Annotated in this window: 56 protein-coding genes (2 of these 56 cut by a window edge); 42 read left to right on the top strand and 14 right to left on the bottom strand. The window is 64.8% G+C overall.

Translation table 11 applies throughout. From position 1 onward, the window contains the following. On the bottom strand, positions 1–1,135 hold the start of the coding sequence (bglX, locus tag LGQ10_RS12135; RefSeq protein WP_058436333.1) for a beta-glucosidase BglX. The gene continues 1,157 nt to the left of window position 1, outside the view; 1,135 of the gene's 2,292 nt are visible here — the first part of the coding sequence; it begins with the start codon at positions 1,133–1,135; the stop codon falls past the left edge of the window. 383 nt (positions 1,136–1,518) lie between these two features. Between bglX and LGQ10_RS12130 the strand changes: the two genes are divergently transcribed. After that, a complete protein-coding gene (locus LGQ10_RS12130) occupies positions 1,519–2,127 on the top strand; it encodes a LemA family protein (RefSeq protein ID WP_226525672.1) in 609 nt (202 codons plus the stop codon). Positions 2,128–2,166: 39 nt separating this feature from the next. On the opposite strand, the gene LGQ10_RS12125 is transcribed toward LGQ10_RS12130, so the two are convergent. Then, a complete protein-coding gene (locus tag LGQ10_RS12125; RefSeq protein ID WP_226525671.1) occupies positions 2,167–2,583 on the bottom strand; it encodes a hypothetical protein in 417 nt (138 codons plus the stop codon). Positions 2,584–2,666: 83 nt separating this feature from the next. On the opposite strand from LGQ10_RS12125, the gene LGQ10_RS12120 reads away from it, so the two are divergent. From LGQ10_RS12120 to LGQ10_RS12110, 3 genes are all read left to right on the top strand, one after another. After that, positions 2,667–3,425, top strand: a complete 759-nt coding sequence (locus tag LGQ10_RS12120) for a TPM domain-containing protein (protein ID WP_058434418.1) — start codon at positions 2,667–2,669, stop codon at positions 3,423–3,425. Between the two features lie 30 nt (positions 3,426–3,455). Beyond that, positions 3,456–4,073, top strand: a complete 618-nt coding sequence (locus tag LGQ10_RS12115; RefSeq protein ID WP_058434410.1) for a TPM domain-containing protein — start codon at positions 3,456–3,458, stop codon at positions 4,071–4,073. A 142-nt stretch (positions 4,074–4,215) separates the two neighbouring features. Then, positions 4,216–5,433, top strand: coding sequence for a class I SAM-dependent methyltransferase (locus LGQ10_RS12110; RefSeq protein ID WP_226525670.1), 1,218 nt, complete (start codon positions 4,216–4,218; stop codon positions 5,431–5,433). On the opposite strand, the gene LGQ10_RS12105 is transcribed toward LGQ10_RS12110, so the two are convergent. Then, positions 5,421–6,335, bottom strand: a complete 915-nt coding sequence (locus tag LGQ10_RS12105) for a DMT family transporter (protein ID WP_226525669.1) — start codon at positions 6,333–6,335, stop codon at positions 5,421–5,423. The two genes, LGQ10_RS12110 and LGQ10_RS12105, sit on opposite strands and share 13 nt — an antisense overlap. A 281-nt stretch (positions 6,336–6,616) precedes the next feature. Here LGQ10_RS12105 and LGQ10_RS12100 point away from each other — a divergent pair, with 281 nt between their 5' ends. Continuing rightward, complete coding sequence (locus tag LGQ10_RS12100; RefSeq protein WP_226525668.1) at positions 6,617–7,198, top strand: DJ-1/PfpI family protein; 582 nt, start codon at positions 6,617–6,619, stop codon at positions 7,196–7,198. Between the two features lie 14 nt (positions 7,199–7,212). Further along, complete coding sequence (locus tag LGQ10_RS12095) at positions 7,213–7,515, top strand: ribbon-helix-helix domain-containing protein (protein ID WP_226525667.1); 303 nt, start codon at positions 7,213–7,215, stop codon at positions 7,513–7,515. Positions 7,516–7,661: 146 nt separating this feature from the next. Here LGQ10_RS12095 and LGQ10_RS12090 read toward each other — a convergent pair whose 3' ends face one another. Beyond that, a complete protein-coding gene (locus LGQ10_RS12090) occupies positions 7,662–8,663 on the bottom strand; it encodes a GntR family transcriptional regulator (protein ID WP_058434415.1) in 1,002 nt (333 codons plus the stop codon). Between the two features lie 393 nt (positions 8,664–9,056). On the opposite strand from LGQ10_RS12090, the gene LGQ10_RS12085 reads away from it, so the two are divergent. Genes LGQ10_RS12085 through LGQ10_RS12050 form a run of 8 tightly spaced genes read left to right on the top strand, consistent with a single transcriptional unit; the run spans position 9,057 to position 16,806 of the window. After that, complete coding sequence (locus tag LGQ10_RS12085; protein WP_226525666.1) at positions 9,057–10,415, top strand: amidase; 1,359 nt, start codon at positions 9,057–9,059, stop codon at positions 10,413–10,415. Between the two features lie 47 nt (positions 10,416–10,462). Beyond that, entirely contained in the window at positions 10,463–11,344 is an 882-nt protein-coding gene (locus tag LGQ10_RS12080; RefSeq protein ID WP_226525665.1) for a polysaccharide deacetylase family protein, read from the top strand. A gap of 28 nt (positions 11,345–11,372) precedes the next feature. Then, positions 11,373–12,713, top strand: a complete 1,341-nt coding sequence (locus LGQ10_RS12075; protein ID WP_011059705.1) for an MFS transporter — start codon at positions 11,373–11,375, stop codon at positions 12,711–12,713. 12 nt (positions 12,714–12,725) lie between these two features. Then, a complete protein-coding gene (locus tag LGQ10_RS12070; RefSeq protein WP_226525664.1) occupies positions 12,726–13,487 on the top strand; it encodes an SDR family NAD(P)-dependent oxidoreductase in 762 nt (253 codons plus the stop codon). A gap of 44 nt (positions 13,488–13,531) precedes the next feature. After that, complete coding sequence (locus LGQ10_RS12065; RefSeq protein WP_226525663.1) at positions 13,532–14,281, top strand: SDR family NAD(P)-dependent oxidoreductase; 750 nt, start codon at positions 13,532–13,534, stop codon at positions 14,279–14,281. A gap of 13 nt (positions 14,282–14,294) precedes the next feature. Continuing rightward, positions 14,295–14,594, top strand: a complete 300-nt coding sequence (locus LGQ10_RS12060; RefSeq protein ID WP_058437519.1) for a hypothetical protein — start codon at positions 14,295–14,297, stop codon at positions 14,592–14,594. Next, positions 14,591–15,598, top strand: a complete 1,008-nt coding sequence (locus LGQ10_RS12055; protein WP_058437517.1) for a CobW family GTP-binding protein — start codon at positions 14,591–14,593, stop codon at positions 15,596–15,598. The genes LGQ10_RS12060 and LGQ10_RS12055 overlap by 4 nt, the downstream gene beginning before the upstream one ends. After that, on the top strand, positions 15,598–16,806 hold the full coding sequence (locus LGQ10_RS12050; protein ID WP_226525662.1) for an ABC transporter substrate-binding protein: 1,209 nt from the start codon (positions 15,598–15,600) through the stop codon (positions 16,804–16,806). The genes LGQ10_RS12055 and LGQ10_RS12050 overlap by 1 nt, the downstream gene beginning before the upstream one ends. Before the next feature lie 3 nt (positions 16,807–16,809). Here the strand turns inward: LGQ10_RS12050 and LGQ10_RS12045 are convergent, their stop codons facing one another. The 7 genes from LGQ10_RS12045 to LGQ10_RS12015 form a co-directional block, all read right to left on the bottom strand. Continuing rightward, positions 16,810–17,430, bottom strand: a complete 621-nt coding sequence (locus LGQ10_RS12045) for a hypothetical protein (protein ID WP_226525661.1) — start codon at positions 17,428–17,430, stop codon at positions 16,810–16,812. A 9-nt stretch (positions 17,431–17,439) separates the two neighbouring features. Further along, on the bottom strand, positions 17,440–17,730 hold the full coding sequence (locus LGQ10_RS12040; RefSeq protein ID WP_226525660.1) for a hypothetical protein: 291 nt from the start codon (positions 17,728–17,730) through the stop codon (positions 17,440–17,442). 210 nt (positions 17,731–17,940) lie between these two features. After that, complete coding sequence (locus LGQ10_RS12035) at positions 17,941–20,502, bottom strand: TonB-dependent receptor (protein WP_226525659.1); 2,562 nt, start codon at positions 20,500–20,502, stop codon at positions 17,941–17,943. A gap of 120 nt (positions 20,503–20,622) precedes the next feature. Beyond that, on the bottom strand, positions 20,623–21,585 hold the full coding sequence (locus LGQ10_RS12030) for a FecR family protein (RefSeq protein WP_058435167.1): 963 nt from the start codon (positions 21,583–21,585) through the stop codon (positions 20,623–20,625). After that, positions 21,582–22,130, bottom strand: coding sequence for an RNA polymerase sigma factor (locus LGQ10_RS12025; RefSeq protein ID WP_226525658.1), 549 nt, complete (start codon positions 22,128–22,130; stop codon positions 21,582–21,584). The genes LGQ10_RS12030 and LGQ10_RS12025 overlap by 4 nt, the downstream gene beginning before the upstream one ends. A gap of 155 nt (positions 22,131–22,285) precedes the next feature. Further along, positions 22,286–23,869, bottom strand: coding sequence for a rhodanese-related sulfurtransferase (locus tag LGQ10_RS12020; protein WP_226525657.1), 1,584 nt, complete (start codon positions 23,867–23,869; stop codon positions 22,286–22,288). Then, the gene (locus LGQ10_RS12015) at positions 23,866–24,495 is read right to left on the bottom strand and encodes a cysteine dioxygenase (protein WP_226525656.1); all 630 of its coding nucleotides are present in this window, start codon (positions 24,493–24,495) and stop codon (positions 23,866–23,868) included. The genes LGQ10_RS12020 and LGQ10_RS12015 overlap by 4 nt, the downstream gene beginning before the upstream one ends. A gap of 106 nt (positions 24,496–24,601) precedes the next feature. Here LGQ10_RS12015 and LGQ10_RS12010 point away from each other — a divergent pair, with 106 nt between their 5' ends. From LGQ10_RS12010 to LGQ10_RS11920, 19 genes are all read left to right on the top strand, one after another. After that, complete coding sequence (locus LGQ10_RS12010; protein WP_226525655.1) at positions 24,602–25,501, top strand: LysR family transcriptional regulator; 900 nt, start codon at positions 24,602–24,604, stop codon at positions 25,499–25,501. A 155-nt stretch (positions 25,502–25,656) separates the two neighbouring features. After that, positions 25,657–26,478 (top strand): ABC transporter permease, encoded by an 822-nt coding sequence (locus LGQ10_RS12005; RefSeq protein ID WP_058438310.1) that lies wholly within the window; start codon positions 25,657–25,659, stop codon positions 26,476–26,478. Positions 26,479–26,481: 3 nt separating this feature from the next. After that, positions 26,482–27,276, top strand: coding sequence for an ABC transporter ATP-binding protein (locus tag LGQ10_RS12000; RefSeq protein ID WP_226525654.1), 795 nt, complete (start codon positions 26,482–26,484; stop codon positions 27,274–27,276). Further along, positions 27,273–28,472 carry an acyl-CoA dehydrogenase family protein gene (locus LGQ10_RS11995; RefSeq protein ID WP_226525653.1) on the top strand — a complete coding sequence of 400 codons (1,200 nt, stop codon included), beginning with the start codon at positions 27,273–27,275 and terminating at the stop codon, positions 28,470–28,472. The genes LGQ10_RS12000 and LGQ10_RS11995 overlap by 4 nt, the downstream gene beginning before the upstream one ends. Then, positions 28,469–29,407 carry a D-isomer specific 2-hydroxyacid dehydrogenase family protein gene (locus LGQ10_RS11990; RefSeq protein WP_226525652.1) on the top strand — a complete coding sequence of 313 codons (939 nt, stop codon included), beginning with the start codon at positions 28,469–28,471 and terminating at the stop codon, positions 29,405–29,407. The genes LGQ10_RS11995 and LGQ10_RS11990 overlap by 4 nt, the downstream gene beginning before the upstream one ends. 220 nt (positions 29,408–29,627) lie before the next feature. Then, complete coding sequence (locus LGQ10_RS11985) at positions 29,628–30,437, top strand: class II aldolase/adducin family protein (protein WP_058436274.1); 810 nt, start codon at positions 29,628–29,630, stop codon at positions 30,435–30,437. A gap of 12 nt (positions 30,438–30,449) precedes the next feature. After that, positions 30,450–31,412 carry an ABC transporter substrate-binding protein gene (locus tag LGQ10_RS11980; protein ID WP_226525651.1) on the top strand — a complete coding sequence of 321 codons (963 nt, stop codon included), beginning with the start codon at positions 30,450–30,452 and terminating at the stop codon, positions 31,410–31,412. Between the two features lie 38 nt (positions 31,413–31,450). Beyond that, a complete protein-coding gene (locus LGQ10_RS11975) occupies positions 31,451–32,671 on the top strand; it encodes a dipeptidase (protein WP_226525650.1) in 1,221 nt (406 codons plus the stop codon). 206 nt (positions 32,672–32,877) lie between these two features. Beyond that, entirely contained in the window at positions 32,878–34,455 is a 1,578-nt protein-coding gene (locus LGQ10_RS11970) for a flavin monoamine oxidase family protein (protein WP_226525649.1), read from the top strand. Positions 34,456–34,544: 89 nt separating this feature from the next. Further along, positions 34,545–35,042, top strand: coding sequence for a RidA family protein (locus LGQ10_RS11965; protein ID WP_226525648.1), 498 nt, complete (start codon positions 34,545–34,547; stop codon positions 35,040–35,042). Positions 35,043–35,067: 25 nt separating this feature from the next. Then, positions 35,068–37,536 carry a TonB-dependent receptor plug domain-containing protein gene (locus tag LGQ10_RS11960; RefSeq protein ID WP_058436340.1) on the top strand — a complete coding sequence of 823 codons (2,469 nt, stop codon included), beginning with the start codon at positions 35,068–35,070 and terminating at the stop codon, positions 37,534–37,536. A 33-nt stretch (positions 37,537–37,569) separates the two neighbouring features. Next, positions 37,570–38,538 carry an aliphatic sulfonate ABC transporter substrate-binding protein gene (locus tag LGQ10_RS11955; RefSeq protein ID WP_413247619.1) on the top strand — a complete coding sequence of 323 codons (969 nt, stop codon included), beginning with the start codon at positions 37,570–37,572 and terminating at the stop codon, positions 38,536–38,538. Positions 38,539–38,828: 290 nt separating this feature from the next. Next, on the top strand, positions 38,829–39,605 hold the full coding sequence (locus LGQ10_RS11950) for a 2OG-Fe(II) oxygenase (RefSeq protein ID WP_226525646.1): 777 nt from the start codon (positions 38,829–38,831) through the stop codon (positions 39,603–39,605). 4 nt (positions 39,606–39,609) lie between these two features. Next, positions 39,610–40,359 carry a tRNA-dependent cyclodipeptide synthase gene (locus LGQ10_RS11945; RefSeq protein ID WP_226525645.1) on the top strand — a complete coding sequence of 250 codons (750 nt, stop codon included), beginning with the start codon at positions 39,610–39,612 and terminating at the stop codon, positions 40,357–40,359. Positions 40,360–40,434: 75 nt separating this feature from the next. Further along, positions 40,435–41,862, top strand: a complete 1,428-nt coding sequence (locus LGQ10_RS11940; RefSeq protein WP_226525644.1) for an MFS transporter — start codon at positions 40,435–40,437, stop codon at positions 41,860–41,862. Between the two features lie 13 nt (positions 41,863–41,875). After that, the gene (locus LGQ10_RS11935) at positions 41,876–43,207 is read left to right on the top strand and encodes an LLM class flavin-dependent oxidoreductase (protein ID WP_226526131.1); all 1,332 of its coding nucleotides are present in this window, start codon (positions 41,876–41,878) and stop codon (positions 43,205–43,207) included. A gap of 62 nt (positions 43,208–43,269) precedes the next feature. Further along, a complete protein-coding gene (locus LGQ10_RS11930) occupies positions 43,270–43,608 on the top strand; it encodes a YegP family protein (protein WP_058433887.1) in 339 nt (112 codons plus the stop codon). Between the two features lie 304 nt (positions 43,609–43,912). Beyond that, positions 43,913–44,557, top strand: a complete 645-nt coding sequence (locus LGQ10_RS11925; protein ID WP_058434192.1) for a hypothetical protein — start codon at positions 43,913–43,915, stop codon at positions 44,555–44,557. Then, positions 44,557–45,090, top strand: a complete 534-nt coding sequence (locus LGQ10_RS11920) for a hypothetical protein (protein ID WP_058434193.1) — start codon at positions 44,557–44,559, stop codon at positions 45,088–45,090. The genes LGQ10_RS11925 and LGQ10_RS11920 overlap by 1 nt, the downstream gene beginning before the upstream one ends. Positions 45,091–45,159: 69 nt before the next feature. On the opposite strand, the gene LGQ10_RS11915 is transcribed toward LGQ10_RS11920, so the two are convergent. Both LGQ10_RS11915 and LGQ10_RS11910 read right to left on the bottom strand, forming a co-directional pair. Continuing rightward, positions 45,160–46,047, bottom strand: a complete 888-nt coding sequence (locus LGQ10_RS11915) for a dihydrodipicolinate synthase family protein (RefSeq protein ID WP_226525643.1) — start codon at positions 46,045–46,047, stop codon at positions 45,160–45,162. Between the two features lie 30 nt (positions 46,048–46,077). Further along, complete coding sequence (locus LGQ10_RS11910; RefSeq protein WP_058434194.1) at positions 46,078–46,860, bottom strand: aldolase; 783 nt, start codon at positions 46,858–46,860, stop codon at positions 46,078–46,080. A gap of 159 nt (positions 46,861–47,019) precedes the next feature. Between LGQ10_RS11910 and LGQ10_RS11905 the strand changes: the two genes are divergently transcribed. Further along, complete coding sequence (locus tag LGQ10_RS11905; RefSeq protein WP_058434195.1) at positions 47,020–47,562, top strand: helix-turn-helix domain-containing protein; 543 nt, start codon at positions 47,020–47,022, stop codon at positions 47,560–47,562. A gap of 122 nt (positions 47,563–47,684) precedes the next feature. On the opposite strand, the gene LGQ10_RS11900 is transcribed toward LGQ10_RS11905, so the two are convergent. After that, positions 47,685–48,704 carry a DUF4917 family protein gene (locus tag LGQ10_RS11900; RefSeq protein ID WP_058434201.1) on the bottom strand — a complete coding sequence of 340 codons (1,020 nt, stop codon included), beginning with the start codon at positions 48,702–48,704 and terminating at the stop codon, positions 47,685–47,687. Between the two features lie 156 nt (positions 48,705–48,860). Between LGQ10_RS11900 and yiaY the strand changes: the two genes are divergently transcribed. The 8 genes from yiaY to LGQ10_RS11860 form a co-directional block, all read left to right on the top strand. Continuing rightward, the gene (gene yiaY, locus LGQ10_RS11895) at positions 48,861–50,009 is read left to right on the top strand and encodes an L-threonine dehydrogenase (protein ID WP_226525642.1); all 1,149 of its coding nucleotides are present in this window, start codon (positions 48,861–48,863) and stop codon (positions 50,007–50,009) included. An 86-nt stretch (positions 50,010–50,095) separates the two neighbouring features. Continuing rightward, complete coding sequence (locus LGQ10_RS11890) at positions 50,096–50,836, top strand: hypothetical protein (protein WP_226525641.1); 741 nt, start codon at positions 50,096–50,098, stop codon at positions 50,834–50,836. 148 nt (positions 50,837–50,984) lie between these two features. Next, positions 50,985–51,572, top strand: a complete 588-nt coding sequence (locus LGQ10_RS11885) for a hypothetical protein (protein ID WP_226525640.1) — start codon at positions 50,985–50,987, stop codon at positions 51,570–51,572. 3 nt (positions 51,573–51,575) lie between these two features. Beyond that, positions 51,576–51,992, top strand: a complete 417-nt coding sequence (gene fos, locus LGQ10_RS11880; RefSeq protein ID WP_058434199.1) for a fosfomycin resistance glutathione transferase — start codon at positions 51,576–51,578, stop codon at positions 51,990–51,992. 125 nt (positions 51,993–52,117) lie between these two features. Further along, positions 52,118–52,756: a LysE family translocator gene (locus tag LGQ10_RS11875; protein ID WP_226525639.1), complete on the top strand. Its 639-nt coding sequence runs from the start codon at positions 52,118–52,120 to the stop codon at positions 52,754–52,756. Positions 52,757–52,865: 109 nt separating this feature from the next. Further along, complete coding sequence (locus LGQ10_RS11870; protein ID WP_226525638.1) at positions 52,866–54,215, top strand: sensor domain-containing diguanylate cyclase; 1,350 nt, start codon at positions 52,866–52,868, stop codon at positions 54,213–54,215. Between the two features lie 112 nt (positions 54,216–54,327). Beyond that, the gene (locus tag LGQ10_RS11865; RefSeq protein WP_226525637.1) at positions 54,328–54,852 is read left to right on the top strand and encodes a DUF4142 domain-containing protein; all 525 of its coding nucleotides are present in this window, start codon (positions 54,328–54,330) and stop codon (positions 54,850–54,852) included. Positions 54,853–55,023: 171 nt separating this feature from the next. After that, positions 55,024–55,763, top strand: partial view of a GNAT family N-acetyltransferase gene (locus LGQ10_RS11860; protein ID WP_226525636.1) — the 5' portion only. It continues 31 nt past the right edge of the window; the window shows 740 of its 771 coding nt (coding positions 1–740); the start codon lies at positions 55,024–55,026; the stop codon falls past the right edge of the window.

Raw genomic sequence — 55,763 nt, 5'->3', positions numbered from 1 at the left:
GGTGCAGCCGGCTTTCGGCGTTGGTGTCGGCCGGATCGTCCTCGGCCTTGCCGATGCGCAGGTACGGGTCCTTGAACAGGCCCATGTCGTACTTGGCGCCCAGCACTTCACGCACGGCGTTGTCGATGTCCTTCTGCTCGATCTCGCCGGACTTGAGCAGCCCCGGCAGCTCCTTGCCGTACAGCGAGTCGTTCATGCTCATGTCGATGCCGGCCTTGATCGCCAGCTTGGCGGCTTCGCGCCCGTCCTTGGCGACACCGTGGCGGATCAGCTCGATGATTGCGCCATGGTCACTGACGGCCAGGCCCTTGAAGCCCCAGTCCTTGCGCAACAGGTCGTTCATCAGCCAGGTGTTGGAGGTGGCGGGCACGCCGTTGATCGAGTTCAGCGCCACCATTACCCCGCCGGCACCGGCGTCGATCGCCGCGCGATAGGGCGGCAGGTAGTCCTGGTACATCTTCACCGGGCTCATGTCGACGATGTTGTAGTCGCGACCGCCCTCCACGGCGCCGTACAGGGCGAAGTGCTTGACGCTGGCCATGATGCTGTCGGGCGCAGCCGGGCTCTGGCCCTGGTAGGCCTTGACCATGACCTTGGCGATGCGCGAGACCAGGTAGGTGTCTTCGCCGAAGCCCTCGGAGGTTCGACCCCAGCGTGCGTCGCGGGAGATGTCGACCATCGGTGCGAAGGTGATGTCCAGGCTGTCGGCGCTGGCTTCCTGGGCGGCGATGCGTCCGGAGCGGCCGATGGCGTCCATGTCCCAGCTGGAGGCCAGGGCCAGGCTGATGGGGAAGATGGTCCGGTGGCCGTGGATCACGTCATAGGCGAAGAACATCGGGATCTTCAGCCGGCTGCGCATGGCCGCGTCCTGCATCGGCCGGTTTTCCGGGCGGGAGATGGAGTTGAACGTGGCGCCGATGTTGCCGGCGGCGATCTCCTTGCGAATCAGCTCCCGGGGCATTTCCGGGCCGATGCTGATCAGCCGCAACTGGCCGATCTTTTCTTCCAGGGTCATGCGCTTGAGCAGATCGGTGATAAAGGCTTCCTTGTTTTCCAAGGGGACCGGGGCAGACTCGGCCAATACAGGGTGACTGGCCAGGCTGACCAGCAGCCCCAGCAAACACAGCTTCTTCATGAATATTGTTCTCAAGGGCTCAGGACCGACGCATGAGTGACGCGTCGAGCAGCCAAAATTTAGGGAGCGACTATTGTTGTTCAGATAATTCCCGCACACTTCAGGCCGTGTGAAAACTGCTGCGTTCGACAATACGGCGTTAAAAACAGGCTCGGAATGCTCATGTAGGCTCCTACACTCCGCTTCCTCTCCTGTTTTTGCCTTGTCTTGCCTTCACTCGCGACGTTTTCACACCGCCTTATTTCTGAACTCTTTTTCGCGCTGGGCATCTTTTAGCCCATCAGCCCGATGCATTCCAGTAGCGCCGGTAGATTTTGCCCTGCCAGCGCTGCAAGAACGGGCAAAAGATTCTCTTCAACCAGGTTGTGCAAGGAGCCCCACCCATGAACATCACCCAAAGCCTGCGCTCGAGCTGGCCCGTCGCGGCCCTGTTGCTGCTCACCAGCCTGCTCAGCGGCTGTGGCATCAACAACATTCCCACCCTGGACGAGCAGGTCAAGGCCGACTGGGGCCAGGTGCAGAACCAGTATCAGCGGCGTGCCGACCTGATCCCCAACCTGGTTGAGACCGTCAAGGGCTACGCCAAGCACGAGCAGGAGACCCTGACCGCGGTGATCGAGGCACGGGCCAAGGCCACCTCGATCCAGGTGGACGCCAGCACGCTGGACAATCCTGAAAAACTCAAGCAGTTCCAGCAGGCCCAGGACCAGCTCAGTGGTGCCCTCAGCCGCCTGATGGTGGTGTCCGAGCGCTATCCGGACCTCAAGGCCAACCAGAACTTCCTGGCCCTGCAATCCCAGCTTGAAGGCACCGAGAACCGCATTGCCGTGGCCCGTCGTGACTTCATCCTCGCGGTGCAGAAGTACAACACCGAGATCCGCACCTTTCCCGGTCGCCTGTGGCACAGCCTGATGTACAGCGATTTGCCGGTGCGCGAGTCGTTCGAGGCCACCAGCCCCGACGCTGACAAAGCCCCGCAAGTCAAGTTCTGAGGAACCATGGGCAGCGCACTGCAATGCGCGCTGCCGTGGCTATGGCTGGTGAGCGGCGCCGTCCTGGCGCAACAATATCGAGAGGTCGATCCTTCCGTATTTCAAGGACGACCTGTACTCGTCCGGGATCATTGCCGGGACCACCTCCATAGTGAGCATACTGGCGTCCAACGAGCGGCGGATGCTGGTGTATCGCTCGGAAGAGAAAAGCTGGTACCAGGCAATCGAATGGATGTGGTGGTTCAAGGTGTTGTTCTTCCTGGTGTTCGCCGTTTTGCCCCCGGGCGCGATCCTGGTTTCGTGGCGCAGCAGCGAGGTTGAGCCAAGCCGTGCCAACGATGATCCATCCACACGCGAACCCAGGGCCGAGCGCGATTCGGGGTCCAGCAGCTCATTCGACTGGTTCGACTCCGGCAGTTCGAGTTCCAGCTCAAGTTCCGATTCGGGCAGCTTCACGGGGGGGGCGGTGGCAGTTTTGGCGTTGGCGGGCCTCCGGCAGTTGGTAGCACAAGCGGACAATCATTAAGGACGAGGTGCTGATGCGACTCTATAAAATCGGCCTGGTGCTGTTGCTCTGGGTCTTCGCGGTTTCGGCCCAGGCCGAACTGAAGTTCCCGGCCCTGAGCGGGCGGGTGGTGGATGATGCACAACTGATCGAGCCGACCGTGCGCGCCCAGTTGACCCAGCAACTGGCGGCCCACGAGAAGGCCACCGGCGAACAGCTGGTGGTGGTGACCCTCACGGACCTGCAAGGGACCAGCATCGAGGACTTCGGCTATCAGCTCGGGCGCCACTGGGGCATCGGCCAGAAGGACAAGAACAACGGGGCGCTGCTGATCATCGCCCGGGATGAGCGCAAGCTGCGCATCGAAGTGGGTTATGGCCTGGAAGATCGCCTGACCGACGCCCAGGCCTCGGTGATCATCAACCAGGTGATCGCCCCGGCGTTCAAGAACGGGCAGTTCAGCAAGGGGATCGGCGACGGTGTCGCGGCCATGCTCCTGGTGCTGGGCGGGACGCCTCTGGATGAACCGGCCACCGCCTATGACACGGGTCAAGGCAGTGACCGGGATGACTTTGTCCAGCGCCACCCGTTGCTGTTCATCTTCCTGGTGCTGCTGTTCATCCTGGGAGTCATGGTGGCGCAGGCCCTCGGTTTCATCACGACCACCAGCGGGCGCGGCGGCGGTGGCGGTGGCTTCGGGGGCGGCGGTTTTGGTGGCGGGTCCGGGGGCGGCGGTGGTTTCAGCGGTGGCGGTGGCAGCTTCGGCGGCGGTGGTTCGTCCGGTGGCTGGTAACTCAAAATAAAAAAGCGGATATCCAACGACATGGCATTACTGAATGAATATGAACAACGGCAAGTGGCCGAAGCCATTGCCCGGGTGGAACAGCAGACCGATGCCGAGCTGGTGACGGTGCTGGCCGCCCGGGCTGACGACTACGCCTATATCCCGCTGCTCTGGGCCAGCTTGCTGGCACTGGTGGTGCCGGGCCTGGTGCACTACATCACCGGCTGGCTGAACATGCACCTGTTGCTGCTGGCGCAGTGGGCGACCTTCATCGTGCTGTGCCTGGTGTTTCGCCTGCCGTGGATCACCACCCGGCTGATCCCGCGTTCGGTACGCCACTGGCGGGCCTCGAACCTCGCCCGACGGCAGTTCCTCGAGCAGAACCTGCACCACACCGTGGGCGGTACCGGGGTGCTGATCTTCGTCAGCGAGGCCGAGCGCTACGTGGAGATCCTGGTGGACGAAGGCATTTCCCGGCGCCTGGACGACCAGCGCTGGGACGTGATAGTCCGCGCCTTCACCCGGCAGGTGAGACAAGGCCAGACGCTGCAGGGCTTTCTCGATTGCATCGAGGCCAGCGGCGAACTGCTCAAGGAGCACGTGCCCCTGACCCAGTCGCGCAACGAGTTGCCCAATCGCCTGGTGGTGCTCAACTGAATCCCGAGAGGCGCCCCCTGGCGCCTCCTGCTGAAGAATCTGCGCCGTCGGGTCAATAACTCCGTGCCCCGACGGGCCATCCCCCCTAAAATACCTGCCATTTCCCGATTCGCACCCCGCACCGCCCGAGGCACCTGCCCCCATGTCCGTTACTGCCCCTTCCGCCCGGCCCGCGCCGGATCACCATGCCCAGTTCCTGCAATGGCTGGAGACCAGCCTGGTGCAAAACGCCTTCATCAAGCTGGTGCTGGCCAAGCACGTGGGGGCCGAGGCGGACCTGCAACGGCTGATCATCAAGCAGCTGACGGTCAAGGAGCAGCCGTGCCTGTCCTTCGTCTACCGCTACAAGACTCGCGACATCATCAAGAACTTCTCCCTGGACGAAGGCATTGCCGCTATCGCCGAGCTGCTGCCTGCGTCGTTCAAGAACGCCCACCTGCTGACCCTGACCGATGAGGTGCAGCTGGAATACAGCAAGAAGGGCAAGAGCTCGCTGTTCAAGGGCAAGCCGCCAACCCAGCGCGATGTACCGTCCGCCGAGCACAACCGGGAGAAGAATCGCTTCCTCGACCTCAGCCGGCCGTTCCTCGCCGACCTGGGGGTGACCAACAAGCAGCATGAGCTGATTCCGGCGATGTCGCGCAAGTGGAAGCAGATCAACAAGTTCATCGAGGTCTTCAGCCACGCCCTGGGCAGTTCGCCAATTAGCCTGGAACAGCCGGTGCGGGTGGCGGATTTCGGCTCCGGCAAGGGCTACCTGACCTTCGCCATCCACGACTACCTGCGCAACACCCTCAAGGTCGAGGGCGACGTCACCGGCGTCGAATTGCGCGAAGACATGGTGACCCTGTGCAACGCCGCCGCGCAGCGCCTTGCGCACCCGGGCCTGGTGTTCAAGTGCGGTGACGTGCGTAGCGTGGCCCCCAGCCAGCTGGAAGTGATGATCGCCCTGCATGCCTGCGACATCGCCACCGACTACGCGATCCACACCGGCATCCGCTCCGGCGCGGCGATCATCATGTGCTCGCCGTGCTGCCACAAGCAGATCCGCCAGCAGATCCAGAGCCCGCTGCTGCTCAAGCCGATGCTGCAATACGGCTTGCACCTGGGGCAGCAGGCGGAAATGGTCACCGACAGCCTGCGGGCGCTGTTCCTGGAAGCCTGCGGTTATGAAACCAAGGTCTTCGAGTTCATTTCCCTGGAGCACACCAACAAGAACAAGATGATTCTGGCGGTCAAGCGCGCCGATCCGGTGGACCCCAGCCAACTGCTGGCCAGGATCGAAGAGCTCAAGGCCTTCTACCAGATCAGCGAGCACTGCCTGGAAACCCTGCTCAAGGCCGACGGTTACCTCGGCTGAGGGCTGGCCGGCGGAGTGGGGAGCGGTGCAGCGGGGCGCACCGCGGTGTTGCGCCCCAGGACCACGGTGAGGATCACGCCCACCGCGAACACCCAGGTAATGGGCTGCACCTGCTCACCGAAGAACAGGGCGGAAAAGGCGATGGTGAAGAAGATCTGCAACAGCTGGATCTGGCTCACCCGGGCAATTCCGCCCATGGCCAGCCCGGCATACCAGGCAAAAAATCCCAGGAACTGGGAAAACAGCGCAACGTAGCCGAAGGCCCACCAGGTCCTCATGGAAATCGCCCCCTGATGCTGCGCCGCCAGGTACCACACCGGGCCGATCAGCAGCGGCGTGGACAGCACCAGTGCCCAGCAGATCACCTGCCAGCCGCCCATTTCCCGCGCCAGCCGGCCCCCTTCGGCATAACCCAGGCCTCCTACGGCAATCGCCCCGAGCATCAGCAAATCACCGGCCTGGATGCTGCCCGCGCCGCTGAGCAACGCATAACCCAGCACCAGTGCACTGCCCAGGGCCGCGCAGCCCCAGAAGGCCTTCGACGGCCGCTCGTGGGACAGCCACGCCGCATACAGCGCCACGCACAGCGGCTGCAGGCCATTGACCAGGGCGCCATGGGACGCGGGCAGGGTCTGCATGGCCCAGGCCGACAGCACCGGAAAGCCCAGGATCACCCCGAGAATCACCACGCTCAGGCCCTTGACCTGTTTCCAGGTTGGCCATTTCTCCCGGCGCCAGAGCAGCAGCAAGGCTGCCGGGATGGCCGCGAACAGCGCCCGTCCCAGGCCGTTGAGCAACGGGTGCAGTTGCTCCACCACGATCCGGGTGAAGGGCAAGGTCAGGCTGAAAATGATGACACCCAGCAGGCCGAGGGCCATGCCGGTGTTTTCGCGTGAGGACATGATGGCTACCAGAATTCGCACAGGGACACAGGTGCCTGCATCTAGCCATAAAGCCGCGTGACCCCGCTGCTACAGCTGGGTGCAGAGTTGTCCGTACAGTTGGAGAACAGCAGAGGCAAGCGGCAAGCCACTAGCCACAAGCTGCAAGAATCAGGGCATCCGCTTGCCGCTTGCCGCCTGCAGCTTGCCGCTGTAGTACCCCGTTATTACCCGGGTCGGCGGATTGGGACTACCTTGAACACTCCTTCTGCCTACGTCTTTCCCTGAAAGGAGTCCACTCCATGGCCGCGAAAAAGATCCTGATGCTGGTTGGCGACTACGTCGAAGACTACGAAGTGATGGTGCCGTTCCAGGCCCTGCTGATGGTCGGTCACCACGTGCATGCGGTGTGCCCCGACAAGAGCGCCGGGCAGACCGTGCGTACGGCGATCCACGACTTCGAGGGCGACCAGACCTATAGCGAAAAGCCGGGCCATCTGTTTGCCCTGAACTTCGATTTTGCCCAGGTGAAGTCCAGCGATTACGACGCCCTGCTGATCCCCGGTGGCCGTGCTCCGGAATACCTGCGCCTGAACGAAAAAGTGCTGCAACTGGTCAAGCAATTCGACCAGGCCGGCAAGCCGATTGCCGCGGTGTGCCACGGCGCGCAACTGCTGGCGGCGGCGGGCATCCTCGAAGGCCGCGAATGCAGCGCCTACCCGGCCTGCGCCCCGGAAGTGCGGTTGGCGGGAGGCACCTATATCGATATCCCGGTGACCCAAGGCCACGTCCAAGGCAACCTGGCCACCGCCCCGGCCTGGCCGGCGCACCCCAGCTGGCTGGCCGGTTTCCTGGGCCTGCTGGGCACCAAGATCACCCTATAGGCGAGGGCCATGCCATGTGCGAGCTGTACGTCAAAGCCGACCCGATTCTCTACGAATCCCGTTCCCGCTCGCTGCGCATCTGTGGCGTGGTCACCACCTTGCGCCTGGAAAACCAGTTCTGGGACATCCTCAGCGAGATCGCCGAAGTGGACGGCATGACCACCAACCAGCTGATTGCCAAACTGTATGAAGAAGTCATGGACTACCGCGGCGAAGTGGTGAATTTCGCCTCCTTCCTGCGGGTCAGCTGCACCCGCTACCTGAGCCAGCGGCGCAATGCCGCTCCAGACCTCAGTCTGGTTCGCCTGAACCGGTGACCCGTAGCCGCTGCTGAGCTTGCGAAGCTGCGCACGCCCCGAAGGGGCGCAAGGTTCCGGGGCTGCGAAAGGTCCGGCGGTAGATCGCCAAGCAAGGTCCTGCGGACCTTTGCGCAGCCTCGCGGGCTCGGCAGCGGCTACAGGGCTCAGCTGATTTTGCTGAGGAAACCCGGCAGCTCCGGTTCCGGGAGCACCGACAGCACCTTGAGGCGTTGCAGCATGCGCTGGCGGGCGCGCTGCAGGTGTTCTCGAAGGTTCAGGGCCGCAGCGTCGTAGGCGCCGTGCAGCAGCAGTTCGAGAATCAGCCGGTGCTCGGCGAGCATCGCCGGGTCGGCGCCGATGCCCAGCAGGCGGTAGAAGATCCGATTGATGATCATCGGGCTCTGGGCCTGGCGGATCAGCGCCGCCATCTTGCGGTTCTGCAAGCCGCCCAGGCAGTGCTGGTGCAGGTCTTCCTCCAGGCGTTCCAGGGCCTCCAGGCCACAGTGCTCGGCCTGCTGCGCCAGGGTCACCCGTTCCAGCATCTGTTCCAGCCGTTCGCGACCCAGGCCGGGGGCGCTCTGGCGCAGGGCCTCGGGTTCCAGGCAGGCACGTAGTTCGTAGTCCTCGGTGACTTCCCGGGCGGTCAGTGGCCCGGCCAGCCATTGGGAGTAGGGCTCCTTTTCCACCAGGCCGCGATCGCGCAGGCGCATCAGCGCCTCGCGGACTACCGCGCGGCTGACGCCGTAGTGCTCGGCGGCGGCCTGTTCGTCGAGGCGAAAATGACCGAAGGCGATGCAGGTGGAGAGGGCGCTACCCAGTTCTTCGTAGATCCGTTCCCCCAGGGGCCGGGTGTCCACCAGTTCTTCGTCGCTGGCCAGCCCCAGGTGGGCATGGCTCAGGGGCAGGCGCAGCGGTTCGATCTCCCGGCCCTGGGGGTTGATCAGGTAGCCGCGGCCGTCAAAACGGCTGATCAGGCCTTCGCCATGCAGCAGGTCGAGGGCCTTGCGCACCGGCACTCGGCTGGTGCCGAACAGTTCCGCCAGCGGTGCTTCCAGCAGCACCAGGCCCTGCAGGGCGGTGCCCTGGAGGATAGCGTCGCGCAAGACCTGGCGGATCATGGCGTAGCGCGATGCGGTGCGCGGGTCCTCTGCTGACACTGCTTTCATCGGTTCCTCTGGGGCTGTTGCCGTTGGCTGACGAGCCCGTTGCCGGGCCGCGGTGGCCGGGGATTCTCTCACAGTTGCCAAGTGTCACTGAGTACCACGTTTGGTTGCCCCGTCCTGGGGCCGCCCTGGGTGGGTTGTTACCTTTCTGCACTAAAATGTACTTTTTATTAAAAGATACATTATTTCAATCCAGGAACCTTTACCGAGGATTTTCTCCGCCGGTCGCCGGTCGGTTTTTCCCAGCAACCCAGTCTGGCTCGATATTCCAGGCCAATCTGCAGATTGTCGGCTAGCTGCCGGTGCTCTCGTCGCCTTGAGATGGCACGGAATCTGCTCTGAATAAAATGTACATTTTAATATTTAGTACATTTTTAAGGTTTTGCGGAGTGAACCATGCACCCTGATTCGCTGAATGACGCCACGGCCATGGCACAAGCCTTTGCCTCGGGCCGCACCGATCCGGTCCAGGTCCTGGAGCAAGCCCTGGCGCTGGCCGAGGCAACGCCCCATGTGTTCATTTCTCTGTGCCCGATCCGGGCCCGGCGCGAAGCCGAGGCAGCTGCCGCCCGCTGGCGGGATGGCCAGCCGCTGAGCCTGCTGGATGGCGTGCCCCTGGTCTGGAAGGACCTGTTCGACGTGGCCGGCAGCATCACCACCGCCGCCGCCCAGGTACGCCGCGATGCAGCACCGGCCAAGGTCGATGCGCCCAGCGTGCGACAGCTGTGCCGGGCCGGGCTGGTCAGCCTGGGCAAGACCAACCTCAGCGAGTTCGCCTACTCCGGGCTCGGCCTGAACCCGCACTTCGGCACCCCGATCAATCCCCACAGCGATGCCCAGCCACGGATTCCCGGTGGCTCCTCGGCCGGTTCCGCGGTGGCGGTGGCGGCCGGTGTCGTGCCGATCGCCATGGGCACCGACACTGCCGGTTCGATCCGCATTCCCGCCGCCTTCAATGGCCTGGTGGGCTATCGCGCCTCGTCCCGGCGCCATGACCGCGAGGGCGTGTTTCCCCTGGCCGAAACCCTCGACAGCCTCGGGCCGCTGACTCGCAGCGTGCGCGATGCCTGGCTGATCGACGGGTTGTTGCGCGGTGGCGACCCCCGGCAATTACCGCTGCCCCGCAGCCTGGCCGGGCAACGCTTCTGGGTCGATCTGCAGGTGCTCGATGACAGCCGTACCCAGGTCGCGGTGCGGGCCAACCTGCTGGTGGTCATCGAACGCCTGCAACAGGCCGGGGCGCTGGTGGAGCAACGGCCGCTGCACAGTCTGCAAGCCACCTTGCAGCTGATCCAGGAGCAGGGCTGGCTCGGCGCCGCCGAAGCCTTTGCCCTGCACCAGCCCTTGCTCGACAGCGAGTACGCCGAGCAGCTCGATCCGCGGGTGCGCCGGCGCCTGGAAAGCGCCCGGCAGATGCCCGCCAGCCAGCTGCTGCGGCTGTACCAGGCGCGGCGCCAGCTGCAGCGCCAGCTGCAGGACGAACTGGACGGCGCAGTGCTGATCACCCCCACCGTGGCCCATGTGGCGCCGCCCCTGGCACCCCTGGAACAGGACGACGAGCTGTTTGCCCGGACCAACCTGGCGACCCTGCGCCTGACCATGCCCGGCAGCTTCCTCGACATGCCTGGGGTGGCCCTGCCCAGCGGCCGCGATGCCCAGGGCCTGCCCACCGGGCTGTTGCTGAGCCTGCCCCAGGGCCATGACCGGCAACTGCTGGAGGCTGCCCTGGCGCTGGAGGCGGCGCTGCCGCGCTAAGCCCCGACGACGATTTTCCAACAACAAGCAATCACTGGAGGCCGCTCATGGCTAAAGAAATTCTCTGTGCATTTGGTGTCGATGTGGACGCGGTGGCCGGCTGGCTCGGCTCCTACGGCGGTGAAGACTCGCCGGACGACATCTCTCGTGGCCTGTTCGCCGGGGAGGTCGGCGCGCCACGTCTGCTCAAGTTGTTCGAGCGCTATGGCCTGCGCACCACCTGGTTCATTCCCGGGCACTCCATGGAGACCTTTCCCGAGCAGATGAAGGCGGTTGCCGCGGCCGGCCACGAGATCGGCGTGCACGGCTACAGCCACGAGAACCCCATCGCCATGACCCCGGAACAGGAAGAGATCGTCCTCGATAAATCCATCGAGCTGATTACCCGGGTCACCGGCAAGCGCCCCACCGGCTACGTGGCGCCCTGGTGGGAGTTCAGCAAGGTGACCAACGAGCTGCTGCTGAAAAAGGGCATCAAGTACGACCACAGCCTGATGCACAACGACTTTCATCCCTACTACGTGCGGGTCGGCGACAGCTGGACCAAGATCGACTACAGCCAGCACCCCGACACCTGGATGAAACCCCTGGTACGGGGCCAGGAAACTGACCTGGTGGAGATCCCGGCCAACTGGTACCTGGACGACCTGCCGCCGATGATGTTCATCAAGAAGGCGCCCAACAGCCACGGTTTCGTCAATCCGCGGCACCTGGAAGAAATGTGGCGCGACCAGTTCGACTGGGTCTATCGCGAGCATGAGCACGCGGTGTTCACCATGACTATCCACCCCGACGTCTCCGGCCGGCCGCAAGTGCTGTTGATGCTCGAACGCCTGATCGAACACATCCAGAGCCATGCCGGCGTGCGCTTCGTCACCTTCGACGAGATCGCCGACGACTTTATCCGCCGCCACCCGCGCAACCGCTGACCCCGGCCACTTCATCGAGGCGTGACTGATGTCTATCTATAACAAGCTCGACCTGACTGGCTGGAAACCCCAGCAGCTGACCCCGGCCCAAGTGCGCTTCGCCACCTGGATCGCCTTCTTCGCCTGGGTCTTCGCGGTGTATGACTTCATTCTGTTTGGCACTCTGTTGCCGGAGATCGGCCGGCACTTCGGCTGGGGTGAGGTCGAGCAGGCCGAGATCGCCACCTGGGTGGCGGTGGGCACTGCCGTGGTGGCCCTGGCCATCGGGCCGCTGGTGGACAAGCTGGGCCGGCGCATGGGCATCATTTTCACCGTCAGCGGCTCGGCCATCTGCTCGGCGCTGACCGCCATCGGCGGCGCCTGGGGCAAGTCGCCGCTGATCCTGATCCGATCCCTGGGCGGCCTGGGCTATGCCGAGGAAACCGTGAACGCCACCTACCTCAGCGAGTTGTACGCGGCCTCCGATGATCCGCAACTGGCCAAGCGCCGGGGCTTCATCTACAGCCTGGTGCAGGGCGGCTGGCCGGTGGGGGCGCTGATCGCCGCCGGATTGACCGCGGTACTGCTGCCGATCATCGGCTGGCAAGGCTGCTTCATCTTCGCCGCGATCCCGGCCATCGTCATTGCGGTGATGGCCCGCAAGCTCAAGGAGAGCCCGCAGTTCCAGATCCACCAGCGCATCAGCCAGCTGCGCAAGAGCGGTTCGGTGAGCGAGGCCCAGGCGGTGGCGCTGACCTACGGGGTGGACTACGACGAGCACAGCAAGGCCGGCCTGGCCGCGGCCTTCCGTGGCCCGGCGCGGCGCGCGACCCTGGTGATCGGCGCGGCGATCCTGCTCAACTGGGCGGCGATCCAGGTGTTCAGCGTGCTCGGTACGTCGGTGATCGTCAGCGTGCATCACATCTCCTTCGAGAACTCGCTGATCATCCTGGTGCTGTCCAACCTAGTGGGTTATTGCGGCTACCTGAGCCACGGCTGGATGGGCGACAAGATCGGTCGGCGCAATGTCATCGGCCTGGGCTGGATGCTTGGCGGCCTGTCGTTCGCCGGCATGCTCTACGGCCCGAGCAACATGCCGATGGTGGTGGGCCTCTACAGTCTGGGGCTGTTCTTCCTGATCGGCCCGTACTCGGCCGCGCTGTTCTTCATCAGTGAAAGCTTCCCCACCAGCATCCGTGCCACTGGCGGCGCAATCATCCATGCCATGGGCCCGATCGGCGCGGTGGTGGCGGGTTTCGGCGCCACCCAGGTGCTGTCCGCCGGTGGCGACTGGCAGACCTCGGCGCTGTATTTCGGCGCGCTGCCTTGTTTCCTCTCCGGTGCGCTGATGTTCGCCGCACGCCATGTGCGTCCTGAATCCGTTCAATAAGGAAAGCTACCCATGACTCAAAAAGTCGCCGTGATCACCGGTGCCGCCAGTGGCATCGGCCAGGCCCTGGCCGTGGCCTATGCACGGGGCGGTGTGGCGGTGGTGGGCGGGTATTTCCCCGCCGACCCCCATGACCCGCAAGCCACCCGCGACCTCGTGGCCGAGGCGGGCGGGCACTGCATGATGCTGCCCCTGGACGTTACCGACAGCGCCTCGGTGGACGCCCTGGCCGAGCAGGCCGTGGCGCACTTTGGCCGCCTCGACTACGCCGTGGCCAATGCCGGCCTGCTGCGTCGCGCACCCTTGCTGGACATGACCGACGCGGCCTGGAACGCCATGCTCGATGTGGACCTGACCGGGGTCATGCGTACCTTCCGCGCGGCAGTGAGGCACATGGGCGAGGGCGGTGCGCTGGTGGCGATTTCCTCGATTGCCGGTGGCGTCTACGGCTGGCAGGACCACGCTCACTACGCCGCGGCCAAGGCCGGGGTGCCGGGGTTGTGCCGTTCGCTGGCGGTGGAACTGGCGGCCAGGGGCATTCGCTGCAACGCGGTGATCCCGGGGTTGATCGAGACCCCGCAGTCGCTGGACAGCCAGAACTCCCTGGGCCCGGAAGGCTTGGCCAAGGCGGCCCGGGCCATTCCCCTCGGGCGGGTCGGATGGGCCGATGAAGTGGCGTCCCTGGTGCGTTTTCTCACCAGTGACGAGTCCAGCTACCTGACCGGGCAAAGCATCGTCATCGATGGCGGCCTGACGGTGCGCTGGCCGGATTGACTCCCGTCGCCAGCGAACCGCACACCCTTGAAGGAGAAAGTCCCATGCAACACTTGCACAACCGCCGCGCGGTGATCACCGGCGCCGGCAGCGGCATCGGCGCCGCAATCGCCCGCGCCTATGCAGCGGCCGGCGCACGCCTGCTGCTGGCTGACCGTGACCCGGAGCGCCTGGCCGAGAGTGCCCAGGCCTGCCGCGAACTGGGGGCCGAGGTCTTCGAATGCGTGGCCGACGTCGGCAGCGTCGAAGGGGCCCAGGCCGGAGTCGATGCCTGTGTCGAGTATTTCGGCGGCATCGATATCCTGGTGAACAATGCCGGCATGCTGACCCAGGCGCGCTGCGTCGACCTCTCCATCGAGATGTGGAACGACATGCTGCGGATCGATCTCACCAGCGTCTTCGTCGCCTGCCAGCGGGCCTTGCCCCACATGTTGGCGCAGCGCTGGGGGCGGATCATCAACGTCGCCTCGCAACTGGGGATCAAGGGCGGCGCCGAGCTGACCCACTACGCCGCGGCCAAGGCCGGGGTCATCGGCTTCACCAAGTCCCTGGCCCTGGAAGTGGCCATGGACAATGTGCTGGTCAACGCCATCGCCCCGGGGCCGATCGAGACGCCGCTGGTGTCTGGCATCAGCAGCGCCTGGAAAACCGCCAAGGCCGCCGAGCTGCCCCTGGGGCGCTTCGGCCTGGCCGATGAAGTGGCGCCCACCGCGGTGCTGCTGGCCAGCGAGCCGGGGGGTAACCTGTTCGTCGGCCAGACCCTGGGTCCGAACTCCGGGGATGTCATGCCATGAAGGAGGGCTGAGCATGTGCGGGTTATGCGGGCTGCTGGGCGAAGACGTGCACTGGAGCGATCCGCTGGGGGATGAACTGCCCCGGCGCCGCGAACGCTTGCGCAGAATCGCCGCGATCAACCGGGTACTGGTGCCGTTGCGGCTCAAGGTCGAGGACTTCCAGGGCTCGGCCTATCTGTTGCTGGGGGCTACCGGCCGCCAGGAATTGGCCAGCGGCCTGGAGCAGCTGTGGAGCCTGGCCGAATCCATGCTCGGCCGGCCCCTCGATCCTCTCGACCCTGTGATCCTCAAGCACCTGGAGCAACAGTCATGAGCATGCCCCTGAACGTCATCACCGGGTTCCTCGGCAGTGGCAAGACCACCTTGCTCAACCGCCTGTTGCAGGACCAGAGCCTGGGGGACACGGCGCTGTTGATCAACGAGTTCGGCGATATCGGCATCGATCATTTGCTGGTGCAGGAGGTGGCGCCGGACACCGTGCTGCTGCCCAGCGGTTGTGTCTGCTGCTCGATTCGCGGCGAGCTGAAGGAGGCGCTGCTGGGGCTCCTGGCGCGACGCAGTCGAGGCGAGATCCCGGCCTTTCGCCGGGTGCTGCTGGAGACCACCGGGCTGGCCGACCCGGCGCCGATCCTGGCGACGGTGAACAACGATCCGCAGTTGCGTGGACGGGTGCACATCGGCCTGCTGGTGACTCTGGTGGACGCCAGTCACGCGGCGTTGCAGGAGCGCCTGCATCCGGAGTGGCTGGCCCAGGTGGCGGCCGCGGATCGCCTGCTGCTGAGCAAGAGCGACTGTGTCGACCAGGCGAGCCAGGCGGCCTTGCGCGAGCATCTGCAGCGGCTCAATCCCGGAGCGCCCCTGTTGCTGGCCCAGGCGATCCAGAGCGGCGATCAGCTGTTGCTGGGGGAGGGCCTGCGCGGCGCGACGGCAGAGCGGGAAGTGGCGCGCTGGCAGTTGCAGCGGCCACTGGCAGCCGCTGCGCCGCAGCATGGCGCGGCGCAAGTGTGCAGCCTGGAGTTCGAGCAACCGCTGGACTGGGTGGGCTTCGGGGTCTGGTTGTCGATGCTGCTAAGATGCCACGGCGAACGAATTCTGCGGGTGAAAGGATTGCTCAATATCAACGCCAGCCAGGCTCCCATCGTCATCCATGGCGTGCAGCATTGCCTGCACGCTCCCGTGCATCTGTCCCGTTGGCCCTGTGCCGACCATCGCTCGCGGCTGGTGTTTATCCTGCGCGGGCTGGAGCCCGGACAACTACGTCGCTCCTTCGAAGTGTTCGCCCGCAGCTTCGCCCCGGTCGCCGGGGAGTGCGCCTGATGGCGGCGACGCAAGCGGTCACCCTGCGGGTGCTGGGCACCTCGGTGACCCTGCTCGAATCCCTGCGGGTGCGCGCCGAGCAGGACCTGGGCATCCGCCTGGTGTATCAGGTGCACGACGTGGAGCAGGCCCAGCGCATCGCGGTGATGCAACCGGACAGCTACGACCTCTATGACCAGTGGTTTCACAACGTCGATTTCGTCTGGCCGGCCCAGGCGATCCAGCCCATCGACACTCGACGCATTGCCCTGTGGCACGAGATCAACGACTTGCCCAAGCGTGGACGACTGTCGCCGGACGACCGCCTGGGCAGCGGCAGCGTGCCCAGCGAACGCCTTTATGTGCAGCACGACGGCAGCCTGGGCAGCACGGTCAGCGACCGCATCAGCATGCTGCCGCTGACCCACAATGCCGACAGTTTCGCCTACCGTCCGGAGCGCCTGCCGGCGGGCTTTTCCAGCGCCAACGAAAGCTGGGGCTGGCTGCTGGAACCGGCCTGGAGCGGGCGCATTGCCTTGCAGAGCGATGCGGCGATCGGGGCCCTGGACGCCGCCCTGGCGGTGCAGGGCTGTGGCCTGGAATCCTTCAAGGACATCGGCAACCTGAGCATCGAGGAGATCGACCGGCTGGCAGCGATCCTGGTGCGCAAGCAGCGTGAAGGGCACTTTGCGGCGTTCTGGTCGGACGATGAAGAGGCCGCGCAACTGATGCTCAGCCCGCGCATCGATATCCAGAGCTTGTGGTCGCCGACGCTGATGCGCCTGCACCGGGCCGGGGTCAAATACCGCCTGGCAGTGCCGAAGGAAGGCTACCGAGCCTGGTTCGGCGGCCTGTCGTTGTCGCGCCATGCCAAGGGCGCGGTGCTGGATGCGGCCTACGCCTATCTCAACTGGTGGTTGTCGGGCTGGCCAGGTGCGGTGATGGCACGCCAGGGCTACTACATCGGCAACCCGGCGCGTACCCGCGATCACCTGAGCAGCGCCGAATGGGATTACTGGTACGCCGGCAAACCGGCCCGGGAAGAGTTGCCGGGCAGCGACGGCGAACCGCTGATCGACATCGGCGAGACCCGCGACGGTGGTTCCTACGCGCAGCGCATGGGGCATATCGCCGTGTGGAACTCGGTGATGGACGAGCACAACTACCTGGTGCGGCGCTGGGGGGATTTCCTGCGGGCGGGGCGGGTCGCGGGCCGGGGCAAAGGCTGAGGGTCAGAGCCCCAGGCGCGCCAGTTGGCGCAGGTCGGCGATCACCGCCGGGTTGCCGCCTTCGAGCACGTCCAGGCGCATCTGCGCGATCAGCGATTTCAGCAGTTCGGTCTGGGTCATCCGAGTCGTCTGCAAAAGGCGCGCGAGGTCCTCGGCCACATAGTGGTTGACCTTCAGCGACAGGCGTTTCATCGCATGCACGGCCGGCAACTGGCGAGCCTCGGCCTGTTCCGCCAGGTACGCGGCGAAACCGTTGTGCACCTGCTCCAGGTAAGGTACGGCAGGGGCGCTGAAGTAGTAGCTGAAGAACAGTTTGCGCATCTGCACGCCGGCGTCCTCGGCCACCGAGTGCATCGCGGCATCCAGCACATCGAGGTAGACCGCAGGCAGCCGCGCTTCGATGGAGGTCAGTTGCTGGCGGCGCGCTTCCTTGATCGCCGGCGTCGACTGGGGCGGGATGGCCACCACCGTGGCGCAGAGGTCGCAGACCCCCACCAGGATCTCCCGGGCCTGGCCGTTGCCGTCGCTGAACGGCACGTCGCGACGGGTGTAGGTAATGCCGACGACCTGCTGGCAATGCTCGCAGAGCGCCTTGCCCCGGTCACCCTGCAGATAAAGTTTCATGGGTTGCCCTCATCGATGAACGCTGATGAACCACGCATCTGGCTCGATAAAATAGAACTTGATGTACCAGCCCGCCTTCTTCAGCACATGGACGGCAAGGTCCGGGGCGCTGTGGTGGGCACTGCACTGGTGGTCGGTGCCCTTGCAGGCGACGATGACCTCGATCAATTGGCCGGCCGACACCTCGCCAGTGGCCAGCAGGTTCTTGAGTTCGATCGAGCCGCGTGCAGCATGCAGATAGTTGCCGTTCTGCAGTGCATTGATCAGGTCCCGCCTGACCTTCCTGAAGCCTCTGTCCATGATGCTTGCCTGTTTGTACGACATCTGTCGTACTAGATCAATGGGAAGTCGACTGAAAGCGCCCAAAGGCATTTCAGCGGCTTTCAGGGGGGAGTCGATCTTAGCCCGGCAGGCGCGGGCGGGAGGGCTGGGTTAAAGGCTTGCAATACATCGGTGATGGCCAACGGCTGGCCTGCTGCGGTGCGTCCGATGCACCGCAGCCAGGTGCCGTCAGAAGAAGCGGGTCACGCTGATCTTGGCGTTGCGCCCCAGGCTAGAGGCGTTCTCGCCACTCAGCGGTGGGCGATAGTCACGGTTGAACATGTTGTCCAGGGTGAAGTTGACTTCGGTGCCCTTGAGGTAGGCCTGCTGGGGCTTCCAGTTGGCGAACAGGCCGTGCACGTTGTAACGGTCGTTCTTGTACTGGTTCCAGTAGGAGTCGCCCAGGGCACTGGCCGGGCCGCCCGGGTAGATGTCGCTGGGGACGCGGTCGGTCTGGCGCACCCATTGGCCTTGCCAGCCCACTTGCGCATCCCACTGCGGGATCTTCACTCCCAGGGTTGCCACCCACTTGCGTGGCGGGATATCCCGGGCCCAGACGTTCGGGCCCCAGGGGTTGGTGTAGGCACCTTCATGCTTGCCGGTGATCCACGAGTAGGACAGCGAGCCGAACAGGTAGGTCGAGTCGTAGAAACTTTCCACCTCGAAGCCCTTGATGGTCAGGTCGCCAATGTTGCGGTAGACCCCGATGGTCGGCTGGTTGCACACATCTGAGATGCTCTTGCCGGTGCTCAATTGCTCGGGACAGCCGATCCCGAGGTTCTTCATGATCTCGTCCTTGAACTTGTTCTGGAACACCGTGGTGCGCACTTGCACCCGGTCGTCCTTGGCCAGCACATCGGAGAAGCTGTGAATGCTGCCACCGCGCAGCGCGGTGACGCGCTCCGGGTCCAGGTTGCGGCTGGTGGAGGAGCGAGTGCTACCGGCGGCCTGGACTTCGTACTGCTCGTCGATCACCGGGGCGCGCCAGGTCTTGCTGTAGTCGGCGAACAGCGCCAGTTGCGGGTTCACCGTCCAGAACGCCGACAGGCGTGGCGACCAGCCGGTGTAGGTCTTGGCGCTGTAGTCGTGGCCGACCACCGGATCGGGGCTGTTGTAGACCGGCGCGTCGTTCTTCTGCCCGCGGTTGCGTACATAGTCGTAGCGCAGCGACGGGGTCAGGGTGAAGTCGCCCAGGGAGATGGCGTCCTGGATGTAGAACGCGTTGTTGTCGACCTTGCCGTGGGGCATGAAACCCGGTTGGTAGTAGCCGTTGTTGAACTTGGGTATGCCGTAGGTCTTGCCCGGCATCCACATGTCCACCTCGCGGGTGTGCTTGCGGATCTGGATGCCGTTGGTCAGGGCGTGCTCCAGCGGCCCGGTGCTGAAGCGGCTGGTGTTTTTCAGCGCGAGGATCCTGTCCTCGTAGCCCACGGTGATCTTGCGTCCGCCCGAGGATGGCTGGATGAAGGCGTTCGGCCCGCGCTCATCGGTCTGCTCGGTGTCGGAGTAGGAGTACTTGGCTTCGAAATCGATCCACGGATTGTCCACCGGGGTGTACTGGTACTTGGTGATCCAGGTGGTGTCGATGGTGTTGCGCCGGGCCAGGTAGCGTCGGGTGGCATCGTCATAGCCGAGTCGGTCGATGTCGCTTTTCTTGGGCGGCGTCGGGTAGCTCTTGGCCGAGAAGGGGGCCCAGATGTCGCTGTCCGAGCGCATGTAGGTAAAACCCAGGCGATGTTCGTCGGTCAGCTGCATGTTGAGCTTGAACAACTGGCCTTCCATGTCCTGGGCGGTATTGGGCAGGCGCTTGGGGTTGATCGGGTAGGCGTTGTCCGGGTCAGGCTGGGCGCTGGCCAGCTTCATGTCATCGCCGTCGCGCTTGGTCCAGTAGGCCAGCGCATCGAAGCGGCCATCGTCGGTACGGCCGTAGACCGCCGAAGTGTAGGCCTGCTCATGGCTGTTGCTGCTGTAGCCGTATTTGACCATGGCGCCGGTGTTGCGACCGTCCTGCAACAGGTCCGGGGCATCCTTGGTCTCCATGTGCACGGTACCGCCGAAGCCGCCATTGCCGGTCTCGGGAGAATGCGGGCCTTTTTCCACCTCTATGCGCTTGACCATTTCAGGCTCGATGAAGATCGAACCCTGCTGGTAGCGTTCGAAGCCGCTCTTGGTGGCGCCATCGACGCTCATCGGTACGTCTTCGGCATCCCCCATGCCCCAGATGTTGATGGTCTGGCCACCCGGCTTGAGTGAACCGCCCAAGGTCACGCCGGGCAGGGTATCGATCAGGCTGACGACGTTGGTCGCCTGGTGGCGGTCGATTTCCGCCTGGTTCAGGGTCGAGCGGCCAACGCTGGAGGAATCCACCACCGAACCGTTGCCGATCACGCTCATGGCCCCCAGCTGCAAGGCCGAGCCGCTGCTCTGGCTGGTTTCTGCTGGACGCACGATGTAGGTATTGTCGACCTTGACCAGGTTGAACTGGCCGTTCTGCAACAGCTGGCGGATCGCCTCTTCCGGGCTGAAGTCGCCTTGCAGGGCTGGAGCCTTGGCGTTACGCAGCAGTTGTTCGTCGAACAGCAACTGGATCTTCGCCTGCTGGGCCACCTGGCTCAGGGACGCGGCCAGGGGCTGTGCTGGCAACTGGAAGTGGATCGGACCGGCATGGGCCTGCAGGCTGAATGCCAGGCAGGCCGCGAGCAGGGTCGGGCGGGTACGGACTAACGGAACAGGCAAGAGCGCGCGAAACATGACTTCCCCCAGAGCGGCTTAAAGGCCGGAAAAGCGCTGCGAACAGAATGCAGACGGGAGGAAGACGCGGCAGTGAAAAAAAACCTCATATGCAAATGAAAAATATTCTCATGTAAGGTTTCAGCGGGCTTCGATCTTCAGTTGACCGTTGGCCAGAGGCACGGTTTTCACCGGGATCAGGGCGGGCAGGGCCTTGACCAGTGCATCCGGATCATTGACGTCCAGGTTGCCCGAGACCTTGTAGGCGCCCAGGGAGCCGCTGGCCAATTGCACCGGATGGCGGCGGTACAGGTTCAGCTCGTCCACCAGGCTGGCCAGGTCGCGGTTGCGAAAGGCCAGGCGTCCGGTACGCCAGTCGGCCACGTCATCGCTGTCCAGGGTCTGTTGCTGCAGGGAGCCATTTTGCAGGTCATAGATGGCCCGTTGCCGGGCGCCCAGCAAGACCAGATCACCGGGCCGGCCATCCGGGCTGAAGGCCACCTGGCCGTGGGCCACGCTGACCACCAGCTGGCGCTGGCCACGGCGTACGTCGAAGGCGGTGCCCACCACGCGTACCTTGGCCACGCCGCTATGCACCCACAACGGCCGCTCCTTGTCGGCGGCGACGTCCAGGTACAACTGGCCCTGTTGCAGGTAGATATCGCGCTGCTGCGCGCTGAAGTCGACCTTCACCTGGGTGTTGGCGTTGACGTACAAGGTGCTGCCGTCAGGCAGCTTGAAGGCGCGTGCCCCCTGTTCCTGGGCCGCGATCTGCTGGACATGGGGCGCCTGGGACGTTCCCAGGTTGACCGCCAGCACCGCGCACAGCACGGCGGCAGCTACCGCCAGGGCCGGACGCCAGGAGGGTGTCTTGCGTTGTGGCAGGGGAACGGGTCGGCTCAGTTGCTGCAACTGCGCCAGGTCGACCCACAGTTCTTCGAACTCGGCATAGGCCCGTGCGTGGGCCGGGTGCGCGAGCCAGGCGTCGAAGGCCTTGCGGCTGGCGCGGTCCGGGTCGTTGCGATTGCGGGCGAACCAACTGGCGGCCTCGGCATCGATCTGTTCGCTGTCGACGTCGTCGTGGCGGCCGGGAAAGCGGGTCATTCAGGCAGCTCCTTGCCGTTTTCTCGTTGTAGGTGCTGCTTGCAGTGCAGCAGGGCAAAGGCAATGTGTTTTTCCACCATGCTGATGGAAATCCCCATGTGCTCGGCAATCTGCGCCTGGCTCAGCCCTTCGAAGCGGTGCAGCATAAGGGCTTCGCGGCGGCGCGGCGAGAGTTGCGAGAGGACTTCCTTCAATTGTTCCAGCCGTTGCAGGCGCTGGGCGGCAGGTAGCGGCTCGTGTTGCTCGTCGGCCAGGGGTTCGCTGTCGACGCTTTCTTCTAGGTGAGCCTCCTGGTGCACCCTGGAGCGCACCTGCTGGCGACGCCAGTGATCACGCAACAGGTTGCGGGCCATCTGGAACAGGAAGGCCCGGGGCTGCTCCACCTGGGCCCGGTCACGGTAGTCGAGCCACTGGGTGAATACGTCCTGCGTCATGTCGGCCGCGTCGCTGGCGTTGTCCGTGCGCTTGCGCAGGAAATGCAGGATGTCCGCATAGAACCCGCGAACTGAGTCCGCCGACGGTGAGTCGGGCTTGGAGCGAGACATGGATATCCTTCTTGGCGACACGGTGGGCAAAGGGTCGCGAATGATATCGAGAATTATTGCTATTTGTCACTTGGCCAATTGATGGCACTTTAAAGCCGCCTGCCCGCCGCCGGGTGTGGCGTTGCCGAGTGATGTCGGCAAGCCACGCCCTGGTTTCAGATCACGAAGAACCCATGGGTGCCATCGCGTCCCAGCTGCGCCACCAGACCGAACTCCCAGTCCAGGTACCCTTGCATGGCTTCCCGGGGGCTGTCGGTGCCTTCATAGGGCCTGCGGTAACGATCGATCCGGGGCGAGGCCAGGCGCTGTGAACCTTCTTCCACGGGCAGGCCGGCTTCGATCCAGGCACTGGTGCCGCCGCCCAGGACGAACACCGGGCGCTGGGTCAGGGCCTGCAGGCGTGGCGCCACGAAGCGCGCCAGCAGGCTGCTGCCACAGGTCAGGACAAAGCGTTCAGGCGGTGCGAGGTGTTCCAGGGCCTGTGCCAGCTGGCTGGGCAGCACCCACCAGGCGCCGGGGATATGGCGTTGCACATGGTTGGCGCTGGCGGTGACGTCCAGCACCAGGGTGCCGGGCTCGCGCAGCCAGTCGGCGAGCGTTCGCGGGCTGATCTGCTCGATCGCCGGGCTGTCCGGCAAGGGGGCCTGCCAGGGGCCGCGCACACTGAAGTCGCTGGCCCGCAAGCCGTCGAGCACGGCGACCTGCCAGCCCATCTGTGCCAGCCAGGAAGCGCTCATGTTGGCTCGCACGCCGTCGTCGTCCACCAGGACCAGGCGCGCGCCGCGCACACTGGCGAAATGATCGGTTTCCTGCACCAGCTGGCCCCCGGGAGTGGAGCGGGCACCGGGCAGGTGACCGGCGGCGAATTCCTCTGGGCTGCGCACATCGAACAGGTAGCTGGTACGCCTGGGTTCGGCCTGCCAGCGGCGCCACTGGGCCAGGTCGATGCGGCCGACATCGGCCCGGTCCGCTACCGCCCGGGCCGCAGCCTGGGCTTCGGCGCGGTGGTGCCCGGCTTGGGAGGCATAGCGCCGCTGCTGGCCGTGTTCCAGGGCTTGCCCGGCCAGGGTCCAGCCGATGGTGCCGTTGCGCAGGGCCGCCACCGGGTTGGGAATGCCGGCGTTCACCAGCGACTGGGTGCCGATGATGCTGCGGGTGCGCCCTGCACAGTTGACCACCACCCGGGTTCGCGGATCGGGTGCCAGCTCGCGCACTCGCAGCACCAGTTCGGCACCGGGCACGCTGGTGCTGCCGGGAATGCTCATGGTCTGGTATTCGTCGAAGCGCCGGGCATCGAGCACCACCAGGTCGGCGTGTTGCTCGAGCAGGGCCTGCAGCTCCTCGGCGGCCAGCGATGGGGTATGGCGCTCCGCCTCGACCAGTTCGCCGAAGGCCTTGCTCGGCACGTTGACGTCCTTGAACAGCTCACCGCCGGCCTTGCGCCAGCCATCGAGCCCGCCTTCGAGCAGCGCGACGTCGCTGTAGCCCAGCTGTCGCAGGCGGGCTGCGGCCTGCTCGGCCAGCCCTTCGCCCTGGTCGTACAAGGTGATCGCGGTATCGCGTCGGGGGATGCGCGCATACACCTCCAGTTCCAGTTTCGACAGCGGGATATTGGCGGCGAACAGCGGATGGGCCTCGGCAAAGGGTGCTTCTTCACGCACGTCTACCAGGGCCAGTTCCTGGCGATCGAGCAGGGCCTGGCGGATCCGTGCCGGGCTGCGGCTTGGAAAATCGGTCATTGCAGGGGCTCCTTCGACAGGTCCCAGAGGTTGGGCAACAGGGTATTGGAGTAACCGGAGACGAAGCGTTTCTCGTGACCGTCCAGGTCATACACCCCACGGCTCACGGCACCGATGTTGGCACCGTACACGTGGATGCTGATGGACACGCGATCGGGGTGGGCGTTGGTCACCTGGTGAATGTCACCCACGCGTGGCGACACCGCTTCCACCTGGCCCGGCAGCAGGCGTACCGGTGCCCCGGCCGCTCGCAGGCGGCCATCGGCCAGGCGTTCGAAGCCCTGGGAGTCCTCGGCGCCGCGCAGCATGCCGATCAGGCCCCAGACCCGGTGATCGTGGATGGGGGTGCGCTGGCCCGGACCCCAGACGAAGCTGACGATGGAAAAACGCTGCCGCGAGTCGGCGTGCAGCAAAAACTGCTGGTAGCGCTGCGGGTCGGGCTGGGCGAATGCATCGGGCAGCCAGTCGTCCTGGCTTACCAGGCGTTGCAGCAGGGTGGCGCCCTGGTCCAGTACGCGGGCTTCGTCCGGGTGGCTGTCGAGCAGCTCGGCCAGGGCGTCGATGAAGTCCCGCAGGCGGGCAAAGTCGGGTGAGGCGATGGAGACGGTCGAGGTGTGATGAGGCATGGATTCCCTCCGTGGACACTGGACGAACGACACGAACTACACGGTCGAGCTAAAAGGTATTATTCTTATCGAACATTTTTCCAGTCATTTATTATGCGAAAAAAGAATGAAGATAGATGATCTGAACGCGTTCGTGGCGGTGATCCGCTGCCAGACCATCAGCCAGGCCGCCGATGCCCTGCAACTGACCCAGCCGGCCATCACTCGCCGGGTACAGAATTTCGAGGAGGCCCTTGGTGTCGAGCTGCTCGACCGCAACACCAAGCCGCTCAAGCCCACCAGCATGGGCCTGCGGGTCTACGGCCAGTGCCTGGAAGTATTGCGCAGCATCGACGCGCTGAACGCGCTGGTGGCCAACGACGGTGCCCCCAGCGGCGCCTTGCGCATCGGCGTGCCGCAGACCATCGGCGATGTGGTGCTGCTCGATGCCCTGAGCCAGCTCAAGACCCTCTATCCGCAATTGCAGACCTCGGTGGCCACCGGCTGGGGCAGCCATTTGCTGGGCAAGGTCGAGAACGGCGAACTGGACGTGGTGGCGGCGCTGTTTCCCGCCGGCAAGGTATTTCCCGAAGCCGTGGTCGGGCGTTCCCTGGGCAGCATGAACCTGGTGGTCGTGGCGGCTCGGGGCGAAGTGCGCAAGCGCTCCTGCAAGCTGGCCGACTGTTACCAGCGCGGCTGGGTGCTCAACCCCGATGGCTGCGGTTTCCGCGCCGGCTTGCAACGGGCCTTGAGTGCCCAGGGCCTGACGCTGCAGATCAACCTGGAAACCTTCGGCACCGAGCTGCAGTTGGGCCTGATCGCCAATGGCCTGGGTTATGGCCTGGTGCCGTTGCCGTTGCTGGAAAACAGCAGCCACCGGGACAAGCTGGAGATCGTGCCGGTCAGCGATTTCAAGCCAGTGATCGACCTGTGGCTGATCCATCCGCGTTTTCTCGGCAACTTGCAGGAACCGGTGAGCATGTTCGGCGAGATGGTGGCTGCGCGGGTGGGCCAGGCTTCGTCCTGAAGGGCAGACCTGGCAGGCTTGTCTTGCTCTGTTTGCATATCTTGTGCTTGGTTGAATGCAATTTTTGTATATTAATTTAGAACCAAAACGAATTTCACGGACGTTTTTTATGTAGTTAGCATGGGCTTCGAACGCGCTGAAATAGGGACGTTGAAATGCCTGCGCAAGCCCCGCTCCAAGGCTCCACCCGCTGGACCGTCAGCTCCGGCTACCCGTTCCTGGTCCAGTTGCTGTTGCGCCTGGCCAGCCCCGTGCTGCTCCTGCTGCTGTGGGAGCTGGCCTCACGGACCGGTGTGCTGCCAGCGCGGGTGATCGCGGCACCGAGCACCATTGGCGGCACCCTGTGGCACATGCTGAGCAGTGGCGAACTGGGCGTTCACCTGTGGGTGTCCCTCAAGCGGGCGTTGGGCGGCCTGGCCATCGGCGCCAGTCTCGGCACCGTCCTGGCGTTGCTGGCCGGCCTGTCCCGGCGTGGCGAGCTGGCCATCGACTCGCCGATGCAGATGCTGCGCACCTTGCCGTTCCTGGCCATCGTGCCCTTGTTCATTCTCTGGTTCGGGGTCGGCGAGACGCCGAAGATCGCCCTGATCGCCCTGGGCACCACCTTTCCCATCTACCTCACGCTGTTCTCCGGCATCCGCAGCCTCGACCCCAAGCTGGTGGAGGCCGCGACCCTGCTGGGGCTCAAGCGCTGGGAGCTGATCGTCCACGTGATCCTGCCCGGGGCCCTGCCGGCATTCTTCGTCGGCCTGCGCTACGCCTTCGGCATCAGCTGGCTGGGCCTGGTGGTGGTGGAGCAGATCAACGCCAGTGCCGGTATCGGCTACCTGGTCAACGACGCGCGGGATTTCATGCGCACCGACGTGATCGTCATCTGCCTGCTGGTCTACAGCGTGCTCGGCCTGGGCATCGATGCCCTGGTACGCGGCCTCGAACGTTTTGCCCTGGCCTGGCGGCCGACCTTCATCAGGAACTGAGCCATGAACGTATCACCCTCGCCACTGGGCCCGATTGCGACGGGTCGTTCGTCCACCGCTGTCCAGGGCCGTGGCATCACCCGGCGCTTCGCCGGGCAGGCGGTACTCGATGGCCTGGACCTGGACATCGCCCCGGGGGAATTCGTCGCCCTGCTGGGCAGCAGCGGCTCGGGCAAGACCACCTTGCTCCGCGCCCTGGCTGGCCTGGAACCCATCGACGAAGGACGTTTGCAGGTGCCGGCCGCCATGGCCGCGGTGTTCCAGGAGCCACGGTTGATGCCCTGGAAGCGTGTATGGCGCAACGTCGCCCTCGGTGTCCGTGGTGAGCAGGTACGCCAGCGGGCCCTGGCGGCGCTGGAGGAAGTGGGGCTGGCCCATCGACTGCAAGCCTGGCCCGGCACCCTGTCCGGCGGTGAGGCCCAGCGCGTGGCCCTGGCCCGGGCCCTGGTGCGCGAGCCGCAACTGTTGCTGCTGGACGAGCCCTTTGCCGCCCTCGACGCCCTGACACGGATGCGCATGCACCGGCTGATCATCCGTCTGTGGCGCACCCATGCTCCGGCGGTGCTGCTGGTGACCCATGATGTCGATGAAGCCCTGCTGTTGGCCGACCGGGTGCTGGTGCTGGCCAACGGCCGAATTGCCGAACAATTGCCGATCCACCTGCCGCGCCCGCGCCAGGCCGGCCTTCCCGGGTTCCAGCAACTGCGTGGGCGGCTGCTGCAATTACTGGGCGTCGAATCCGAGGCCGAGCCGGCCACCCTTGTTGCCCCACCCCTGAGCAGGATTGCCAGCCGATGAGCCTTTGCACCGAACCATCCGTCGCCCCTGCGCTCCCGCTTGACCTGGATTGCGTGGCATTTGCCGACCTGCTGCAGCAGTTGAGCGAGGAGTTCGCCGCGACCGCGGCCCACTATGATCGTCACAGCGAATTCCCCCATGCCAACCTGCGGCGCCTGCACCAGCATGGCCTGCTGGCCCTGACCGTGCCACGGGCTCTGGGCGGCAGCGAAGCGAGCCTGGCCCAGGCGCGGCGGGTGGTGGGCGCCGTGGCCCGGGGCGAGCCTTCCACCGCCCTGGTGCTGGTGATGCAGTACTTGCAGCACACGCGCCTGCAACAGAACACCGCCTGGCCCCTGCACCTGCGCCAGCAGGTGGCGCGCGAGGCCGTGCGTGACGGAGCCCTGATCAATGCCCTGCGGGTCGAGCCGGACCTGGGTACACCGGCCCGCGGTGGTTTGCCGGCGACCCTGGCGCGGCGGGTCGAGGGCGGCTGGCTGCTCAGCGGGCGCAAGATCTACTCCACCGGCATTCCGGGGCTGACCTGGCTGTCGGTGTGGGCTCGCAGCGACGAAGCCGAGCCGCAAGTGGGGACCTGGCTGGTGCACCGCGACAGCCCCGGGATCAGCGTCGAGGAAACCTGGGATCACCTGGGCATGCGGGCCACCGGCAGCCATGACGTGATCTTCGACGAGGTGTTCGTGCCCCTGGAGCAGGCGGTGGACATCCAGCCGGCCAATGTCCCCCGGCCTTCGGAACTGGACAGCAAGGGCGTGCTCTGGTTGGCGGTGCTGCTGTCGGCGATCTACGACGGGGTGGCCCGCGCCGCCCGTGACTGGCTGCTGGGCTGGCTGGCCCAGCGGACGCCGGCCAACCTCGGCGCGCCATTGTCGAGCCTGCCGCGTTTCCAGGAACTGCTCGGCCGCATCGATGCCTTGCTGCTCAACAACCGGGTGTTGCTCGACGCCGCCGCCGAAGGACGGATTGCCGCCAGCGAAGCCACCCAGATCAAGTACCTGGTCACCAGCAATGCCATCAGCGCGGTGGAACTGGGTATCGAGGCCATCGGCAACCCGGGGCTGGCCCGGGGCAATCCCATCGAACGGCACTACCGCGATGTGCTGTGCAGTCGCATCCATACACCGCAGAACGACGCGATCCTGGGGGCTGTCGGGCGCGCCGCCTTTGCTTTGCCCAGCCGCGGAGCCCAGGTGTGAAGCACATCGCCAGCCAGCTCGATGCGGCCTTCAACCAGCAACTGCGCCAGTGGCTGCCCGGGGTCGAGGTCCTGGACCTGCCCCGGGGCGTGCCCGTTGGCCTGCCGCCGACTATCCAGGTGCTGCTGGCCGCACCCCATGCCGACTTTCGCGATGCGCCGCAGCCGCCTGCGGGCTGGCCCTTTGGCTTGCAGTTTGTGCAACTGGTGACCTCGGGCCTGGATTACTTCCCACCCTGGCTGTTCGAGCGCCTGCCGGTGGCCAGCGCCCGCGGCAGCACCGCACAAAGCATTGCCGAGTTCGCGCTGGCGGCGATCTTCGCCGCCGCCAAGCAACTGCCCCAGGTCTGGATCGAGCGCGCCGCAGACTGGCAGCAACGACCGCTGGCCGCAGTGGCGGGCAGCACCCTGGGGCTGTACGGCTTCGGCAGCATCGCCCGGGAGCTGGCACCCAAGGCCTTGGCACTGGGCATGCAAGTGCTGGCGCTACGGCGTTCGGCGCAACCTTTCGAGATTCCCGGGGTGGACGCGGTGGCCGACCTGCATCAACTGTTTGCCCGCGCCGACCACCTGCTGCTGGCGGCACCGCTGACCGAGCAGACCCGGCAGGTCATCGACGCCCAGGTGCTGGCGGCCGCCAAGCCGGGGCTGCACCTGATCAACATCGCCCGTGGCGCGCTGATCGATCAGCCGGCGCTGTTGCAGGCCCTGGATAGCGGGCGTGTGGGCCTGGCCAGCCTGGACGTGACCGACCCTGAGCCGCTGCCCGAGGGGCATCCGTTCTACCGTCACCCGCGCATCCATCTGTCGCCCCACACCTCGGCCAACTCGCCTGGGGTCTACCTGAACATCGCCCGGCTGCTGGAGCGCAATCTCCAGCGCTGGGGCGATGGTCTGCCCCTGGAGAATCCGGTGGAGATCCAGCGTGGCTACTAGCGTGCGGTGCTTGCGTTGGCTGGTTGGCGCAGGTCTTCCGGCGATCGCCAGGCAAGGCCCTGCGGGCCTTTTCGCAGTCTCGCGGGCTCGGCAGCGGCAACAGGGCCAATGCCGGTTTGTGTAGCCGCTGCCGAAGGCTGCGTAGCAGGCGCAGGGATCTTGAGACCGCAGAAGGGCCGATGGGAGCAGGGTATTGATGACCATTTCAAGGAGAGTGGATATGACCGCACAGTTTCGCCCCGCCGTGTATGACCTGCCCCGCGATGGCCATACGGTGTTTCGCTGGGAACATCCGCCCCAGCAGGCCACCGTCGAGCTTGAGCGGCTGCAACGCAAGCAGAGCCTGGCGGCGGCGTTCCGGGTATTCGCCCGGCTGGGGTTCGACATGGGTGGCGCCGGCCACATCACCGTGCGCGATCCGGGGCGCCCGGACCATTTCTGGGTCAACCCGGTAGGGGTGTATTTCGGCCATGTACGGGTCCGCGACTTGCTGCTGGTGGACCCCGACGGCGCCATCGTCGAGGGCGAGGGCGCACTGAACCTGGCGGCGTTCGCCATCCACGCGGCGCTGCATGAAGCCCAGCCACAGGTGGTTGCGGCGGCCCATGCCCATTCGCTGTACGGCAAGGCCTGGTCGAGCCTGGGCCGCTTGCTCGATCCACTGACCCAGGACGCCTGTGCCTTCTATGAGCGGCACGCACTGTTCGACAACTTCTCCGGGGTGGTGCTGGAGGCCAGCGAAGGGGCGCGGATTGCCGCTGCCTTGCACGGCCACAAGGCGTTGATCCTGCAGAACCACGGCCTGCTGACCGTGGGCGAAACCGTCGAGGCGGCGGTCTGGCGTTTCATCGCCATGGACAACGCCGCCCAGGCCCAGTTGCTGGCGGAAGCAGCCGGTACGCCCCGCCCGATTCCCCATGAGATCGCTCGCCACACGGCGCGCCAGGTGGGCACCGAGTTCGGTGGCTGGTTCAGCTTCCAGCCCTATCGCGAGCGCATCCAGCGCGAAGAACCGGACTTTCTCGATTAAGGACAAGCCATCATGCAGCGTCGTCGTTTCCTGCAACTCTCGGCCCTTGCTGGCCTCGCGGGCACCTTGCCCCGCCTGGGCCTGGGAGCCTCCACCGATTGGTCCGGGGTCACCTTGAACGTGGCCACCTACAAGGGGGCGGCGCCGAGCTTCTTTGTCGAAGCGGGCGTCGAGCCGCCGCCCTACCAGGTCAAGTACGCTGAGTTCACCGGTGGCAACCTGAGCTTCGAGGCCCTGGTCAGCGGCACCCTGGACATCTCGCCGATGAGCGAGATCCCACCCATCTTCGGCATCAAGAACCATGCCCCGGTGAAGCTGATCGCCGTGCTCACCGGCGACGTCAACAACCAGGCCTTCATCGTGCCCAAGGGCTCCGCGGTGCAGTCGGTGGCCGAGCTCAAGGGCCTGCGCGTCGGTTACATCCGCTCCACCAGTTCCCATTATTTCTTGCTCAAGGCCCTGAAGGAGCAGGGGTTGGGGTTCGCCGACATCGTGCCCATGGCGCTGACCCCGCAGGATGGTTTCGCCGCGTTCCAGAACGGCGCCCTGGATGCCTGGGTCAGCTTCGGCTACTTCATCCAGCTGGCCGAACTGCGGGCCGGGGCCCGGGTACTGAAGACAGGGCAAGGCTACCTGTCGGGCAACTACGTGATCGCCGCCAACCAGCAGAGCATCGCCGACCCGCGCAAGCACGCGGCGATCACCGACTACATCCTGCGCGAGTACCGCTCCTGGCAATGGATCGCCAGCCACCCCGAGGAGTGGGCGAGCAAGAGTGCGCAGATCCTGGGCATGCCCCGGGAGGTATTCCTGGCCCAGTACCGCGCCCAGAGCGGCCCGCGCTTGCTGCAACCGGTGGACGATGCGGCGGTGAAGTCCCAGCAGGACGTGGCCGATCTGTTTTACGAGGCCGGGGTGCTGCCCCAGCAACTCGACGTCTCGGGCCTCTGGGACCGCAGCTTCCATTGGGGCTGAGGGCCTGGCGTGTTCTTCCAACCGGCGATGGAGGCCCCATGCTGCGTCAATCCCTGCTGACCCTGGCGCTGGCCAGCCCCTGGGCCCTGGCCCAGGACCCTGCTGCCGTGCATCAACGCCTGACCGTACTCGACAGCCATCTCGACACCCCGATGCAACTGGCCCGGCCGGGTTGGGATATCCGCCAGCGCCATCGTTACCAGGACGACCTGTCCCAGGTCGATCTGCCGCGGATGAAGGAGGGCGGGCTGGACGGTGGCTTCTGGGCGATCTTCACTCCCCAGGGACCGCTCGACGCCGAAGGCCGGACCCAGGCCAGCGAACACGGCCTGGCGGTGTTGACCCGAATCCGCGACCTGGTGGCCGCCTATCCCGAGGACTTCGCCTTGGCCCTGCGCGCCGAGGATGTACCGGCCATCGTTGCCCGTGGCCAGAAGGTGGTGTTCATCAGCATGGAGAATGCCGAGCCCCTGGCCGCTGATCCCGGGCGCTTGCTCACCTACCATCGCCAGGGCCTGCGCATGTTGGGCCTGGTGCATTCGGCCAACAACCATTTCGCCGACTCGGCCACTGCCTTGCCCCAGTGGCGCGGCCTGAGCCCGGCGGGCCGCGAGCTGGTTGCCGCAGCCAATCGCCTGGGCATCCTGCTGGATGTATCCCATGCCTCGGACCAGGTGTTCGACCAGGTGCTGGCGCTGTCCACGGCACCGATCATCGCCTCTCATTCCAGCAGCCGGGCCATTACCCCTCATCCGCGCAACCTGGATGACCAGCGCTTGCGAGCCCTGGCGGCCAAGGGCGGGGTAGTGCAGGTCAACAGCTTCCCCAGCGACCTGATCAACGTCGTGCCCAATCCCGAGCGCGCCAAGGCCCTGGGGCCGCTGTATCGCGAGTTTCGCCTGGCCGCCAGCCTCAGTCCCGGGCAGGTGGCGGACCTGGCCGAGCGCATTCGCCAGGTGGAGGCCCGTTATCCGCAACCCCGGGCGACCCTCGACGACTACATGAAGCACCTGCTGCACATCCTTGAGGTGGTGGGGCCGGAGCATGTGGGCATCGGCGCCGATTGGGACGGCGGCGGTGGGGTCGAGGGGCTGGAAGATGTGGCGCAACTGCCACGCATCACCGAACGCCTGCTGGCGGCGGGCTACAGCGAAGACGACCTGGCGAAGATCTGGGGCGCGAATGTGCTGAGAGTGCTGGCTGCGGCGCAGGCTGCCGCGATGAATCTCCAACGCTCAAGCTCTGAGACTCGCGACTAGTGGCAGAATTGAGTCGTCTTCGGCTATGCGTGATGCGCAGAATCTCTCGCCTTGAATATGAAACAAAGTAATATTTGCATATGCTTAAAATGTATTTCTCTTATCAAATCAGCGCCCCTAGGATGGCTTCACATAGACCCAAGTGACTGCATAAGTCGACGGGCTATAACCGAACGCACTAACCATCCGTAGCAGGGAGCGCCGGCATGCCGCTGACCAGAAGACAATTGATCGCCCGTGTCGCCGCTGTCGGTGGGGTCCAGGCGGCGAGCGCGGTCATGGGGTTGTTCGGGATGGCGGGCAATGCCGAGGCGGTCGAGGAGAATTACGCCTCGTTGCCGGCCGCGCCGGTGGGCATGGGCGCCAGGGTGGTGGTGATCGGTGCCGGCATCGGTGGCCTGGTCAGTGCCTACGAGCTGCACAAGGCCGGGTTCAAGGTCACGCTCCTGGAGGCCCGGGACCGGGTCGGCGGGCGCAACTGGACGGTGCGTGGCGGCGACCGGGTGGAGTACAGCGACGGCAGTGTGCAGGTGGCGCGCTTCGACCAGGGTTTCTATCTCAATGCCGGTGCCGGTCGCTTGCCAAGCCACCACCAGCTGATGCTCGGTTACTGCCGTGAACTGGGGGTGGAGCTGGAAGTCCTGGTCAATACCAGTCGCAACGCCCTGGTGCGTCCGGACCTGAACCAGCCGGCGCTGCAGATTCGCCAGGCGGTCAACGACAGTCGCGGGCACTTCTCCGAACTGCTGGCCAAGGCGGTCAACCGCCACGCCCTGGATCAGGAACTGAGCGTGGCGGATCGTGGCAACCTGCTGAGTTTCCTCAAGACCTGGGGCGATTTGTCCGACAAGCTCGAATACCTGGGCTCGGCTCGTTCCGGCTACAAGGTCTGGCCCGGGGCGGGTGATCAGCTGGCGCAGAAGAACGATCCGCTGCCCTTGCAGACCTTGCTCAACCCGGCGCTGACCACCGCGCTGATGATCGATGAGTACCCGGAATTCTCGCCCACCATGTTCCAGCCGGTGGGTGGCATGGACCGTATTCCCCAGGCTTTTGCCCGGCATCTGAAGGGCCAGTTGCGGCTGCACAGCGAGGTGCGCTCCATCAGCAATCGCCATGACGGCGTCGAGGTGACTTACCTGGATCGACGCAGCAATCGCACCCAGCGCCTCGAGGCCGACTACGTGATCAGCAGCTTGCCCTTGCCGCTGCTGGCCAAGGTGCAGAACAACTTCAGTGCGCCGGTGCGCCAGGCCATCGCCGCCGTGCAGTTTGGCTACGCCAACAAGGTGGCCTGGCAGTCGCGGCGCTTCTGGGAAAGCCAGTACCAGATCTACGGCGGGCTGTCCTTCATCAACCAGGAAGCTTCCGGGCTGTGGTACCCCAGCGGCGGTTTCAACCAGGCCGAAGGGGTGCTGGTGGCGGCCTACAACAACGGTGAGACCGCCCGCAAATTCGGCGAGAGAACCCTGGCCCAACAGATCGAGATTTCCCGTGAGGCGGTGGAGTTGCTGCACCCGGGCCACAGCCATGAGCTGCGCAACCCGCTGGTGATCGCCTGGAGCCGGATTCCCTACAACTTCGGGCCCTGGATCAGCCATGAAGTGGTCGAGCCGGACTACAGCCTGCTCAACCAGCCCCAGGGCCGGGTCTACCTGACCAGCGACGGCCTGGCCCACAGCGGCGTGGGCATCTGGCAGGAGGCTGCCGCCGGCGCTGCACGGCGGGTGGTGCGGCAACTGTTCCAGCGGGCGCAGGGCGCGGCGCTACAGCAAACCGCCTGAAGTGGCCGAGCATTCATAAAAACAGCAGTAACCCATGCCGGGTAGCGGACCTCCGAGGCTGGCACACACAACCTTGGGAGCGTCTTTGCATGTCTTTGAAAAAAACCGTCGTAGGGCTGGGGCTGCTGTTCGCTGCCGCCAATAGCTGGGCCGCAGGAATCCAGCGCATACCGTCCACCTATCCCAACTCGCCGATCCTGCAGGCCGTGACCCTGCCGGCCAACAGCGAGGTGACCTACCTGTCCGGCCTGCTGCCGGACCCGGTGGACCCCAAGGCTGCCAGGGAACACATCCACGCGGTGGGCAATACCGAGGCCCAGGCGCGAGTGGTGTTGGGCAAGGTGCAGACGATCCTTGCCAGCCAGGGCCTGGGCCTGGGGGATGTGGTGCAACTGCGTATCTACCTGGTGGGCGACCCGGCCCTGGGCGGCAAGCTGGACTTCGATGGCCTGCAAACCGCCTTCCGCGAGTTCTTCGGTACCGAGAAGCAGCCGCTCAAGCCGGCCCGGACCACGGTGCAAGTGGCGGGATTGGTCCTGCCCGGCGCCTTGATCGAAGTCGAAACCGTTGCCGCCCGAGCGCGCTGAGCACTCTTCAAAAGGATCTGAAGCCATGGGTATTTCCTTGCATAGAATCGCTGTGGGCGCCGCTCCACTGGGCCTCGGGCTGCTGGGCCTGGCGTTGCCCGCCGAACTGCTGGCGGCCGATGAGACCCTGGGCACCGTGGTGGTTACCGGCGTGCGCGGCAGCCAGCAGCGCACGGTCACCGACAGCCCGGCGCCGATCGATGTGATCGACAGCGAGCAGTTGCGCAGCATCGGCCAGAACGGCCTGAAAGAAATGCTCGGGCGCCTGCTGCCGTCGTTCAACGTGCCCACCATCAACGGCGGCGGTACCGCGTTCCTGGTGCGCGGGGTGAGCATGCGTGGCCTGGGTGGCGACCAGGTGCTGGTGCTGATCAACGGCAAGCGCCGGCACAACTCGGCGCTGATCAACAACGGCGCGCGGGTGGGCAATGCCTCGGTGCCGGTGGACCTGGACCTGATTCCCACCGCGGCCATCGAGCGCATCGAGGTGCTGCGTGATGGTGCGGCGGCGCAGTACGGCTCCGACGCCATCGCCGGGGTGATCAATATCATCCTCAAGCGCAATGCCGATGGCCTGACCTCCGACACCACCCTGGGCCAGTACTACGATGGCGACGGCACCACCGGCCATGAAGCCTTCAACTGGGGCAACAAGCTGGGAGAGGACGGCGGTTTCATCAACCTGTCCTGGGACGCCAAGGTGCAGGAACCCTACGAGCGTTCGAGCGCCGCCAGTGGCCAGTTGTATTTCAACCAGCCCGATGGCTCGCCCGACCCCAGGGAAAGCCAGCGCCAGGGCTGGGGCACCGAATACGGCCTGGGCCGCGATCGCACCACGAGCCTGGCCTACAACGCCGAGCTGCCCCTGGCCGATGACCTCAAGCTGTACTCGTTCTCCACCCTGAGCTACCGCAACAGCAACAAGAACCTGGGGCATCGCAAGCCCACCGACATCACCAGCCTGGCCGGGGTGCCCAATGCGCCTTACCCCAACGGTGGCCAGGCCCGGCGGGAAATCCGCGAGACCGATTTCCAGGTCGCCGGCGGCGCCAAGGGCCTGCTGGGAGGCTGGGACTGGGACCTGTCCAGCACCTACGGCAAGGATCGCGGTGTGCTGGACACGGCCAACAACCTGAACATTTCCAACGGTCCGTATACCCAGCATGACTTCCACCTGGGCAACCTGGTGTTCGACCAGTGGACCAACAACCTGGACTTCTCCCAAGCCCTGGACATCGGCTGGAGCAGTCCCCTGGAGACCTCCTTCGGCGTGGAATACCGCTGGGAGAAATACGCGCTGGAGGAGGGCGAAGCCAACTCCTACAACCAGGGCAGCTACATTCCGGCCACCGGGCCTTTCGCCGGCGTGGTGCCCGACCCCGGGCTGTTCTCGGTCAATGGCACCACCCCTGAAGATGCCTACAGCCTCAAGCGCCACAGCGAGGCGGCCTATGTGGATTTCGGCTTGAACATCACCCCCAACTGGTACGTCGGCGCGGCGGCGCGCTACGAGAAGTACAACCTCGGGGTGGGTGATACCACCAGCGGCAAGCTCACTACCCGCTATGAGTTCCTGCCCGGTTACGCCGTGCGAGCGGCGGTGAGCAATGGCTTTCGCGCACCGTCCCTGGCCCAGAGCGTGTTCTCCACCACCAGCACCGTGACCCAGTTCGGCGCTGCAGGCACCACCGCTTCGGTGCGGACCAAGCAGATGCGCCCCGACTCTCCTGAAGCCATCGCCCTGGGCGCCAAGGACCTGGAGCCGGAAACCTCGCGCAACTACAGCCTGGGCTTTACCGCCGAACCCACCGAGCGGCTGCGCCTGACGGCCGACTTCTACCTGATCGACATCGACAAGCGCATCCTCCAGACCGGCATCCTCAAGGGCCCGGCGGTGTCGCAGATCCTGGTGGAGAACGGCCTGTCGCCCAACCTGGCCGGGCAGTACTACACCAACGCTGCCGACACCCGGACCAAGGGCGTGGACCTGGTCGCGGACTACCGGCAATCGTTCGGCGAGTACGGCACGGTCAAGTGGAGCATCGCCTACAACCACAACAAGACCACCATCCGCGACCTGGCCGATACCCCGGCAGCGCTGTCGCGCCTGGGGGCCGATTATGTGCTGTTCGACCGCCAGCAGCAGATCGACCTGACTCGATCCACGCCCAAGGACAAGTGGATCCTGTCCACCAACTACAAGGTCGGCGACTGGACCACCAACCTGCAGTTGACCCGTTTTGGCGAGTACACCGAAGGCTCGAACATCCCGGCCAACGACCGGACCTACAGCGCCAAGTGGATCACCGACCTGGACGTGGCCTACGACGTGAACCAGAACCTCACCGTGGCGGTGGGGGCCAACAACCTGTTCGACGTCTACCCGGACAAGATCGGCCTCAAGGCCTGGGCCGGCACCTACGAGTACGGGATGTTTTCGCCCTATGGGCTGGGTGGCGGCTACTACTACAGCCGCGTCAGCCTGGCGTTCTGATTGATGATCAAGCGCGAGCGGCAACAGACGGGCATGCACTCTGTAGTCGCTGCCGCAGGCTGCGATCGGCGGCGCAACAGACGGCAACTGGCGTTCCTGGCGCTGCTGCTGTTCAGCAGCCAGGTGCTGGCGCAGCCGACGCTGCGGGTGTCCAGCCAGAAGCAGTCGCTGAAGATCCTGCTGCAAGCGGCCGGCGAACTGGAGCAGGTGCCGTATCCCATCGAATTCGCCTCGTTCGCTGCCGCTGCCCCCACTGCCGAGGCGCTGGCCGCCGGAGCAGTGGACATCGGCAGCCTGGGGGATGCGCCGTTCGTGTTTGCCGCCGCCGCGGGGGCACCGCTCAAGACCGTGGGGGTGATCAAGCTCAAGGTCACGCCCACCGCCGTGGCGATCGTGGTCAGGGACGATTCGCCGCTCAAGGATGCCGCCAGCCTCAAGGGCCGACGCATCACCACCACCCGCGGTTCCATCGGCCACTTCCTGGCCCTGGCGGCCTTGCGTTCGGCGGGGCTGCATGGCACGGATGCGCAGTTCATCTTTCTCCAGCCCGCCGAATCCCGCAGCCTGCTGAGTAACGGCCAGGCCGATGCCTGGTCGACCTGGGACCCCTACACCAGCATGGTGCAGATGGAGGGCGGCAGCCGGGTGCTGGTGAGTGGCGAAGGCCTGTTCGCCGGGCACATGCTGTTGGTAGCCAACGACCGGGCGATTGCCGACAAGCCGGCGCAGATCGCCGATTTTCTGCGGCGCCTGGGCCGTGCGTATGCCTGGGCCAACCAGCATCAGGAGGAGTTCTCAAGAATCCAGGCTGGCTACAGCGGCCTGCCGGTGGAAATCCACCTGCGCTCCAACCGTTACTCCGAGCCCCGGCGCATCGCCGTGGGCCCGGCGGTGGTGGAGGACGTCCAGCACACCGCCGATCTTTACCGTGAGGAGGGCATTATCCAGAAGTCTTTCGAAGCGTCGGCTTACATGGAGGGACAATTCAATGAAGTTGAATGAGTACATGGCAGTTTTATTAATCAAGCTCGGGAGGTTTTAAACATATAAAGAGCAGCAATGTTCTTCGTTCAAGTTAACTATCAGTAAATTTCATGATCTTCTCGCAGCGCTTTTAAAGTGTCTGTGAAGGCCGCTATTTGCCTGATTTTCTATACGTTTTTAAGTTTGGATATTAGATGCAAAGGGTATTTCACAAGCCTTTGGCCAATGCCTAAGGTGGCCTTGAAACAAATTATTACGTTCAACCCAGATGCACTTCATCGCTACTTCCAGGGAATAAGGGAGCTTGCATGTTTACAGTCACTACTGCCGACAAACTTGAAGCGCGGCACATTATCGATGTGGTGGAAAAACGCTCCTATGGCGTCCAGCTCAAAGGGTTCTGCCCGCCGGACACCTTGCAGGTGGCCCGCGACCACCTGTACCAGCAGGACCTGCGCAGTGCCTTCGGCCAGCAACAGGAATTCGTGCGTATCGGCAAGGCCTACATCGAGATCCAGGATGAGCAGAGCCGGGCCGAATACCACGCGTTGGCGCTGCCCAACATTCGCAAGATCCGCAATCTGTTCCGCCCGTTGGCCTCGCCCATCGACGAGCTGCGCCTGCTGCTGGACGAGGTCTGGCCCCAGGGCGCGCACCTGCTGCAGGTGGGCGGGCAGAAGTGTTTTGTCGGCATCGCCCGATTCCAGGGCTCGGGGGTCGATCTCACGCCCCATACCGACAAGCTCGAGCGCAATGCCCCCGAAGGCCACAGCCCACCGTTGCTGACCCAGCTGTCGACCAACATCTACCTGGAGATTCCCGAGGATGGCGGCGAGCTGGAGATCTGGGGCATCGAGCCCGACGAACAGGAATACGAGCGCCTGCGCGGGGAACGGGCCTATGGCATCGAACGCCACCTGCTGCCGCCGCCGGATTTCGTGGTCAAGCCCGAACCCGGCGACCTGATCCTGCTCAATCCGCGGTTGATCCACGCGGTGCGCCCTTCGGCCACCAGCACCCGGGTCACCCTCGGCGTCTTTATCGGTTACTACGGCGAACAACAGCCTTTGGCCTACTGGAGCTGAACTCATGAGCAAGGTGCAGGAAATCAACCTCAAGGCCTACTTCAACAAGGGGGGCGAGGAGCATGAATTCGAGGGCAAGCGCGTGGTCCTGGCGGTCAGCGTCGGCCAGGAATACCACGAGGACCAGAAGCTGCGTTCCACCATCCACCTGATCAACCAGTCCGGCTTCAGCCACGTCAAGGTGGTGGTGGCCGACACCCTGCAGCGCCACAACAAGCACGGCAAATCTCCCGGGGAGGCGCTGTCGGCGTCGATCCGCGACGGCGATGCCTGGCTGGCGCGCAACCAGGACATCCTCGATGGCCTGCGGGTGCCTTATCACATCACTCGCTGGAACCAGGAACTGGCCAGCGATCGATATGCCGAACTGCGCCAGCAGCTCAATCAGGTCTACCAGCAGCGCTCGGAGCTGCGCGAAGCCATCGACAGCACCATTGGCGTGTTCACCGAGCGTTTGCGCCTGCGTGACGAGCATGCCGATATCGAACGCGCGGCGGACCAGTGCCGCGAATACATCCTCGAGGAGATCCCCATCATCCTGCCGCTGTGGGCCGATGAGGGGTATCACTACGTGCTCTACCCGCAGCAGATGACCACGGCCATGGCCACCAGCCGCGAGTTGTTGATCGAGCCCCACAGCCCGGATCGGGTGCGCTGGCTGCCATTGAAGTTCAAGAAGCGCGGCATTCCGATTCCGTTCACCTTGCCCGGCGCCATCCACCCCAACTGGACCAGCGGCGCCATCGCCATCTGAGTCTTTTGTCTTTCCGTCTGCCTGGGGCCGTTGCCATTGAGCACGGTCGCCGGGTTTGTGAATCAAGGAGTTTCCATGGGCGTTTTTGCGCAACAGCAACGCAAATGGTGGGCATTGCTCGGCGTGAGCATCGCCAGTTTTCTCGGTTGTGTGGACTTCACCATCGTCAACACGGCGCTACCGGCCTTGCAGGCTGACCTGGGCGCTTCGGTGGACAGCCTGCAATGGGTGATCAACGGTTTCATCCTGGCGCTGTCGAGCTTCATGGTGCTGGTGGGACGCCTGGCCGACTTGCATGGACGCAAGCGCGTGCTGTTCATCGGCCTGAGTGTGTTCGGCCTGGCCTCACTGGCCGCGGGCCTGGCGGGGCAGATCGACACCCTGGTCGCGGCCCGGGTCCTCCAGGGCCTGGCGTGCGCGGTGCTCTATACCGCTTCGGGGGCCATTGTCTCCAGCACCTTCGACAGCGCCGAGCAGGGCCGGGCCTTCGGTGTGCTGTTCGGGGTCAACGGAGTGGGCCTGGCCGCCGGGCCGGTGCTGGGCGGGCTGATCACCAGCAGCTTCGGCTGGCAGTGGATCTTCCTGATCAACGTGCCGTTCGTGCTGCTGAGCCTGGGGATCTGCAGTTTCAGTGTCAGGGAGTCGCGCTCGGCCGAGGCCGGGGCCCGGCTCGATGGCTGGGGCGCGCTGCTGTTGCTGATCGGCCTGCCGAGCCTGGTGCTGGTGATTGTCCAGGGGGCGGCCTGGGGCTGGGGTTCGCCGCCGGTCCTGGGATTGATCCTGCTGGCGCTGCTGGCCCTGGGGGCGTTCCTGGTGGTGGAGCGACGGGTCGAGGCGCCGATCATCGACCTGACGCTGTTCGCCAATCGGCGTTTCGTCGGGGCAGTGGTGGCGAGCTTCAGCCTGGCGGTGTTCTATTGCGTGGCGTTTTTTGTCATGCCGCTGTACCTGGCGCAGATTCGCGGTGCCTCGGTGCAGGCCAGCGGTCTGTTGCTGCTGCCCACCACCCTGGGCGTGGCGCTGCTGTCGCCGCTGGTGGGACGACTGGTAGACCGCAAGGGCCCGGCGCTGCTGATCAAGACCGGGCTGCTGCTGTTCGTCCTGTCCGCGCTGTTGCAAGCCGGGTTCGAGCGCCAGACCTCCCTGCCTTACTTGCTGGGCGCCTTCGTGATCATGGGGCTGGGCTGGGCGAGCATCCTCGGGCCGTCGACGGTGCTGGGCATTTCCTCGGTGCCCCAGGAGGTGGGTTCGGTGGCCATGGGCTCGTTGATGACCTTGCACAATGTTGGCGGCGGCATTGGCCTGGCCGTGGGGGTGGGACTGTTCCATCAGTTTTCCGCTGCGCCGGCGAGCGATGTCCAGGCGGCTTTCCTCAACGGTTATCAAGTGGTGATGGGGTTCCTGGCCCTGGCCAGCCTGCTGGCCTGGGCATCGGTGAGCGTGTTGCTGCGCACTGTCGCAGCCCCGGCGCAGGCGGCACGGGAGGAGGCCAGCCGTGGCTGAACGCGGCGGGCAGATGGGGCTGGGGGCCTTTCTTTCGGGCTCTGGCGCCCATGGCGGCAGCTGGCGCCATCCCCAGGCGGATGCCGACGCCTCGTTGAACTTCGAGCGTTACCGCCACTATGCGCAGACCCTGGAGCGCGGCTGCTTCGATGCCCTGTTCCTCAATGACAATGTGGCGGTGGGCGATCTCGATCCGCGGGTGCTGGCCCACAGCGCCTACAGCCTGCGCTGGGACCCCTTGACCCTGCTGCCGGCCCTGGCGGTGGTGACAAGGCACATCGGGCTGATCGCCACCGCCAGCACCTCCTACAACGAGCCGTACAACCTGGCGCGCAAGTTCGCCTCCCTGGATCACCTGAGCGGCGGACGGGCTGGCTGGAACCTGGTGACCGGGCTGATCGGCGGCGAAAACTTCAACCACCCCGAGCCACCCCGCCATGACCTGCGTTATGAACGGGCCGAAGAGTTCTTCGATGTGGCCAGCGGCCTGTGGGACAGCTGGGCCGATGATGCCTTTCCCCGGGACAAGGCCAGCGGCATATGGCTGCACCCGCACCGTATGCACCTGCTGCAGCATCGTGGCCGGCACTTCCAGGTCCAGGGCCCGTTGAATGCGCCAAGGCCGGTGCAGGGCTGGCCGGTGATCGCCCAGGCCGGCTCCTCGGGGCCGGGTTGCGAGTTGGCTGCACGCTGCGCCGAGCTGGTGTTCACCGCCCAGACCGACCTGGCCCAGGCCAAGGCGTTTTATGCCGGGCTCAAGGAACGGCTACCCCATTACGGGCGGCATGCCGGGCAGTTGAAGATCTTCCCGGGGATCGCCCCCACGGTGGGGCGCAGCCTCAACGAAGCCGAAGAGAAGTACCAGCAGTTGCAGGAGTTGCAGGACCCCCAGGCGCAGCTCAAGGCCTTGTCCTATCTGCTGGACCTGGGCATCGACCTGTCGAGCCTGGCGCTGCATGCCCAGGTGCCCTTGCAGGACGATGCGGCGCCCACCGAACGCCACCAGAGTCGGCGGCAGCTGGTGGTGGAGCTGATCCGCCGGGAGCGGCCGACCCTGGCGCAGTTGCTGCGCAGCCTCTCTGCCAGCGGGCACAAGGTGCTGGTGGGCACGCCAGGGCAGATCGTCGATGAACTGGTTACCTGGTACCAGGAATACGCCGCCGATGGTTTCAATGTGCTGTTCACCCATTTGCCGGGGGCCATCGACGACTTTGTCCAGTTGATCACCCCGCAATTGCAGCGGCGTGGCCTGTTTCGCCAGCGCTATACGGGGCGCACCTTACGCGAGCATCTGGGGCTGGCGCGGGTGGAAAACCGCTTTTTCAGCCCGGGCCGGGATGGCTGAATCGCCAGCAGCGGCTTTACTGAACCAGCGTAACGCCCATTGATCAGCCAAGGAGCGACAGCATGTCTGGATGGTATGAGTTGAAGAAAAGCAGCAACGGTCAGTTTCGTTTCGTGCTCAAGGCCGCCAATGCCGAGGTGATTCTCACCAGCGAGCTGTACGCCACTCGCGCGGCAGCGGAAAACGGCATTGCCTCGGTCCAGGCCAACAGCCCAGTGGACGAGCGCTACGAGCGCAAGAGCGCCAAGGATGGCAAACCCTATTTCAACCTCAAGGCAGCCAATCACCAGGTCATCGGCAGCAGCGAGCTGTATGCCACGGAGGCGGCGCGGGACAAGGGCATCGCCAGCGTCAAGGCCAACGGCCCCAGCCACAACATCAAGGACCAGACATCCGTCTAGGACCGGCTCGGCACACCCTCGACAGCACAAGGCCCGAACGGCACGCAGCGTTCGGGCCATGTGCTGTCAGCGATCGTTGCGCAAGCGCCAGGCACTTGTCCCAGGCACCGTGTGATGGCGGAGCGAGCAGCCTGCGATGACGGCGAGCCAGGGTCCGATCCACCTGCGGGAATACGCCGTTGGATGACTGGATTGTGGCGAAATGCCATCGCTTGTCTTATCCTCCGCGACCGTCACAGGGCGGTCGGCATGCCTGGCGTTCTGGTTGACGTTATCGATCATTGTCCAAGGGATCTGCGGCCTCATGATTCGCCCTCTCGCATTACTTGCCACGCTGCTGGCGCTGAGCGGTTGCTACAGCCTGTCTTCCACGAAAATTGCCGAGAGCATGAGTCCCGACTCGCAGTCGGGGGTGGCCTATGTCGTGGGGGTGGTCGGTATCTGGCCCAAGGCGGTGCACACCGCCAACGAGCAGATGCTGCTGATTCGCCCACGGGGTGGTGACGGGTTTGCCTCGGCGCGCTTGTACAACCAGATCTACGGCCGCACTCCACGCGACGTGCGCGAGACCTGGCACGGCATCGGCAGTCTTTTCGTGATGCCGCTCAAACCCGGGCGCTACGAGATCTACAACCTGCATTTCGACCGGGGCAGCGCCACGTCCTGGAGCCGCGAAGATTTTTCCATCCCCTTGGAACTGGAAGCCGGCAAGGCCTACTACGTCGGTGATTTCCGCGCCGGCTGCCTGTCGGCAGCGGGGGCCAAGTGCTTGTTTCTACACAGCGACCACCTGGAGCGCGACGCCGCCCTGGTACGTGCCAAGTATCCGCAGGTGCCGGCCCTGCAACGGGTTGACCTGGAGAAGATGGAGGAGGTCACGTCGCTGATCGTCAAGGAGCAGGGGCCCAAGGCGTCGATGCTCAAGGCCATGCTGTCGGGGGATCTGTAATGCGCAGTCGGTCGTGGTGGTTGATGGTGCTGATGCTGGGGCTTGGCGGTTGCCAGACCAGCCATAGTCTCAAACCGGCCGAGGTGGATTATCGGCAGACGTTACCGGCGATCAGCGTCAGTGTGGTCGGGCCGATCCCTGGCGGCCTGATCCGTGACGAGCTGCGCCGTCGCGGCACCTTCGAGCAGGTACAGCAGGGGTTCAGTGCCGATGGCTACAACGTGATCGTGATGGCAAACAGTGATTACTTCGGCTGGCAGAACATTCCCCTGGGCCTGCTCAGCGCGCTGACCTTGTTTATCGTGCCGGCCCGGGCCACCTGGGACAGTCAGGTGCTGTTTCATGTCAGTCGTGGTGACCAGCCGCTGGCCAAGTACCGGGTCAGCAATCAGACCCGTTCCTGGCGCGGTTGGGCCAACCTCGATGGGGGGCAATACCAGCATGTTCAGCGCATCACCGACGACTTTATCGCGCAGATGCTCCAGGATCCTCTGTTCAAGGCCAAGCCAGCGGTGGCACACAGCGGCCACTGAGCGACGGTGGGACAGGGCCTCGGCCAGAGCCCGGGCGGAGTGATCCGCCCGGGCTTTTTCGTGGTGGATTCACCCCAGGATGTGCAGCAGGGCCTGCAGTTGGCTGCGCCCGGCCTCGTTCAGCGGAAACACCGGCCGGCGCGGGTCGCCGGCGTCCAGCCCCGCCAGTTCCAGGCCAGCCTTGACCGTGGCTGGCAGTCCGCCCTTGAGGATGAAGTCCAGCAGCGGCAATTGCCGGTAGAACAGTTCCCGGGCACGGTCCAGGTCGTTGGCCTGCATCGCCTGGTACAGGTCGAGGTTGAGCTGCGGGATCAGGTTCGCTGCGGCGGTGCACCAGCCACGAGCGCCGGCGGCGAAGGCTTCCAGGGCCAGGGGGTTGCAGCCGTTGTAGAAGGGCACCTGGCCTTCACCGAGCAACTGCAGCTTGTGCATGCGCTGGATATCGCCGGTGCTTTCCTTGACCAGGGTGACATTCTCCACGGTGTGGAAGATCTTCAGGATCAGTTCCACCGACATGTCGGTGCCGCTGGTGGCCGGGTTGTTGTAGAGCATGATCGGCACGCCGATGCTGTCGCCGATGGCCTGGTAGTGGGCGAGGATCTCGGCTTCGCTGAGCTTCCAGTAGGAGGCCGGCAGCACCATCACCACATCAGCGCCCTTGGCTTCGGCAAAACGCGCACGGCGGACGGCCTTGGCGGTGGTCAGGTCGGAAACGCTGACGATGGTCGGTACGCGTTTGGCCACGTGGCGAATGCTGAATTCCGCGACCTGGTCCCATTCCGCATCGCTGAGGTAGGCGCCTTCGCCGGTGCTGCCCAGGGGCGCGATGGCATGGACGCCGGCGTCGATCATGCGGTCGATGGAGCGCCCGAGGGCGTCCAGGTCCAGGCCCTCGCCGTGGGGGGCGAAGGGGGTGACGGTGTAGCCGATGATGCCGTGAATGTTCGGGGTGGACATGGTGAAGCTCCTGCAAGGCAAAGGGGTGGATCAGTTCAGGCAGTCGGCGTGTCGTTTTAGGTTTTGCCGGGCGTAGTAGTTGAAGGCGGCGCCGTGGCGCTTGGGCTTGGAAATCCAGTCGTGGGCTTCACGACCCAGCTCAGGGAGGATCGGCTTGATGGTGCCGGCAGCCATGGCCAGCAGTTGCAACTTGGCCGCGCGCTCGATCAGTTGGGCGATGACGCAGGCTTCCTCGATGCTGGCGCCAGTGGACAGCTGGCCGTGGTGCGAGAGCAGGATGGCCCGCTTGTCCCCCAGGGCGGCCGAGATGATTTCACCCTCTTCGTTGCCCACCGGGACGCCTGGCCAGGCCTCGAGAAAAGCGCAGTCCTCGTAGAGCGGGCAGAGGTCCATGTGCGACACCTCAAGTGGAACTTCGAGCATCGACAGCGCGGCAACGTGGGTCGGGTGGGTGTGAATGATGCAGTTCACGTCCGGCCGGGCGCGGTATACCCAGCTGTGGAAGCGGTTGGCCGGGTTGGGCATGCCGTGGCCTTCCAGGACTTCCAGGTCTTCGTTGACCAGCAGCAGGTTGCTGGCGCTGATTTCGTCGAAACCCAGACCCAGTTGCTGGGTGTAGTAGGTGCCTGGCTGCGGGCCTCGGGCGGTGATCTGTCCGGCCAGGCCGGAGTCGTGGCCATTCTCGAACAGGATGCGGCAGGTCAGGGCCAGCTTTTGCCGGTCGGTCCACGTATTATCCGCCAGGGTATTTTGCATCTGGGTCAGGGCTTGCTTGACCAGTTGCTCCTTGGGCAATGCTAATGTCTTGGCCATTTCGGGGTCCTTTGATCGGTGCGATGGACGTCGGGTCTGCCGCTCACCCGCTGCTTGCGAGGTCGTGGGTGAAGGCAAATGACACTAAAGAGGCTATATGACACTTTGTGTCATTGGCAAGCGCCAATCGTTGCTTTCTAGATGGATTAATCGCTCTACATGTCTATCCGTTTGAAATTACTGAGAAAAAAACTTGGCGTGACCCTGGAGGCCCTGGCCGAGAAGTCCGGCATGACCAAGAGCTATCTGTCGAAGGTCGAACGTGGGCTGAACACGCCGTCGATCTCTGCGGCGCTGAAGCTGGCCAAGGCGTTGAACGTCAAGGTCGAGGAGCTGTTCGCCGAGGACGCGATCAGCCTGGACGGCTACAGCCTGGTGCGCAGCCATGAGCGCCAGTCGCTGGCAGCCAACGACCAGGCCCCGGGTTATGCGGTGCTGGCCCATCAGGTCAGCGAGCGCAACCTGCTGCCATTCATCATCTATCCGGCCCGGGAGTTCAGCGACAAGACCTTCAAGGAGCACCTGGGGGAGGAGTTCCTGTTCGTCCACGAAGGGCAGGTGGAGGTGGACTTCATGAACGAGCGGGTGATTCTCGAGCGTGGCGATGCGCTGCATTTCAACGCGCAGAAACCCCACCGCATCCGCTCCCTGGGGGACGAGCCAGCGCAGGTGCTGGTGGTGGTGCATGGCATCGAGGAGTGATACCGAGATCGTTGTGGTCGTTACACCTGGCGCACGCGTGTAGCCGCTGCTGAGCGTGCGAAGCTGCGCCAAGGCCCGCAGGGCCTTCCGAGCCTCTTGCGGCCGTTAAAGGAATCGTTGGCTCAGCGTTCTACCGGGACGGAAAGTGCCGGGTCGCCCAGGGCGTGAGTCCTGGAGTCGAAGAACCGCAGGCTCATCTCCAGGCCGTCGAACAGCTTGGCGTAATGCCGCTTCTGGTGCTGGACGAATGCCGGGCTGCGCGGATAGATGGAAATGGCCAGGGTGCCAGCGCCGCACTGGCGGATCGCCTGGACCAGGTGGGCGTCCTGGGGGCCGAGGTTGTGGCCGAAGAGGCACAGCGCACCCTGGTGGTCCAGCAGTTGCTGGTAGCAGAACGACAGGTAGTCGCTGCTGCGGATGGTCTTGAGCTTGTCCGCCAAGGGACCTTCGCTGACGAACAGCGGTACATCGTCCAAGGTCTTGAGGGTGTTGTTGATGGCGAAGTTGCCCAGCAGGGTGCCTTCGGTGGACGTCAGCTTGCGGGCGCTGCCATCCCGGTTGCGTATCAGGTGCAGGCCGCCGTGCAGGTACAGGATGCGGGTTGCCTGAGTGCTGGCACTGTCCAGGCTGAAGGCCGGGTCGTCCCCCTCGAACAGGTCGCTGAGCCCCTGGGGTTCATGCTGTACGGCCCAGTAGGCGAGCAGGTCGTAGTTGCTGGTGAATACCGTTGGATATTGCCGCAGTTCGCGGTTGATCGCCGCAAGATCTTGTGGCCGGACCAGGCGCCAGGGGATGTGCAAGGCGTGCACGGTGTTGATCAGCGCTTCCTTGATGGCGTAGTAGCGATTGCGCGGCGCCGCCGAGCTGACCGCCAGGGCCTTGTTGACCCGGCTGGTGGTTTTCAGCGCACCCAGGACCTGCTCGAAGCTGTGGGTCTGCAGGGCGTCGAATACGCTGAGCTCGGACTGGCCCAGGGGTTTTTCTTCGACGCTGCGGGCATTTTCGAACAGCGAATCGTACGCGAAGTCTTCCCACACCGCGCGACTGGCTCCGTTGCCGATCAGCAGGCCAGTGAATGCAGTGCCGGCACGCAGGGCAGTGAAGTCTTCAAGCTCGGCATCAAACTCCTGGAAATCCATCATCGCGGTCATCGGTCTCAAAGCTGTAGGGGGCAGGGCGGCGACTTTATCACGACCGACCCTTGAGCCAGATCAACAACGCCGGTGACCGATCGGTCGATTCTGTTCCACAGACATTGAATCGAGACCCTGAATGGGCCCCCGCCTGGAGATTTCCTGATGAGCAGCACCTTCTTCATTCCAGCCGTCAACATCATGGGCATCGACTGCCTCGACGAAGCCATGGACGCCATCCGCAACTACGGCTTTCGCAAGGCGCTGATCGTCACCGATGCCGGGCTGGCCAAGGCCGGCGTCGCCGGGATGATCGCCGAGAAGCTGGCCATGCAGGACATCGACTCGGTGATCTACGACGGCGCCAAGCCCAACCCGAGCATCGCCAACGTCGAGCAGGGCCTGGCTCGGCTGCAGCAGGAAAAGTGCGATTGCGTGATTTCCCTGGGGGGCGGTTCGCCCCATGACTGCGCCAAGGGTATCGCCCTGTGCGCCACCAACGGCGGGCATATCAGTGACTACGAAGGGGTCGATCGCTCGGCCAAGCCGCAGTTGCCGCTGATCGCCATCAACACCACTGCTGGCACCGCCAGCGAGATGACCCGTTTCTGCATCATCACCGACGAATCACGCCATGTGAAAATGGCCATCGTCGATCGCAACGTCACCCCATTGCTGTCGGTCAATGATCCGGCGCTGATGGTGGCCATGCCCAAGGGCCTGACCGCCGCCACCGGCATGGATGCCCTGACTCACGCCGTGGAGGCCTATGTCTCCACCGCAGCCAATCCGATCACCGATGCCTGTGCCTTGAAAGCCATCACCATGATCAGCCAGAACCTGCGCCAGGCAGTCCATGACGGCAGCAACCTGGAGGCGCGGGAGAACATGGCCTATGCCCAGTTCCTGGCCGGGATGGCCTTCAACAACGCATCCCTGGGGTTTGTGCATGCCATGGCCCACCAGCTGGGTGGTTTCTACGACTTGCCCCATGGTGTGTGCAACGCAGTGCTGCTGCCCCATGTGCAGAGCTTCAATGCGACGGTCTGCGCCGAGCGCCTGACCGACGTGGCCCATGCCATGGGCGCGGATATCCGCGGTTTCAGTCCGGAGGAGGGCGCCCAGGCAGCGATTGCGGCGATCCGAACCCTGGCTCGCGAGGTGGACATCCCGGCTGGCCTGCGCGAACTGGGCGCCAAGTTGCAGGACATCCCGGTACTGGCCGCCAACGCGCTGAACGATGCATGCGGTCTGACCAACCCGCGTCCAGCGGAGCAGCGGCAGATCGAGGAAATTTTCCGCAACGCGTTCTGATAAAAGGCAAAAAGGGCGGATTGAAAGCCCAGGCTCCAGAGAGGATAGTGCGGCCTTTGCCCCCGCCTCATCACAAGGAGCCGTGAATGATCCGCCCATCCTTCCTGATCCCCGCGCTGGGTTGCATCGGCGCGCTGCTGGGCAGCGTTGCAGTTGCTGCCCAGTGCCTGCCGCCGCCGCGCAATGCCCAGGTGCCGGGGTTTTCCCTGTGCAAGGATTGGCCAGCCTTCGCTGACCAGAGCATCAGCCTGCTCTCGGAATTGACCGCCGAGCCAGGGGTTGTCGATGCGACCGAGGACGGCACCTACGACCTGCAACTGGCGGTGCTGGACCGCAAGGGCGGCCAGGTGCTGGCCAGCTACCGCCAGCCGGCGGCCTTCGTCTCCGATGCCATACGCCTGGATAGCCTGAAGCTCGATACCGGACGCTTCCAACTGGCGCCGCAGGTGCGTGCCTTCGGTGTCAGGGCGGCGTTCTCGGGCTCCTCGCGGGTCAATCCATTCGACCAGGTCTGGCTCAATCTCTACGTGCGCGAAGGCAACACGCTGCGCCCGGTGATGGAGAAGTTCCTGGCCTATTCCTACAGCGGTGAGTGGGACGGGCAATGCACCGGGCAACGGGTGGAGACCACTCGTACCCTGGATATCGCCAGGACCCGTAGCCAGGGTTACGCCGACCTGATCGTGCGGTCGGTGAGTGTCACCACCCTGGGCGAGGGGCAGGGCGAGCAGTGCCAGTCCCGTTCCGTCACCACCCAGCCGGTGTTGACCACCCTGCATTACGACGGTCAGCGTTATGTCCTGCCCAGTGAGTTCAGCGGTCTTTGAAGGCGTTGCGATGAAACAGTCTGGATATGGCTGCGCGCTGCTGTTGTGGGGGCTACTGGTCGTCACGGCGGCGCAGGCCGAGTGTGATAGCCGGGTCGATGTCCCAGGCGAACTTCATGTGTGCAAAGCCTGGCCTGCGGAGCCGGGGATGAGCATCACTGCTCGGGCGACCCCGATGCCGGGGCAGCGGGACGACGGCACGCGCAGCTACAGCCTGGATGTGGCGCTGCTGTTGGACGACTCGAGCTGGGCCGTGGCCAGCAACTACAAGGACTCGGCGCTGTTCTCCGATGCCGTGGCCTTGCAGGGGCTGCAGATCGACACGGCGCGCTACCGCTTGAACCAGGCGGAGCGGGCCTTTGGCCTGCGCGTTCTTTACAGCCACGGCTCCAGCGCTGCGCCCTACGAGAAAACCGTGCTGACCCTCTACCGGCGTGACGACAAGCAAATCCTGCCGTTGCTGGAGGGACTGGTGGTGGATGAAAGCGCTGGCGAATTCGGTTGGGGCGGTGAATGCTCGGGACATTCCCGGATTCTGCACCGGACCCTGGCAACAGGACCTGGCCAGCATCATGGTTACGCCGACCTGATCGTGCGGAGCCGCGAACTCAAGACCGAGCATTTCAAGGGGCGCGATGGCTGCGGCAGTCGCGACCTGCCCGCCAGCACTAGCACGGTGACCCTGCACTACGATGGTTCGCGTTATCCGATCCCCGGCTCCTTGAAAGGACCTTGACCCATGCTGACCGGCCTCAATCACTTGACCCTGGCGGTCAGCGACCTGCCCCGCAGCCTGGGCTTCTACCATGCGCTGCTGCAACTGCGCCTGGAGGCCAGTTGGGATGGCGGCGCCTACCTGTCGCTGCCGGGCCTGTGGTTGTGCCTGTCGCTGGACCCTCACCGCCAGGTGCCTGCCGTGGCCGACTACACCCATTACGCCTTTGGCCTGGACGCTGCCGACTTCCAGCCCTTCGTCCAGCGCCTGCGCGAGGCCGGGGTGGAGGAGTGGCGCGACAACCGCAGTGAAGGCGCTTCGTTCTATTTTCTCGACCCGGATGGGCATCAGCTCGAAGCCCATGTCGGCGACCTGGCCTCGCGGTTGCAGGCCTGCCGTGAGCGCCCGTATGCCGGCATGCGCTTCTACCCGGTCGATTGATGGCCCGGGCTGGTTCGACCGTTGAACAATGCTGCTGGTGGTCAGGCCCCCGGATCGTGCAAAATCCTGCGCATTCATCCTGTGCCTGGCGCTCCTGCAAGGTGCGCTGACTTGGAGTCTTGCCGATGACCTCATCGCTGCTGCTGGCTGTTATCACCTCGGGATTCATCTATGCGATCACCCCCGGGCCAGGGGTGCTGGCGGTGTTCGGTATCGGTGCGGCTCGTGGGCGGCAGGCCGGGGCAGGGTTTCTCTGCGGGCACATGGTCGGGGACGTGGTGTGGTGCAGCACTGCGCTGGTGGCTATCGTCGGCGCCCGGGAAATCGGCAGCGAAGCGTTCAACATCCTGGGGTTTCTCAGTGGCCTGTATCTGTTCTGGCTCGGCCTGCGGGCGATCCGCAGCAAGGGTGGCAATGCCGATGATCCCCAGGGCGCGGCACGCAACCCGTTCTGGCACGGGATACTGTTCGGCCTGACCAATCCCAAGGCCTATCCGGTGGCGGTCGCGACCTTCACCGCGCTGCTTTCCAGCCGCGCCGAAATGCTCAGCTGGTCGATGCTGCCCGGCCTGATCGCCCTGAGTTTCCTCGGCGGCCTGGCGGCATACGCTATTCTCATTGGCATCGTGGGGGCGCGCCAGGTACGCGGCTGGTACCAGCGCCATGAGCTGGCGATCACCCGGGTCTGCGGGGTGATGTTCATCGGTTTTGCGGTCAATGCCCTGGTGCATGCGGTGCCCGGGCTGGTTGGCAACAAGTCGTAAGCAAGGCCGTTCGCAGGTTGCGACGGTACGCAGCCGGTGCCATGCGCCGGCTGGTCGGGCTCAAGGGATGGGTACTCAGTGCATTTTTCATGGGTAGTAGCTTTCTCTGATGGCAACCAAGAACTCCGCGCCTCTGGCCAGTTTCATCGACCTGCTCCTGGACGCCGTGTGTGCGGTGGATGCCGAGGGTCGCTTCGTGTTCGTCAGCGCTGCCTGCGAACGGGTCTTCGGCTACACCGCCGATGAGCTGATCGGTCGGCGGATGATCGAACTGGTGCATCCGGACGACCGCGAGCGCACCCTGCAGGCCGCCCGGGAAATCATGGGCGGGGTACCCAAGCCCAATTTCGAGAACCGTTACCTGCGCAAGGACGGGCGCGTGGCGCACATTCTCTGGTCGGCGCGCTGGTCGGAGGTCGACCAGTTGCGCATCGCCGTAGCCCGGGACATCACCGAGCGCAAGCAGGCGGAGTCCAGGCAGGCCGCGTTGTACGCGATTTCCGAAGCCGCCCATGCCACTGAAGACCTGCTGGTGCTGTTCAGGCATGTACACCGGATCATCGGTGAGTGGTTGCCGGCGGTGAACTGTGCCCTGGCCCTGTATGACGAGCGCTCCGGGAGCCTGAGCTTTCCCTATCACGTGGATGACTGCGAAGGCAGCCCGGAACTGCCGGGGACGCTGATTGGCCGGTTCTGCAGCGAAGTCCTGCAGCGCGGCCAGCCCTTGCTGCTGACCGCGGAGTGCCCCTTGACCCGGGACCTGTGGCAGGAATTTGCCGCCCTCCAGGGCCCGCGGGGCTGGCTCGGTGTGCCGCTCAATGCGCAGAAGGGCACCATCGGCGTGCTGATGGTCAAGAGTGCGCCCGCGACCCAGGGTTACGCCGAGCAGGACCAGGAGCTGCTGCAATACGTCAGTGCGCAATTGGCCACGGCCATCGAGCGCAAGCAGTTGCATGCCCGGCTGCACTACATGGCCGAGTATGACCAGTTGACCCACCTGCCCAACCGCGAGTTGCTGCGCGAGCGCCTGCGCCTGGCCCTGGCCCGTGCCCGACGCGAATCGGGGCGCATGGCTCTGTTGTATGTCGACCTGGACAAGTTCAAGGAGGTCAACGATACCTGCGGGCATGCAGTGGGCGACATGCTGTTGCAGGCGGTGGCCAACCGGCTCAAGGCCTGTATCCGGGAAAGCGACACCGTGGCGCGGATTGGCGGCGACGAGTTCGTGATCCTCCTGGAGAACGTGCAGCACAGCGACGATGCCCAGCGGGTGGCGGAGAAGATCCGGCGGGCCCTGGACGAGCCGCTGCGCCTTGACGGCCATTCCTTGAGCATCCTGCCGAGCATCGGCATCGGCTTGTACCCCGAGCATGGCCAGGAGGAAAAGCAGTTGTTCAAGCATGCCGACGAGGCCATGTACGCGGCCAAGCGAGCCCACAAGAGCCACTCCAACGCTTGATGGCGTGCGACGCCGTTCGTCGTTCCGGCTAAACCTTCAGGGCCTGTGGGTTTCCCTATGCAGGCGGGAGTCGCTGCTCCCGACCGATTCACTGCAACAGGAGAGCCACACCATGAACGCCATCGCCACTGTCATGCGCAGCGCCGGCCTGGCGCTGCTTCTGGGCCTGGGAGCGACCAGTGCCCTGGCCCAGTCTCCCGCCGCCTTCATCGATGAAGCCTCGGCCAAGGGCATGGCCGACATCGAGGCCAGCCGCCAGGCACATCAGCAAACCTCTTCCAGGGCGGTCAAGGAATACACCATCCAGGTGATCAACGACCGCACCACGGCCAACCAGCACCTGGCCAGGATCGCCCGGCAGCTGGACCTGCCGGTCGCCCCCCGCGAGCAAGTGATGAGCCAGGCCAAGACCCTGATACCGGCTGTTGCCGAAGGCGAAGACTTCGACCGTGCCTATGCCGCGAACCAGATCCGCAGCACCGAGCAAGCGATCCGGCAGATCCGCCAGCAGGCCGAGGCCAGCGACGTACCTCAGCTCAAGGCGTTTGCCGAGGAAACCCTGCCCAAGCTGGAAAACCACCTGCAACTGGCCAAGGCGTTGCAGGCGGGGCGCCTGCCTGGCTACCTGGAAGGCTGATTGGACGGCGCCTGCCCAGCCATGGTCAGGCGCCTGGCCGCGCGATGCTTACACCTGCAAACACTCCTTCGCAGAATAAAACAGGATTGTGCTGGAGCCCCTGGGGCTACGGGCTTAACGTGGCCCGGATAGGGTGCCGCTCGAGCGCCTTGCGGTTCAAGGAGACAGCGCATGACGCAGGCAGGAGCTTCGATCATCGACCTGTATCACCGGGCGGAAGATTATTTCTTCGTGTCCATTTCTCAATTCCATCGTCCTTTCGGCCCTGACCTGAGCGCCTATTGCACCGGGGTCGAGGCCAGCAGCCTGAACCTGCTGATCATGCGCGATCTTGGTGCCGACAGCGCCGCGCGACTGGCCGAGGGCGTGGCGTTCCTGCAGCGTACCGACATGCCGTTCTGCGTGGTGGTGCCCGAGATCCATGTCTCCCGGGTCAGCGAGCAATTGCGCCAGCAGCGCCTGTTGCCGGCGGACCGGACCACCTGCATGGCCCTGGATCTTGCGGCCTATGAGGCCCCTGCGTCCCTGCAGTCGCAGGCGGATGTGCGGAGTACCGATGACTGCCTGGAGGACTGGGGAGCGCCGGTGGGGAGCGCCTTCGAGTCCAGTGGTGGAGGGATCGAGCAGTACCTGGCCCGACATCGGGCTGCCGCGCAGGCCGGTCGGAACCTGCGCCATTTCACCCTGTATGTCGACCAGCGTCCGGTGAGCGCCCTGACCCTGTCCATGGGGGCTGGGGTAGCGCGGCTCGATGATATCGGCACTTTGCAGGCCTGCCAGGGGCGCGGTCATGCCACGGCGCTGATCCACTCGGTACTGGCCTTCGTCAAGGCCCAGGGCGCCAGCAGCTGCGTGTTGGAGGCGTCTCTGGACGGCCTGTCGATCTACCGCAAGCTGGGCTTCAAGCGCCT

Source organism: Pseudomonas sp. L5B5 (assembly GCF_020520285.1).
Lineage (GTDB): Bacteria > Pseudomonadota > Gammaproteobacteria > Pseudomonadales > Pseudomonadaceae > Aquipseudomonas.
This window is presented reverse-complemented; position numbering and strand designations above follow the sequence as displayed.

Coding starts and splice junctions, on each gene's coding strand:
- LGQ10_RS12130 (WP_226525672.1), top strand. CDS start 1,519: ATGAACATCACCCAAAGCCTGCGCTCGAGCTGGCCCGTCGCGGCCCTG.
- LGQ10_RS12120 (WP_058434418.1), top strand. CDS start 2,667: ATGCGACTCTATAAAATCGGCCTGGTGCTGTTGCTCTGGGTCTTCGCG.
- LGQ10_RS12115 (WP_058434410.1), top strand. CDS start 3,456: ATGGCATTACTGAATGAATATGAACAACGGCAAGTGGCCGAAGCCATT.
- LGQ10_RS12110 (WP_226525670.1), top strand. CDS start 4,216: ATGTCCGTTACTGCCCCTTCCGCCCGGCCCGCGCCGGATCACCATGCC.
- LGQ10_RS12105 (WP_226525669.1), bottom strand. CDS start 6,335: ATGTCCTCACGCGAAAACACCGGCATGGCCCTCGGCCTGCTGGGTGTC.
- LGQ10_RS12100 (WP_226525668.1), top strand. CDS start 6,617: ATGGCCGCGAAAAAGATCCTGATGCTGGTTGGCGACTACGTCGAAGAC.
- LGQ10_RS12095 (WP_226525667.1), top strand. CDS start 7,213: ATGTGCGAGCTGTACGTCAAAGCCGACCCGATTCTCTACGAATCCCGT.
- LGQ10_RS12090 (WP_058434415.1), bottom strand. CDS start 8,663: ATGAAAGCAGTGTCAGCAGAGGACCCGCGCACCGCATCGCGCTACGCC.
- LGQ10_RS12085 (WP_226525666.1), top strand. CDS start 9,057: ATGCACCCTGATTCGCTGAATGACGCCACGGCCATGGCACAAGCCTTT.
- LGQ10_RS12080 (WP_226525665.1), top strand. CDS start 10,463: ATGGCTAAAGAAATTCTCTGTGCATTTGGTGTCGATGTGGACGCGGTG.
- LGQ10_RS12075 (WP_011059705.1), top strand. CDS start 11,373: ATGTCTATCTATAACAAGCTCGACCTGACTGGCTGGAAACCCCAGCAG.
- LGQ10_RS12070 (WP_226525664.1), top strand. CDS start 12,726: ATGACTCAAAAAGTCGCCGTGATCACCGGTGCCGCCAGTGGCATCGGC.
- LGQ10_RS12065 (WP_226525663.1), top strand. CDS start 13,532: ATGCAACACTTGCACAACCGCCGCGCGGTGATCACCGGCGCCGGCAGC.
- LGQ10_RS12060 (WP_058437519.1), top strand. CDS start 14,295: ATGTGCGGGTTATGCGGGCTGCTGGGCGAAGACGTGCACTGGAGCGAT.
- LGQ10_RS12055 (WP_058437517.1), top strand. CDS start 14,591: ATGAGCATGCCCCTGAACGTCATCACCGGGTTCCTCGGCAGTGGCAAG.
- LGQ10_RS12050 (WP_226525662.1), top strand. CDS start 15,598: ATGGCGGCGACGCAAGCGGTCACCCTGCGGGTGCTGGGCACCTCGGTG.
- LGQ10_RS12045 (WP_226525661.1), bottom strand. CDS start 17,430: ATGAAACTTTATCTGCAGGGTGACCGGGGCAAGGCGCTCTGCGAGCAT.
- LGQ10_RS12040 (WP_226525660.1), bottom strand. CDS start 17,730: ATGGACAGAGGCTTCAGGAAGGTCAGGCGGGACCTGATCAATGCACTG.
- LGQ10_RS12035 (WP_226525659.1), bottom strand. CDS start 20,502: ATGTTTCGCGCGCTCTTGCCTGTTCCGTTAGTCCGTACCCGCCCGACC.
- LGQ10_RS12030 (WP_058435167.1), bottom strand. CDS start 21,585: ATGACCCGCTTTCCCGGCCGCCACGACGACGTCGACAGCGAACAGATC.
- LGQ10_RS12025 (WP_226525658.1), bottom strand. CDS start 22,130: ATGTCTCGCTCCAAGCCCGACTCACCGTCGGCGGACTCAGTTCGCGGG.
- LGQ10_RS12020 (WP_226525657.1), bottom strand. CDS start 23,869: ATGACCGATTTTCCAAGCCGCAGCCCGGCACGGATCCGCCAGGCCCTG.
- LGQ10_RS12015 (WP_226525656.1), bottom strand. CDS start 24,495: ATGCCTCATCACACCTCGACCGTCTCCATCGCCTCACCCGACTTTGCC.
- LGQ10_RS12010 (WP_226525655.1), top strand. CDS start 24,602: ATGAAGATAGATGATCTGAACGCGTTCGTGGCGGTGATCCGCTGCCAG.
- LGQ10_RS12005 (WP_058438310.1), top strand. CDS start 25,657: ATGCCTGCGCAAGCCCCGCTCCAAGGCTCCACCCGCTGGACCGTCAGC.
- LGQ10_RS12000 (WP_226525654.1), top strand. CDS start 26,482: ATGAACGTATCACCCTCGCCACTGGGCCCGATTGCGACGGGTCGTTCG.
- LGQ10_RS11995 (WP_226525653.1), top strand. CDS start 27,273: ATGAGCCTTTGCACCGAACCATCCGTCGCCCCTGCGCTCCCGCTTGAC.
- LGQ10_RS11985 (WP_058436274.1), top strand. CDS start 29,628: ATGACCGCACAGTTTCGCCCCGCCGTGTATGACCTGCCCCGCGATGGC.
- LGQ10_RS11980 (WP_226525651.1), top strand. CDS start 30,450: ATGCAGCGTCGTCGTTTCCTGCAACTCTCGGCCCTTGCTGGCCTCGCG.
- LGQ10_RS11975 (WP_226525650.1), top strand. CDS start 31,451: ATGCTGCGTCAATCCCTGCTGACCCTGGCGCTGGCCAGCCCCTGGGCC.
- LGQ10_RS11970 (WP_226525649.1), top strand. CDS start 32,878: ATGCCGCTGACCAGAAGACAATTGATCGCCCGTGTCGCCGCTGTCGGT.
- LGQ10_RS11965 (WP_226525648.1), top strand. CDS start 34,545: ATGTCTTTGAAAAAAACCGTCGTAGGGCTGGGGCTGCTGTTCGCTGCC.
- LGQ10_RS11960 (WP_058436340.1), top strand. CDS start 35,068: ATGGGTATTTCCTTGCATAGAATCGCTGTGGGCGCCGCTCCACTGGGC.
- LGQ10_RS11955 (WP_413247619.1), top strand. CDS start 37,570: ATGCACTCTGTAGTCGCTGCCGCAGGCTGCGATCGGCGGCGCAACAGA.
- LGQ10_RS11950 (WP_226525646.1), top strand. CDS start 38,829: ATGTTTACAGTCACTACTGCCGACAAACTTGAAGCGCGGCACATTATC.
- LGQ10_RS11945 (WP_226525645.1), top strand. CDS start 39,610: ATGAGCAAGGTGCAGGAAATCAACCTCAAGGCCTACTTCAACAAGGGG.
- LGQ10_RS11940 (WP_226525644.1), top strand. CDS start 40,435: ATGGGCGTTTTTGCGCAACAGCAACGCAAATGGTGGGCATTGCTCGGC.
- LGQ10_RS11935 (WP_226526131.1), top strand. CDS start 41,876: ATGGGGCTGGGGGCCTTTCTTTCGGGCTCTGGCGCCCATGGCGGCAGC.
- LGQ10_RS11930 (WP_058433887.1), top strand. CDS start 43,270: ATGTCTGGATGGTATGAGTTGAAGAAAAGCAGCAACGGTCAGTTTCGT.
- LGQ10_RS11925 (WP_058434192.1), top strand. CDS start 43,913: ATGATTCGCCCTCTCGCATTACTTGCCACGCTGCTGGCGCTGAGCGGT.
- LGQ10_RS11920 (WP_058434193.1), top strand. CDS start 44,557: ATGCGCAGTCGGTCGTGGTGGTTGATGGTGCTGATGCTGGGGCTTGGC.
- LGQ10_RS11915 (WP_226525643.1), bottom strand. CDS start 46,047: ATGTCCACCCCGAACATTCACGGCATCATCGGCTACACCGTCACCCCC.
- LGQ10_RS11910 (WP_058434194.1), bottom strand. CDS start 46,860: ATGGCCAAGACATTAGCATTGCCCAAGGAGCAACTGGTCAAGCAAGCC.
- LGQ10_RS11905 (WP_058434195.1), top strand. CDS start 47,020: ATGTCTATCCGTTTGAAATTACTGAGAAAAAAACTTGGCGTGACCCTG.
- LGQ10_RS11900 (WP_058434201.1), bottom strand. CDS start 48,704: ATGATGGATTTCCAGGAGTTTGATGCCGAGCTTGAAGACTTCACTGCC.
- yiaY (WP_226525642.1), top strand. CDS start 48,861: ATGAGCAGCACCTTCTTCATTCCAGCCGTCAACATCATGGGCATCGAC.
- LGQ10_RS11890 (WP_226525641.1), top strand. CDS start 50,096: ATGATCCGCCCATCCTTCCTGATCCCCGCGCTGGGTTGCATCGGCGCG.
- LGQ10_RS11885 (WP_226525640.1), top strand. CDS start 50,985: ATGAGCATCACTGCTCGGGCGACCCCGATGCCGGGGCAGCGGGACGAC.
- fos (WP_058434199.1), top strand. CDS start 51,576: ATGCTGACCGGCCTCAATCACTTGACCCTGGCGGTCAGCGACCTGCCC.
- LGQ10_RS11875 (WP_226525639.1), top strand. CDS start 52,118: ATGACCTCATCGCTGCTGCTGGCTGTTATCACCTCGGGATTCATCTAT.
- LGQ10_RS11870 (WP_226525638.1), top strand. CDS start 52,866: ATGGCAACCAAGAACTCCGCGCCTCTGGCCAGTTTCATCGACCTGCTC.
- LGQ10_RS11865 (WP_226525637.1), top strand. CDS start 54,328: ATGAACGCCATCGCCACTGTCATGCGCAGCGCCGGCCTGGCGCTGCTT.